Origin of the sequence: Streptomyces sp. NPDC091412 (assembly GCF_044756885.1) — a bacterium.
Taxonomy (GTDB): Bacteria; Actinomycetota; Actinomycetes; order Streptomycetales; family Streptomycetaceae; genus Streptomyces.
The window spans coordinates 114,342-169,568 of sequence record NZ_JBIVTV010000013.1 but is presented as its reverse complement, the minus strand read 5'-3'; the positions used below and the strand labels follow the sequence as shown (position 1 = coordinate 169,568).

Sequence of the window (55,227 nt, the reverse complement as noted above, 5' to 3'; positions counted from 1 at the left end):
CTACAGGCTCACGCCGACCGTCACCGGCTCGTTGACCAGGGTGATGCCGAAGGCCTCGCGAACCCCGGCCACCACCTCGCGGGCCAGCGCGAGCAGGTCCTCCGTGGTCGCGGCGCCGCGGTTGGTGAGGGCGAGGGTGTGCTTGGTGGAGATGCGGGCCGGTCCGGTGCCGTAGCCCTTGGTGAAGCCCGCCTTGTCGATCAGCCAGGCCGCGGAGGTCTTGGTGTGCCCCTGTCCCGCCGGATAGGCGGGGGGCTCGGCGCCGTCGCCGAGCCACTTCCGCGCGCGCGTACGGAACACGGCGAAGTCGGTGTCCGTGAGGATCGGGTTGGTGAAGAAGGAGCCGGCGGACCAGGTGTCGTGGTCCTCGGGGTCCAGCACCATGCCCTTCCCGGCCCGCAGCTTCAGCACGGTCTCGCGGGCGGTGGCGAGCGGTACCCGGTCGCCCGCCTCCACGCCGAGGACGCGGGCGGTCTCGGCGTACTTGACCGGCGCCGACAGCCCGTCCGTGTCCTCCAGCCCGAAGCGGACGCGCAGGACGACGTACCGCTCGGGGTCGGTCTTGAAGCGGCTGTGCCGGTAGGAGAACGCGCACTCCTCGTTGGCCAGGGTCACCGTGCGGCCCGCCCGGCGGTCGTAGGCGACGACCTCGGTGATCGTCGAGGACACCTCCTGGCCGTACGCCCCGACGTTCTGGATCGGGGTGGCGCCCGCGGAGCCGGGGATGCCGGACAGGCACTCGATGCCGGCGAGCCCGGCCTCGACGGTGCGCGCGACCGCGTCCGTCCACACCTCTCCGGCGGCCAGCTCCAGCGTCGTACCGCCGAGTTCGAAGCCGCGGGTGGCGATGCGCAGCGCGGTGCCGTCGAAGCCCTTGTCGCCGATGACCAGGTTGGAGCCGCCGCCGATGACCAGCAGCGGTGTGCCGTGGGCGTCGGCGTCGCGGACGGCGTCGATCACCTCGGCGTCGGTGGTCGCGGTGATCAGCCGGGTCGCGGGGCCGCCCAGCCGGAAGGTGGTCAGCGGGGCGAGGGGCGCGTCGTGGAGTTCCTGCACGCGCCCAAGACTACGAGACCCCGCTGACGGTCCCGCACCTCGGCGAGTGCGGGACCGCGGTGGCCGTCAGGCCAGGCGCACGACGGCCCGGGACATCCCGAGGACCTTCTGCCCGTTGCTCATGGCGGTCAGGTCGACCCGCACGGTGTTGTCGTCGAGCTTGGCCGCGACCTTGCCGGAGACCTCGATCACGGCCCCCTCGTCGTCGTTCGGGACGACGACGGGCTTGGTGAAGCGGACGCCGTACTCGACGACGGCGCCAGGGTCGCCCGTCCAGTCGGTGACCACGCGGATCGCCTCGGCCATGGTGAACATGCCGTGCGCGATCACGTCCGGGAGCCCGACCTCCTTGGCGAACTTCTCGTTCCAGTGGATGGGGTTGAAGTCCCCGGAGGCGCCCGCGTACTGGACGAGGGTGGCCCGGGTCACGGGAAAGGTCTGCGCCGTCAGCTCGGTGCCGACCTCGACGTCGTCGTAGGCGATCTTCGCCGTCATCGGTTTCCTCACGCCTCCTCGGCCGCGCGGGCCACGAGCTTGGTCCAGGCGGTCACGACGTGCTCGCCCGTCTCGTCGTGCACCTCGCCGCGGATGTCCAGGACGTCGTTGCCGGCCAGGGACTTGATCGACTCGATGGTGGAGGTGACGGTGAGCCGGTCGCCGGCGCGCACGGGCCGGGTGTAGGCGAACTTCTGGTCGCCGTGCACCACGCGGCTGTAGTCCAGGCCGAGCTGCGGGTCCTGGACGACCTGTCCTGCGGCCTTGAAGGTGATCGCGAAGACGAAGGTCGGCGGGGCGATCACATCAGGGTGGCCGAGCTCCTTGGCGGCTTCCGGGTCCGTGTACGCCGGGTTGGCGTCGCCCACCGCCTCCGCGAACTCACGGATCTTCTCCCGGCCCACCTCGTAGGGGTCGGTGGGCGGGTAGGACCGCCCCACGAAGGACTGGTCGAGCGCCATGGCTCGGCACCTCCTGGTGTCGCTGGGGTTTACGCGGCCCGGCGGGCGGTCCGGCTTTCACCGGGCTCCCGCTGGACTTTCGCTGGGCTTTCGCACATGAAACAACATGAGGCCGCCCCCGTGGTGCGGGGACGGCCTCATGTCTGAATCTGATCAGCGCGTCTCGCGGTGCGCGGTGTGCGCGTTGCAACGCGGGCAGTGCTTCTTCATCTCGAGCCGGTCGGGGTTGTTCCGCCGGTTCTTCTTGGTGATGTAGTTCCGCTCCTTGCACTCCACGCAGGCCAGCGTGATCTTCGGGCGGACGTCGGTGGCAGCCACGTGAGTGCTCCTTGACGAACGGGTAGGCTAGTTCAACGCAAGAAAGAGTAGCCGATCGAAGGACCGACCCCGCAATCGGCTACTGTGAGTAGCGGTGACCGGACTTGAACCGGTGACACAGCGATTATGAGCCGCTTGCTCTACCGACTGAGCTACACCGCTGTGATGCGATCGGGCCCCGCCTTGCGACGGGAACCTCTCACACCAGAGCCCCAAAACGGAATCGAACCGTTGACCTTCTCCTTACCATGGAGACGCTCTGCCGACTGAGCTATTGGGGCGAGCGAGGAAGACATTACACGCTCTGCGGCCGTTCACCCAAATCCGTTTCCCGGCACCGCCCCAGGTCCCGCGGCCACACCGGTACGACTATTGCGCTCCTCCCTCGCCAGGCCCGGCGGCCGCCCTAGGCTCGACTCACTCTGCGTGATCTTGCGTGGCCCGCGCGGCCTCGCGGTCCGCGCCCCGAACGTGTCCCGAACCCCTGTCGCCCTGCGTACCTGGAGTGCGATGCCCCCCGGACAGCCGCCACCCCCCTCGTCCTCCTCGCCGGGCCCGTCCGGACGGACGGACCCGGACGGGCTGCTGCTGTGCGGAGCCCGGCTGACCGACGGGCGGACCGTGGACGTACGGCTGTCCGGTGAGCGCATCGAGGCGGTCGGCACCGCGGGCAGCCTCGGCGCGGGCGGCCCGCGGGGCGGCGCGCCGCGCGTCGACCTCAGCGGCTACCTGCTCCTGCCGGCCCCGGCCGAGCCCCACGCCCACGCCGACACGGCCCTGACCGCCGACAGCGGCGGACCGGTGTCGTACGAACCGGAGGACGTCCAGCGCCGCACCACCGAGGCCGCGCTGCTGCAACTGGGGCACGGCGCGACGACCGTACGCGCACACGTACGCGTGGGCGACGTCCAGGGGCTCGGCGGCCTGACGGCGGTCCTGCGGGCCCGGCGGTCGCTGCGCGGGCTCACCGAACTGACGACGGTGGCGGTGCCGCGCGTGCTGACCGGGGCGGCCGGCGCGGACGGCCTGGCGATACTGCGGGACTCGCTCAAGATGGGCGCCTGCGTCGTGGGCGGCTGCCCGGACGTGGACCCCGACCCGACGGGCTACGTCGAGACGGTCCTCGAAGTCGCCTCCGAGCACGGCTGCCCCGTCGACCTGCACACCGACGGCGCCGACCCGGCCCGCCTGGCGCGCATCGCGGCGATGGCGGGCGGGCTGCGCCCGGGAGTGACGCTGGGCCCGTGCGGCGGCCTGGCCCGGCTGCCCGCCGGGGCGGCCGAGCGGGCCGCGGACCAGCTGGCCGCGGCCGGGGTGAGGGTGGTGTGCCTGCCGCAGGGCTGCTGCGGCGGCGCCGAGGGACACGGGACGGCGCCGGTGCGGCTGCTGCGGGCGGCCGGGGTCCGGGTGGCCGCGGGCAGCGGCGCCCTGCGGGACGTGTCGAACCCGGTGGGGCGCGGCGACCCGCTGGAGGCCGCCTACCTGCTGGCCTCACGGCACGGACTGCGCCCCGAGGAGGCCTACGACGCGGTGAGCGCGTCCGCCCGCGCGGTGCTCGGTCTGCCCGAGGTGCGGGTGGAGGCGGGTTTCCCCGCCGAGCTGCTCGCGGTGCGCGGCGACCGGCTCGCGGGGGCGCTGTCGCTCGCGTACAGCCGGATCGTGGTGCACCGGGGGCGCGTGGTGGCACGCACCAGCGCGGTACGGGAGTTCTGCGACTCCGCCGCCACGGTGGAGCTGGGGCTGCCGCGGCAGGGGCGGGGGGAGTTGTCCTGACGGTCCGTGCCGCAGGGCTGCGGCAGTGCCGCCAGGGGCGTGCGGGACACGGTGGAGCGCGCCCCGGGGCCTGGCCGAAGTCGTGCGGCGGATACGGCCGTCCGGGCGTACGGTCGGAAGCATGCGCATTGTCATCGCTGGTGGTCATGGTCAGATCGCGCTGCGGCTGGAGCGGTTGCTCGCCGCGCGCGGGGACGCGGTGGCGGGCATCGTCCGCCGTGCCGAGCAGAGCGAGGACCTGCGGGAGGCCGGCGCCGAACCGGTCGTGCTCGACCTGGAGTCGGCGTCGGTCGAGGAGGTCGCGCAGCTGCTGCGGGGCGCCGACGCGGCGGTGTTCGCGGCGGGCGCGGGCCCGGGCAGCGGCGCGGCGCGCAAGGACACGGTGGACAAGGGTGCGGCGGTGCTGTTCGCGGACGCGGCGGTACGCGCGGGCGTGCGCCGCCATCTGGTCGTGTCGTCGATGGGCGCGGACGCGGCGCACAAGGGCGACGAGGTCTTCGACGTCTATCTGCGCGCCAAGGGCGAGGCGGACGACCACGTCCGCCGTCAGGAGGCCCTGGACTGGACGATCCTGCGCCCCGGCTCGCTGACCAACGACGCCGGCACCGGCCAGGTGCGTCTGGAGGCCCACACCGGCCGCGGCATGATCCCGCGCGACGACGTGGCCGCCGTAGTGGCCGAACTGGTGGAGACCCCGGCCACGGCCGGCCTGACCCTGGAACTCGTCAGCGGCTCGGCACCGGTGTCGGTGGCGGTGAAGTCGGTGGCGGGCAACTGAGTACGTCCGGGCGCCTCCGGCACCGACAACCGCTCAGAACAAGGGCATCTGCCCAGGACACTCCGGAACGGCATAGCCGTCCAACGACGGCTGCGCGGCGCCGAGTTGCGCCATCCGGCGCGATCCGGCACAGGAGGTCAGCCCGCCGCTCGCCCGCGTCCCGGGCGGGTCGTGCCGCGCGAACCGCCCGGCGACCACGGCGATCTCCCGACGGCACACGGGGCAGAGTCTGCGACGCGAGGACATGGCCCCAGTGTGCACGGCACCACCGACACCGACCCCGCGCCCACCCACAAAGCCCGCTCCGGCCTGCCGTATAGGCCGATCAGAGGGGGTCTTCCCCCAAGTGGCGGCGCCAGGGTGCGAACCCGGGAAGGCTGAGCCGGCGGATTCACCGGCCGCGCCGCCCGGATTCAAGACGTCGTCATCGCCCTGTGGTGTCACTCCGCGTGTGTGCCCGCGCGCTCGCGTGCCGGCCCCGGCCCCCGTTCGGCGTGTCGAGGCGCCGGGTCGCCACGAGCAGCACTCCGACAAGGACCGGCCACAGGACGATCACTCCGACAGGGCCGGTCCATAGACCGAACAGCCCGGCAGGAACAGCGCAGAACACGGCACCGATTGTCTGCACCCCGTGCTTTCCGAGGCGTGTCGGGAGCCCCGTCGCGGCGTAGTGAGGAGCGCGCGCGACCGCGTGTCCCCCCGCACAGGCGGCGAACAGGCCGGTGGCGAGCAGGGCCAGGGCGATGGCCGTGGACCACAGAGGCAGTCCCTCGGGGTTGTCGTCGGAGTACTGCGTCACGCCGTCCTTGCTCACGGCGGTCGCGTAGTCCCGCCACATGGTGACGGTGACCACGTCTCCGGCACGCAGGTGCCTGAGCAGCGGCTCGGCTCCTCCCATGGCCACTTCCCGGGGCACGGGGCCGGGTCCGGTGAGCCGGAGGTCGTACCGCTGGTTCTTGGACTGTTCCCTGATCTCCGTGCCGCGCACGGTGGCCTGGACGGGGCGCAGGCAGTCCTCGGTGACTGCCGTGTCACAGAGGCGAGCGGCTCGATACGCGCGCTCCTCGGCCATGTCGTCGGGCACGCGGGTCAGTCCGAGGCCGGCGAAGAAGACCAGCGCGGCGCCGAGCAGTAGGGCGACGGCTCCCCAGCAGCGGTGCCAGACGGTACGCAGTCGCGGCATGTCAGGCACTCCGCCGCACGCGGGAGCAGACCGCGAACACGGCCATCGCGACCACCGGCCCCACCGCGGTCGCCACCCTGGCCGCCTCAGCCCACATCACCGGCCGGTCCCCGCCCACCACGTCGCCTTCCGCCTTCCCCGCCCTCCCCGTCCGCGCCGTCGTGCCGACGACCTCACATCGACGGCAATTGAGCCACACCCGTCCCTCCGTCGCCATACCCGCCCCCCTGGGGCCGATCGTGCCTGACGCGAGAGAGGTCGGGATTGGTGTGAAACTGAGCGCGGAAGGTGGTGATCCCCGTGTCGGACCCACCACACGCGTCCGCCGGTCCCGACGCCGCCGTCGACGAGAGCCGGCTGGAAGAGCTGATCATCGAGGCGCAGACGGCCCTGCCGTTCGAGCTGTCCGCCCTGGCGAACCGGTGCGCCTCGGCCCTCGGCCTGGACACCGCGCTGATCTACCTCGTCGACCTGCAGCAACGGCTGCTCATCCCACTCGACGAGACCTTGGAGCCGCTGCCGGTGGCCGACTCGTTGGCCGGCGGGGCGTACCGCACCGTCTCCCCACAGGTGGCCGACGCCGACGACGGCGTGATCATATGGATGCCCCTGGTCGACGGTGCGGAGCGGTTGGGCGTGCTGGCGATGCGGACCGCCGCGCTCGACGGGGTGCGTATGCGCCGCAGCCGGATGCTGGCCCATCTGTTCGCCATGCTGATCACCTCCAAGCGCGCCTACAGCGACTGGCTCGTCGCCCGCACCCGCACCGCGACCATGCGGTTGCCCACCGAGATGCTGCGGGCCTTCCTGCCACCCCGCACCATCGGCAGCAACAGGTGCGTCTCCACCGCGGTCCTGGAACCGGCGTACGACGTCGCCGGCGACGCCTTCGACCACTCGGTGGTCAAGGACGTACTGCACACGCTGATCCTCGACTCCATGGGGCACGATCTGACCTCCGGCCTGACTGCGTCGGTCGCCATGGCCGCGGCGCGGAACGCCCGCCGCGGCGGTGGCGACCTGGCCGACGTCGTCGGCTCCGTCGACCAGGCGCTCGCCCAGTGGCTGCCCGACCAGTTCTGCACCGGCGTGCTGTGCCGGCTCGACGCGCAGACCGGGGTGCTGCGCTGGGTCAACTGCGGTCACCCGCCGCCGCTGCTGATCCGTGCCGAGCGGGTGGTCGACGGGGCGCTGGACAGCCCCCCACAGCCCCCGCTCGGCCTGGTCGGCGAACTCGCCCCGACAGCCCGGCAGGTCCACGAGACGACACTGGAACCGGGCGACCACGTCCTGCTCTACACCGACGGCGTTGTGGAGGCACGCGAAACGGATGGAGTGGAATTCGGCCTCGACCGGTTCACCGACTTCATCATCCGCTCCTCCGCCGCCGGCCAGCGCCCGGCCGAGGTACTACGGCTGCTCATCCACGCCATCCTCGACCACCAGCGCAACCAGCTGCGGGACGACGCGACCATCCTGCTGTTCGAATGGCGCCCGTAGCACCGGTAACGGATCTTCGTCCCGAACTTGGCCGAGCGCTCGACCTTGGCCGACTGTTCCTCCCCCTTGCGACGCCGGTCCACGGAAGGCCGGCCACTCCGACGGTCCACCTCTGAGGCCGCGCCTGCGTGCTCGCTGCTTTCGCCGTCTCCTGCGGTCGCGGGGCGATCCGTAGCGGAGCAGTCTGGAAGGCATGGGCTCCAGGCAGGGACATGTGGGTCTCGGGCAGCCGTGGCAGCCTAGCCACCTGCTGCTGCTGATCCCTGTTGCGCTCATCGTCGTGATCACCGCCGCGGACATCGCGACTGGGCCGAACATCATTCTCAGCCCGCTGCTGGTGGTCGCGCCCACGCTCACCGCGTGGTTCGCGGGCCCCTGGACGACGGCCGGCATCGGGGCCCTGGCCATGGCGGGCGAGGCGGTCAGCAGCTGGCGGACCGGAATGCAGTCCTCACGGAACGCAATAGTGGAGGTGATCGCCATCGCGGTGATCACCTCGTTGATCGTGTTCCTGTGTGCGGTGCGCGACCGGCACGCACGCCAGATGGCCCGGGTCCGGTCGGTCGCCGAGGCCGCCCAGCAGGTGCTGATGTGGCCGCTGCCGAGCCGGCTCGGCCCGCTGCGGCTCGCCTGTGTCTATCTGGCTTCCGAGGAGGAGGCCGAGATCGGCGGCGACCTCTATGCCGCCGCCCGCACCGGCAGCGCGGCCCGCGTGATGATCGGCGACGTGCGGGGCAAGGGCCTGCCCGCCCTGGGCGAGGCCGCCCTCCTGCTCGGCGCCTTCCGCGAGGCCGCCCACCAGCAGGCCTCCCTGCCCGAGCTGGCCGCTTCCCTGGAGCGGAGCATGACCCGCTACCTCGCCGACTTCGAACCGGAGGGCGAGGCGGGAGAACGCTTCGTGACCGCTCTTCTGGTCGAGATCACCGACGCCGAGCCCCTGGTCCGCATGACCAGCTGCGGTCACCCGGCCCCCCTGCTGCTCGGCCCGGACAACACCGTCCACGTGCCCCGCCTCCACCCCGGGCCCCCACTTGGCGTCGGCGTCACGGATCCCGACAACCACGTCGTCGATGTCCTGCCCTTCGGCCCTGAGGACACGCTGGTCCTGTACACCGACGGTGTCATCGAAGCCCGTGACCACAACGGCGTCTTCTACCCGTTCGCGGAACGCGCGGCCCAGTGGACCGACCGTCCTCCCGAGGCGCTGCTCCACCAGATCGAACGCGACCTGCTCGCCCACACCGGCGGACGCCTCGGCGACGACGTCGCCCTCCTCGCCATCCGCCGGGCCCACATCCCGCACCCGGACCACCAACTCCAGCGTGTCCAGCGCTACACCCCGGCGCCGGCGGCCGGCAGCTGCGGGACATAGCCGCCAAGGGCCCGGGCGAGGTCTCCTGGTCCCGGGTGGGAAGGCCGCCGGAGCAGGCTCGCAGGCCTTCGCCGGCGCTGATGACCGCTCAGCGGGCGGGTTCGAGCGGGCAACCACGGGTCTTCGAAGCCGGGCCCGCACCGCGTGGACAGTGCTGCGGTCGCCAAGTGGGCCGCACTGGCCGATGATCAGCTCATGCGGTGCGTGAAAGAAGCCGGAGATGCAATGTGACGTTCACCCACGCGATGCAGCGTGCTGCCCAGGCATTCGAGGCCGTGGGTGCGATCGTGCTGGTCGTGGGCTTCGTCCTGTCCATGGTGGCCGCTGCTCGGGCCTGGCGGAAGTCACGGCGCTCCGCCGACGGGTATCTGGCTCTCCGGCGGTGCTTCGGTGGCGCCTTGCTGCTGGGGCTTGAGGTTCTCGTCGCCGCAGACCTCATCCGTACTGTCGCGGTCGCGCCGACACTGGACAACGTAGGTGTACTGGGCCTGATCGTGTTGATCCGGACCTTCCTCAGCTTCTCCTTGGAGGTCGAGCTCGAGGGGGTCGCGCCGTGGCGTCGGGCGCTGGCCAACAGTGCCGGAAGCGTCCGGCGGACCGCCACACGGGCGGCCGGCAACCAGCCCCCTCCTCCAGCCGGCGACTAGAAGGGCCGGCACGCTCCACACGAGGAAGAACGGCCATGGAGGGGTGGCGTGTGCCGGCGCCCCGCCGAACCGGGACTGTCCTGACGGCCTGATCACCACACCGAGCGTGTCCGTCAAACCGGACCATGCGCAGCCGGACCAGGGCCTGGTCGCCCGCCGGTAACTCAGCGTGGATGCTCGGCCGGACCTCCACGATGGCGTCGGCGTCCTCCTGGTCGCCCTCCTCGTCGCGCCAGAGGTAGACCCGCACGTGCTTCGCCCGGTGAAGGCCGCGCACCTTCCACTCGGTCATCAGGTCGGCGACGACAAGAGAAAGGGCGTACTGGGGACCCTCGCTCGAATCGTCGGCAGTGATCGTGCCCCGCCACCGTTCGGGGTCGCTGCCGTAGGGGCGCCATCCCTCCGAGCCGTGCGGCTCGAACACCCGGTACACCCAGTCCGTCTCGGTGCCCATAGCACCGATCCTGTCACTGCAAGAAGCACCATGCGCCGCAATCGGATCCACCCTCGCCGACCACACGCCGTCCGCATCCGATGCTCATCGCAGCCGCTCACACCGCAATCAGCCGAACGTACATGATCACAGCCAAGCCCGCACTGCATATCAGGGCTCTCTCCCTCGTCCAGCGGAGCCCGAGTCGCATGGCGTCGGCGCCGCCCCCAAGGGCAGAGTCCTCAGCGCCCCCGGTCAGCGCGCGGAACTCAGGCAATCAACCACTCGTTCGATTTATCTTTGGCGCACCACGGCAACGACGGACGCGGAGGCGGCGACAAATTTCCCATTACCTACAGCGGCATGGCACAGGACTGTTTGCGCTCATATTCTGCCGGGCTCCGATTGTGAAAAACCGGTCTACACCCTTCGCGAACAATGGGTTGCCGCCTCCCTCATCCAACTGGCCATCAGCCGTTCCAGGGAGTACGAGGCGGACGCGTCCGGCGCCCGGCTCACCGGCGACCCACTTGCCCTCGCCAGCGCCCTGCGCAAACTGGAGAGGGGGACCCAGCAACTCCCGCTGCCCCCGGAGCCTCGCATCGAGACCGCGAGCCACATGATGATCGCGAACCGTTCCGCCCTGGTCAGGGGGTGTCGAAGAGGTTCTCCACGCACCCGCCGATGGCGGAGCGCATCGCCCGACTCGAGCAGATGGCAGGTCGTCACCGGTGAAGACAATCCTCAACGTCATTTGGCTGGTCCTGAGCGGCTTCTGGCTGTTCCTCGGTTACTTCCTCGCGGGCGTGCTGCTGTGCATCACGATCATCGGCATCCCGTTCGGCATCGCGGCGTTCCGTATCGCTGTCTACGCCCTGTGGCCCTTCGGATACACCACGGTCGAGCGCCGCGGCGCGGGTGCCCCCTCCTTCATCGGCAATGTCCTGTGGCTGGTCCTCGCGGGCTGGTGGCTGGCCCTCGAGCACATCGCCGTCGCCATCGCCCTGGCCGTCACGATCATCGGCATTCCGTTCTCCATCGCCAACCTCAAGATGATTCCGGTCGCGCTGTTCCCGCTGGGCCGGGAAATCGTCCCCACGGACCAGCCGTTCGCGACGCGCTGACGGACAGGGCGCGCCAGGAGACCTGAGGGCCTCGGTGGCCATAGCATCGCAGACCGACAAGGCCATTCAGAACGCCGACATCTGGGCGAAGGCGTACGCGACTGCGGGTACCTCGCACACGTGCAACGCCTACTGAAGCACGTACGACTGATCTCGCTGGTCTCACCACGGCCTGACCAACTGAAGCACCGGCCGCCCTGGACCTGCGGCCGGCGCTTCATTCCCTTGTAATCTCACTTCTTTGAGTGGTCGAGCCACCCACTCATTCCCACCATCTCTCGCGAGGTTGTCCCAGTATGCGCACGCTGCCACTTGTGTCGTTAGCCATCGCCACGGGCGCCGCCGTGGGAATGGGCGGCCCCCTCCTCGACGCATCCGCCAGCCCATGGGCAAGCGCGCTTGGGGCAGTCCTGGTCGCCGGCTGGTGTTACGCAGCCATCCCCTTTTGCCTCGGCATGGCAAGCGCATCCAAGTTGAAGGCCGCCACCGTCGGCACGGCTGCATTGCTCATCACTGTGGTCTCCTACTACTCAATCAAGGCCGCGCAGGGCGATTTCAGGACAGTCGACCTCTCGGAGACCAGCGGCAGAGAGTTCTTCTCATGGGGCGAATTCGCCAGCATGACGTTGTATTGGTGCCTCGCAGCCCTGATCTTGGGACCGCTTCTCAGTGTGGCGGGTTGGCTGGCACGCCAAGGCACGATTCGCCTCCCCTTTCAACTCCTCGTCCCAGTTATCACACTTGCCGAGACAATGATGCGGTTGCAAGTCGAAGCGTCCAGGGCCTCATCTCCAGCGGTATGGGCCTGGGAGTCTGTTCGCGCGACGTCGATAGCGCTGATCGTGCTCCTCATCGGCGTGGCGGCATGGAAAAAGCACAATCGTCGTTCGCCCGCGCAGCTCGATGGCTGAGTGACCCCATGTGTGAAGGTGGCCGAGGCCAAGCGCCTGCACTACTGGTCTCGGAAGGAATGGGAAACGAGGGGCCCCGGACGCCCTCAGGCGCCGAGGGCCCTGTGGCGTTACCGGCCGGCGGCGGCGAGCGCGGCGGCCAGGGCGATGAACCCCTTGTGCCGCGGCGAGCTCCATGACGTCGCCCGCGAAAGCCTCGACCTCGCCGAGCTCGTCGGCGCCTCGTACGGGCCGGCGGCCAGCCGGATCTGGTGGCACGGCGCCTTCAGCGCCAACCGCGTCATCCGGCGGTTGCACGGTCCGCGGTCCGGCCTGTCGTTCGGCGGCAGGCCGTGGGGGAACGTGTGGGTGGGGTGTCGTCCGTAAATCCATGCTTCCAGTGGTCCAGCACGGCTCCCCTTTCGATCGGGCCCGCGGGCGGGTCCTGGTCAAAGCCCACGGTGCTGCCGTCGGGCAGCAGATCGAGCACCCGCGACGTGGTCCACCCGATCTCACCGTTCGCAAGGACGGCGATGTCACGCGCCAGAGCGCCGGGTGTCAGCATGTCGTCCGCGACCGCGTCCCTGCTGGCCCGGCGTCCCTATGATCTTCGTCATGCAGGGGTGTCCTTCTGGCTCAGCTCGGGAGTGGACTCATGGAGTGCGCCGCCGAGCCGGCCACAGCATCGCGGTACTGCACAGGGTCTACGCGAAGGTCTTGGACCAGACCCGCGAGCGGGCCAACAGTCGGATCGAAGCCGCGTTGCCCAAGTGGAACGAGCCCGAGCAGTCACGCCTCCCCCGGGGGACACCTGGGGGACACGCCCTGATCAGAGGTGGGATTCGGGCGGCACGGGGTGAGACACGCCGTCCGCATCCGATGCTGAGTCGAACCGAGGCAGGGAACGAAGAAACCCCCTCCGACCTGCCGTAAGGGCTGGTCGAAGAGGGTTTTCCCAGAGTGGCGGCGCCAGGATTCGAACCTGGGAAGGCTGAGCCGGCAGATTTACAGTCTGCTCCCTTTGGCCGCTCGGGCACACCGCCTTGGGATGCCGCCGGTCCGACCGCTTTTCGGCGGTGCTCTCCGGCAACGACGTAAACAATACCCGATGCTGAGGGGTGCTCCGCCACCCCTTTGATCGGCGGCCGGCACGCCCTGGGATGGCTAGGCTGGTGCGGATGCGACCCGCGACCCGCAGGCCGGGATCGGCGGCCTCCCCCACGCCCGCCGGCACGCATCCGATACGCACCCCGATACAAGGAGCCACAGGACATGGCCGACTCCAGTTTCGACATCGTCTCGAAGGTCGAGCGGCAGGAGGTCGACAACGCCCTCAACCAGACCGCCAAGGAGATCTCGCAGCGCTACGACTTCAAGGGCGTCGGTGCCTCGATCTCGTGGTCCGGTGAAAAGATCCTCCTGGAGGCGAACTCCGAGGACCGGGTGAAGGCAGTCCTCGACGTCTTCCAGTCCAAGCTGATCAAGCGCGGCATCTCGCTGAAGGCCCTGGACGCGGGCGAGCCGCAGCTGTCCGGCAAGGAGTACAAGCTCTTCGCGTCGATCACGGAGGGCATCTCCCAGGAGAACGCGAAGAAGGTCGCGAAGCTCATCCGCGACGAGGGGCCCAAGGGCGTGAAGGCCCAGGTCCAGGGCGAGGAACTGCGCGTCAGCTCCAAGAGCCGCGACGACCTCCAGGCCGTCATCGCGCTGCTGAAGGGCCAGGACTTCGACTTCGCGCTCCAGTTCGTGAACTACCGGTAGGACAGAACAGGGTGGGCACCCGGTCGGCGCCCACCCTTTCCCACCCGCCGGCCGCGGCCCCGCCCGGCCCACGGGCTCAGTCGCGCGAGTTGCCGAAGAAGATGCGGTAGGCGATCAGCAGCACGAGCGAGCCGCCGATCGCGGCGGCCCAGGTGGCGCCGTCGTAGAGTTGCCGGCTGATCGGGTGGTGCAGCCAGCGGGCGGAGATCCAGCCGCCGAGGAACGCTCCGGCGACGCCGATGAGGGTCGTGACGATGAAGCCGCCCGGGTCACGCCCGGGCAGCAGGAGCTTCGCGATGGCGCCGGCCAGGAGCCCCAGGATGATCCAGCTGATGATGCCCATGCTCTGAACCTGCCCTTCCACGCCGTGCCTGCACTGTCCCGGTGCTTCGACTTCGGTTCGGACAGGCTGTGCTGCTGCGCCCGCAGGCTGCGTCGTGCTTGTCGTGCTTGTCGTGCTTGTCACGTGCTGTGATCGTGCTTACCACACGCGTGTTCGTCCCGCGCCGGGAGCACATCGTGGAGAGGGACACCCTGACCGCGTCCCGCGGTTGCACCGGTCAGTAGGGTTCGGACCATGAGTCGGTCCGCTGCCCCGTCCTCGGCGTCCGCGCTGCGGCGCACCCTCGGGGTCACGGACGCCGTGGTCATCGGGCTCGGCTCGATGATCGGAGCCGGGATCTTCGCCGCCCTGGGGCCGGCGGCCCGCGCGGCGGGCTCCGGGCTGCTTCTCGGGCTCGCGGTCGCCGCCGTGGTGGCCTACTGCAACGCCACCTCCTCGGCACGGCTGGCCGCCCGGTATCCCGCCTCCGGCGGCACGTACGTGTACGGGCGTGAACGCCTCGGCATGTTCTGGGGCCATCTGGCGGGCTGGGCGTTCGTCGTCGGCAAGACGGCCTCCTGTGCGGCGATGGCGCTCACCGTGGGCGCGTACGTCTGGCCGGGTCAGGCGCACGCGGTGGCGGTCGCGGCGGTGGTGGCGCTGACCGCGGTGAACTACGGCGGCGTCCAGAAGTCCGCCTGGCTGACGCGGGTGATCGTGGCGGTCGTGCTGGCGGTCCTCGCCGCCGTGGTCGTGGTGTGTCTGGGGTCCGGCGCCTCTGCCGCCGACCGGGCGGCCGTCGGCGGCTCGGTCGGCGCCGGCGGCGTCCTTCAGGCGGCCGGGCTGCTGTTCTTCGCCTTCGCCGGGTACGCGCGGATCGCGACCCTCGGCGAGGAGGTGCGCGATCCCGCGCGCACCATTCCGCGCGCGATCCCGCTCGCCCTGGGCATCACGCTGGCCGTGTACGTGTGCGTGGCGGTGGCCGCGCTCTCCGTGCTGGGGCCGGACGGGCTGGGCCGCGCGGCGGCACCGCTGGCCGACGCGGTGCGGGCGGCCGGTGTGCCCGGGCTGGTCCCGGTGGTGCGCGCCGGGGCCGCCGTGGCCGCGCTGGGGTCGCTGCTCGCCCTGGTCCTGGGCGTCTCGCGGACCACGCTGGCCATGGCCCGGGACCGGCATCTGCCCGCTGTGCTGGCCGCCGTGCACCCCCGTTTCCAGGTGCCGCACCGGGCGGAGCTGGCCGTGGGCGCGGTGGTCGCGGTGCTGGCCGCGACGGTCGACGTCCGGGGCGCGATCGGCTTCTCCTCCTTCGGCGTCCTGGCGTACTACGCGGTCGCCAACGCCTCCGCCTGGACCCTCGATCCCGCCCCGGCCCGGCGCGCGGTCCCGGCGCTGGGCCTCGTCGGATGCGTGACGCTGGCGTTCGCCCTGCCGTGGATCTCGGTGGCCGTGGGCGGCGGCGTGCTGGTGGCGGGCATGGCCTCGTACGGCGTACGACGCTGGTGGGCGGCGCGGTAGGGCCCGGCGTACGGCGGCGGCGCACCGCGGGATCGTCTCCGAACGTTCCCGATCACGCTACAAGGGGGCTGTGGCTCCCTCACATCCCCTGATCGCACCGATACTTGAGTCAGCGGGCAGTGCCGACGGAACGATCTTGGAGGATGCCGATCATGAAGGTGATCAACCTGCTGCTCAACCTCGTGTGGCTGGTCTGCTGCGGCATCTGGATGGCGATCGGTTACCTGATCGCCGCGCTCATCTGCTTCGTCCTGATCATCACCATTCCGTTCGGCATCGCGTCGCTGCGCCTCGCGGGATTCGTCCTGTGGCCGTTCGGCCGCGACGCCGTGGAGCGTCCGGGGGCCGGGGCGGGGTCGTTCATCGGCAACGTGATCTGGCTGGTCTTCGCGGGCTGGTGGCTGGCGCTGGGGCACCTGATCACCAGCATCCCGCTGTTCCTGTCGATCATCGGCATCCCGTTCGGGTGGGCCAACCTGAAGCTCATCCCGGCCTCGCTGATGCCCCTGGGGCGTGAAGTGGTCCGGACGGACGACGGATTCGCCGGGCGCTGAGCGACCCGCCCGGACAGGTAAGGCCGGGCGCCGTCGCCGCCGTCCAGGGCGGCTCTCCCCGGCCGGGCTTCGTCCCCGGCCGTCTCTCAGAGCCGGCGGCCGGCCATCTGCTCGAGCCGGGCGATGCGCTCCGCCATCGGCGGGTGCGTGGAGAACATCTTCGACAGCCCCTGACCGGGGCGGAACGGGTTGGCGATCATCATGTGACTCGCCGTCTCGATACGCGGCTCGGGGGGCAGCGGGAGCTGCTGGGTGCCCATCTCCAGCTTGCGCAGGGCGCTGGCGAGCGCGAGCGGATCGCCGGTGAGCCGGGCGCCGGACGCGTCCGCCTCGTACTCCCTGGAACGGCTGATGGCCAGTTGGATGAGGGAGGCGGCGAGCGGGCCGAGGAGCATGATCAGGAGCATGCCGATCAGGCCGGGGCCCTCGTCGTCGTCGGAGCGTCCGATCGGGATCAGCCAGGCGAAGTTGACCAGGAACATGATCACGGAGGCCAGGGCGCCGGCGACGGAGGAGATGAGGATGTCGCGGTTGTAGACGTGGCTGAGCTCGTGGCCGATGACGCCGCGCAGCTCGCGCTCGTCCAGGATGCGCAGGATGCCCTCCGTGCAGCACACCGCGGCGTTGCGCGGGTTGCGGCCGGTCGCGAAGGCGTTGGGTGCCTCGGTCGGGGAGATGTACAGGCGGGGCATGGGCTGGCGGGCCTGGGTGGAGAGGTCGCGGACCATGCGGTACAGGGCCGGGGCCTCGAACTCGCTGACCGGGCGGGCCCGCATGGCGCGCAGCGCCAGCTTGTCGCTGTTCCAGTACGCGTACGCGTTGGTGCCGAGGGCGACGAGGACCGCGACGATCAGGCCGGTGCGGCCGAACAGACTGCCGATGAGGATGATGAGTGCGGACAGTCCCCCGAGGAGGACTGCGGTCCTGAGCCCGTTGTGCCGGCGGTGCACGGTACGCCCTCCAAGTGGTGCGGCAGGGGAACCCTTCGCTTGCTGCGCTTCGACTCCACCGGTGCCGTGTGGTGTCACGTCCAGTGGACCCTTCCGAACTGGTCAACGCGAGGCGAGGGCCGCGGGTTCCCTGGTGCGCGCGACGGCGCGCGGGCCGTCCGGGTGAGCGGGGCGCCGGGCGGCACGCGCGCGTGAGGGCCGGTGCCCCACGCGCGCGTGGCGGGCCCAGGACTCAGAACAGGCCGGTGCCGGCGAAGCGGAGCACCAGCTGGGGGGCGCCGGAGAGCGCTGCGCCGAGGACGCCCGTCAGGGCGAGGGCGGCGGTGAGGGGGGCCGGGACGCGGTGCCGGACGGGTTCGCCCTCGGGGGCGCGGAACAGCAGGGTCGTCCACTGGAGGTAGTAGAACAACGCGATGACGACGTTGACGGCCATGACGACGGCGAGCCAGCCGAGTCCGGCGTCGACGGCCGCGGAGAACACGGCGACCTTGGCGAACAGCCCGATGACACCCGGGGGAAGGCCGGCCAGGCAGAGCAGGAAGAAGGCCAGCAGCAGCGCGGTCAGCGGGTTCGTGGCGTACAGGCCGCGGTAGTCGCTGACGCGGTTGCGTTCCTTCGTACGGCCCACGAGCGCGGCCACGGCGAAGGCGCCGATGTTCACGGCGGCGTACATCAGGGCGTAGGCGACCGTGGAGCCGATCGACTTCTGCGGGTCCTTGGAGTACCCGGCGGCGGCGATCGGCACCAGGAGGTAGCCGGCCTGGCCGACGGAGGACCAGGCGAGCAGTCGTACCGCGCTGTACGCGCGCGTGGCCTGCTGGCGCAGGGCGCCGACGTTGCCGACGGTCATGGTGAGCGCGGCGAGCACGGCCAGCGCGGGGCCCCAGGCGCCGGAGTACGACGGGAAGGCGACGACGGTGACGAGGATCAGTCCGGTGAAGCCGACGGCCTTGCCGACGACCGACAGATAGGCGGCGACCGGCAGGGGGGCGCCCACGTAGGTGTCGGGCACCCAGAAGTGGAAGGGGACGGCCGCCGTCTTGAAGGCGAAGCCGACCAGGGTGAGGACGACGCCGGTCTGGGCGAGCGTGTGGAGCTGACCGTCGACGTGCTGGATGCGTTCGGCGATCCGGGTGAGGTACAGGGTGCCGGTGGTGGCGTAGACGAAGCTGACGCCGAGCAGGCTGACGGCGGTGGCGGTGACCGACGACAGGAAGAACTTCAGGGCCGCGTCGGAGGACCTGCGGTCGCCGTGCCGGAGGCCGACGAGGGCGAAGGCGGGCAGGGAGGCGACCTCCAGGGCGACGACGAGGGTCGCCAGGTCGCGTGCGGCGGGCAGGAGCGCGGCGCCGGCGGCGGAGGCCAGCAGCAGGAACCAGAACTCCCCTTCGGGCAGTGCCCTGCGCGCGTCCTTCAGCGCGGTGACCGACAGCAGGGCGGTCAGGAGGGCGCCGCCGAGGACGAGGAACTGGATGACGAGGGTGAAGCGGTCGGCGGTGTAGCTGCAGACGTCGGGGTGGCCGGTCTGGCAGAACGTGGCGCGGTCGCCGTCGAGGAGGGGCAGGAGCAGCAGTGCGGCGGCGGCGAGTCCGGCGACGGAGAACCAGCCGAGGAGGGGCTTGCGCGCGTCCGGCACGAAGAGGTCGGCGACGAGGACCACGAGGGCGATCAACGCGGTGAGGGTGGGCGGCGCGACGGCGAGCCAGTCGACGGACTGGACCACCGACGGGGCCGCCGTCTGGGCCAGGGCGCTCATCGGGTGCCTCCTGCGAGGAGCTGCTGCACGGCCGGGTCGGTGAGCCCGAGCAGGGCCTTCGGCCAGAGTCCGGCGAGGACGGTGAGGACGACGAGCGGGGTCCAGGCCGCGAACTCGTAGCCCCGGACGTCGGCGAGCTGTGGCGCCTGCCGCGGTACGGCGCCCATGCAGACGCGGCGGACCACGACGAGCATGTACGCGGCGGTCAGCAGGGTGCCGAAGGCGCCGATCGCCATGAAGGTGAGGAAGGCGGGCCGGCTGAGGTCGGCGGCGGGCCGGAACGAGCCGAACAGGGCGAGCATCTCGCCCCAGAACCCGGCCAGGCCCGGCAGGCCGAGCGAGGCGACGGCGGCGAAGGCGAGCAGTGCGCCGAGGCGCGGGGCCTTTCCGTACAGCGCGGCACCGGACTTCTCGGCGAGGGCGTCGAGGTCGGTGGTGCCGGTGCGGTCCTTGACCGCGCCGACGAGGAAGAACAGCAGTCCGGTGATGAGGCCGTGGGCGATGTTGGCGAACAGGGCGCCGTTCACGCCGGTGGGGGTCATGGTGGCGATGCCGAGCAGGACGAAGCCCATGTGGCCGACCGAGGAGTAGGCGATGAGCCGCTTGAGGTCGCCCTTCGCGCCCTGCCTGGCGAGGGCGAGGCAGGCCAGGGACCCGTAGATGATCCCGACCACGGCGAGGGCGGCGAGGTAGGGCGCGAAGGTGCGGAAGCCGTCGGGTGCGATCGGCAGCAGGATGCGGACGAACCCGTACGTTCCCATCTTCAGCAGGACACCGGCCAGCAGCACCGAGCCGACGGTCGGGGCGGCGGTGTGCGCGTCCGGCAGCCAGCTGTGCAGCGGCCACATCGGCGTTTTGACGGCGAGCCCGAGACCGATCGCCAGAACGGCGATGACCTGCACGGACGCGGTCAGTGGCCGGCCGTTGTCAGTGGCGAGTGCCACCATGTCGAAGGTGCCGGCCTTGAGCCCGATGAGGAGCAGGCCGAGCAGCATGACGACCGAGCCGAGCAGGGTGTAGAGGATGAACCGCCAGGCGGCGGCCTGACGGCCCTCGCCGCCCCAGCGGGCGATGAGGAAGTACATCGGGATGAGGACCATCTCGAAAGCGAGGAAGAACAGCAGCAGATCGAGGACGGCGAAGGTGGCGAGGGTGCCGGACTCGAGGAGGAGCAGCAGCGCGACGAAGGCCTTCGGGGTGGGACCCGTGGGCGGCTTGAAGTAGGAGTACAGCGCGCAGAGGAAGGTCAGCAGCGCGGTCAGTACGACGAGGGGGAGGGAAATGCCGTCGACGCCGAGGTGGATGCGCACGTGGAGTGCGGGGATCCAGCTGATGTCGGTCGTGGCCTGCATCTTCGACGGGTGGGCGTGGTCGAAGCCGAGCGCGAGGACGATCGCGGCGGCGAGGATCGCGCCGGTGACGGTCACGCCGTGCCGGAGCACGGCCTGCTCGGGTGACTTCCCCTTCAGTCCGGGCGGTGCGGGCAGGAGGGCGGCGAGCGCGCCGAGGAGCGGGCCGGCGACGAGGAACGCCAGAAGGAACTGCATCACGGACTCGTTGATATCGATCACGCCTGCTCACGCTCCCGTGGCCAGAAGGACGGCGGTGACCGCCAGGACGACGGTGCCGGCGAGCAGCGCGCTCACATAGGTCTGCACATTGCCGGTCTGGGCCCGCCGCACGGCGGCCCCGAGCAGTCGGGGTACGGCTCCGGCGCCGCGTACGTAGGTCTCGACGACCTCCCGGTCGAGGAACCGGACGAGGCTCGCTCCGGCCAGCACCGGGCGGACGAGGAGGGCTGCGTAGACGGCGTCGAGGTGGAAGCCGACGGCCGCGTGCCGGTGCAGCGGTCCGAGCAGCAGTCGTCCGGGGTCGGCGAGGTCGGGCGCGTGGGCGATGTCTCCGTACGCGGGCCGGTGGGTGGCGATGGCCTCGGCCTCGACGAGTCCGGCGTCGCCCTCGGGGTGGGCGGCGACGGCACCGAGGGGGGCCCGGGCGGCGAGCGCGGTGGTGTGCTGCCAGGCGCCGTAGATGACGATGCCGCCGACCAGGGCCATGCCGGTGCCGAGGACGGAGGTGATGAGCGTGGGGGTCAGGTCCCGGCCGTCGAACCATCCGGGCAGGACGCGGAAGGCGAGGCCGCCGAAGGCGAGGGACGGGAGGGCGAGCACCCAGAGCACGGCGTTCATGACGAGGGGCTGCCTGCCGTGGTCGGGGGCCTCGGCGCCCCGGCCGCGGAAGGCCAGGAGCCACAGGCGCATGGCGTAGGCGCCGGTGAGCAGGGCCGTGAGGAGGCCGGCCACGAGGACGGTCCAGCCCGCCGCCGCGGGGGCGTGGCCGGTGTGGCCGGTGGCCGCGTGCTCGGCGGCGCCGAGGACGGACTCCTTGGAGAAGAAGCCGCTGAAGGGAGGGATCGCGGCGAGCGCGAGGAGCGCCACGGTCATCGTCCAGTAGGCGTCCGGGACGCGGTCCCGCAGGTTGCTCATGCGGGACATGGCGGCCAGCGAGTTGGTGCCGGCGGCGTGGATGATCACGCCGGCCGCGAGGAACAGCAGCGCCTTGAAGGCGCCGTGCGACAGGAGGTGGAAGACGGCCGCGCCTCGGTCGCCGACGGCGAGCGCGCCGGTCATGTAGCCGAGCTGGCCGATCGTCGAGTAGGCGAGGACGCGTTTGATGTCGTCCTGGGCGAGCGCGGCGAGCGCCGAGCCGGCCATCGTCACGGCGGCCATGACGGCGAGGACGACCATCGCGGCCGAGGAGGCCTGGAAGACGGGGAGGAGCCGGGCGACGAAGTAGACGCCGGCGGCGACCATCGTCGCGGCGTGGATCAGCGCGGAGACGGGCGTCGGGCCCGCCATGGCGTCCGGGAGCCAGGTGTGCAGCGGGAACTGCGCCGACTTGCCCGCCACGCCGGCGAGGAGCAGCAGGGCGATCAGGGTCGGGTGGTGCAGTCCGCCGCTCGCGACGGTGCCGAGGACCTGGGTGATCCGGAAGGACCCCGCGTCGGTGCCGAGCGCGAACAGGCCGATCAGGAAGGGCACGTCGCCGAGTTTGGTGACCAGGAAGGCCTTGATGGAGGCGGCGCGGGCCTCGGGGGTCTCCCAGTAGTGGCCGACCAGGAAGTAGGAGCAGATGCCCATGACTTCCCAGCCGACCAGCAGCACAATCAGGTCGCCGGAGTAGACGACGAGCAGCATCGCGGAGGTGAACAGGGAGACGAGGGCGGCGTACGAGGGGTAGCGGGGGTCGTCGCGCAGGTAGCCCGTGGAGTAGATCTGCACGCAGGTGGCGACGACGCCGACCAGGACGGCGACGAGCGCGGCGAAGCCGTCGATGTGCAGGGCGAGTTCGATGGGCACCGAGCCGGTGGGGGTGAGCTCGGTGGCGGCGTCGACGGCCCGTCCGCCGCCCTGGTCCGCGGCGACCAGCACGGCCAGGACCAGGGAGGCGAGGGTCGGCAGGACGGCGAGCGGGCGGACGAAGCCGGGCGCGGTGCGGCCGAGCAGCAGGCCGGCCACGGCGCCGAGGAACGGAAGGAGCGGAACGAGGACGGCGAGGGTGGTCGTGGTCACGCGGTGGCCTCAGCCTTCTCGGCGGCCTGCGCGGTCGCGGCGGCGCCGTGGGGGCCGTCGTCGGAGTCGTCGGGGCCCTCGGCGGAGTCGCGGAGCCGGTCGATGTCCGAGGTGCCGCGGTTGCGGTGGACGGCGAGGACGATCGCCAGGCCGATGCCGATCTCGGCGGCGGCGATGGCGATGGTGAACAGGGTCAGGGCCTGCCCGGAGTGCAGGGTCTCGATCGCGGCCCTGCTGAGCCAGACGTCGAAGGCGACCAGGTTGAGGTTGACGGCGTTGAGCATGAGCTCGACGGACATCAGGACCAGGATCGCGTTGCGGCGGGCGAGGACGCCGTACAGGCCGGTGCAGAACAGGAGGGCGGAGAGCACGGCGGGATAGGCGAGGTGCATCAGCGGACACCTTCCTTCGCGCCCGGGTCGCCGTGGGTCCCCGGGGCCCGGGTGGCGGCAGGGGCCTGGGGGGCGGCCGCGGTCGCCTTCGCCTTGCGGGACAGGACGATCGCGCCGACCAGCGCGGCCAGGAGCAGGACGGAGAGGGCCTCGAAGGGCAGGACCCAGTTCTGGAACAGGCTCTCGCCGGTGACCTTCGTCGATCCGGCGGCGGCGCCGTCCAGGTCGATCCAGGTGGTGCGGAAGGCGTCGACGACCACCCAGACCAGGGCGGCCGCGGCGGCGACGGCGACGGTCAGGGCGGCCCAGCGGTTGCCGGAGTCGGCGTCCGGGGAGCGGCCGATGGGCGCCCTGGTGAGCATCAGGCCGAACAGGAGGAGGACGACGACGGAACCCACGTAGATGAGGACCTGCACCCAGGCGATGAACTCGGCGGTGAGCAGCAGGTACTCCACGGCGAGGCCGCCGAGGGTCACCACCAGCCACAGTGCGGCGTGCACGAGCTGCCGGGTGGTGACGGTGACGAGGGCGGCGCCGAAGGTGACCAGGCCGACGAGGAGGAAGGCGATCTCGACGCCGGTCGGGGAGAGGAAGCCGTGGCTTGCGGCGGCGATGCTCACGTGTCCCCCTCCCCCGGTTCGGCCTGCGCGGCCGCCAGCTTCTCGGCGGTCTTGCGGGCGGCTGCGATCTCCTTGGGTTCCTCCGCGCCGGGGTCGAGGGCGGGCGGCGCGGGCACGGTCCACATCCACTCGCGCAGCTTGTCGCGCTCGTGGGTGAGGTCGCGGATGTCGGTCTCGGCGTACTCGAACTCCGGGGACCAGAACAGGGCGTCGAAAGGACAGACCTCGATGCAGATACCGCAGTACATGCACAGGGAGAAGTCGATGGCGAAGCGGTCGAGGACGTTACGGCTGCGTTCGCGGCCGCTGGGGGTCGCCGCGGGGACCGTCTCCTTGTGGGAGTCGATGTAGATGCACCAGTCCGGGCACTCCCGGGCGCACAGCATGCAGACGGTGCAGTTCTCCTCGAACAGGCCGATCACGCCGCGGGTGCGCGGCGGGAGGTCGGGCTGGACGTCGGGGTACTGCGCGGTGACGGTCTTCCTCGTCATCGTGCGGAGGGTGACGGCCAGGCCCTTGGCCAGGCCGCTGCCGGGGATGGGGGCCATGGCTACTGGATCACCACCTTGACGATGCCGGTGAGGGCGATCTGGGCGAGGGAAAGGGGAACGAGGAGGGTCCAGGAGAACTTCTGGAGCTGGTCCTCGCGCAGCCGCGGGTAGGTGACGCGGAGCCAGATGACCACGAAGGCGAGGACCGCCGTCTTCAGCAGGGTCCAGACCCAGCCGAGGCCGTCGGCGCCCCACGGGCCGTGCCAGCCGCCCAGGAAGAGGACGGTGGTCAGGCCGCACAGGACGACGATCCCGGCGTACTCGGCGAGGAGGAACAGGGCGAAGCGCAGACCGGTGTACTCGGTGTACGCGCCGAAGATGATCTCCGAGTCGGCGACGGGCATGTCGAACGGCGGGCGTTGCAGTTCGGCGAGGCCGGCGACGAAGAAGACGATCGCGCCGACGATCTGCCAGGGCAGCCACCACCAGTGGAAGGCGTGGACGATGCCGGGCAGGGAGACCGTGCCGGCCGCCATCGCCACGGAGGCGGCGGCGAGCAGCATCGGCAGTTCGTAGGCGAGGAGCTGGGCGGCGGTGCGCAGGCCGCCGAGGAGGGAGTACTTGTTGGCGGAGGCCCAGCCGGCCATGAGCGAGCCGAGGACGCCGATGGCCATGATCGCGAGCACGAAGAAGATGCCCGCGTCGAGGACCTGGCCGACGGCACCCTCACCGGGGCCGATCGGGATGGCGAGCAGCACGAGGAGGTAGGGCAGCAGGGCCACGGCCGGGGCGAGCTGGAAGACACGGCGGTCGGCGCCGGCCGGGACCACGTCCTCCTTCTGCGCGAACTTCACGCCGTCCGCGACGAGTTGGGCCCAGCCGTGGAAGCCGCCGGCGTACATGGGGCCGAGGCGGCCCTGCATGTGCGCCATCACCTTGTGCTCGGTCTGACCGACGATCAGGGGGAAGGTCAGGAACACCGCGAAGACGATCACGAGTCGCAGGGCGACGTCGACGGTGCCGTTCACCGCGTGCCTCCTTCCGGGTCGTCGGGGGTGGTGGGGGGTTTCGTGGCGTCGGGGTCGTCGTCCTCGGGGGACGGCCCCGGTTTCGGTTCGGGTTCGTCGAACGCGGGGCGGGCGTGGTGCCAGGGGGCGTCCGAGCTGCGCGGTGCCGTGGGCGGCTTCGGGGCCGCCGCCTGCCCGCGCTGGGACGCCGAGCCCTCGCTCGCACTCCGCGCACGGCGAGGCCCCGCGGCCCCCGCCCGCTGCGACGCCGACCCCTCGGCCGCACTCCGCGCCCTTTCGGCCCCCGGGGCCTGCGCGGCCGTGCTTTCGGCCCCGGCCCCGGCGGCCTCCGCGGCACGCTCGCCGACTACGACACCGTCCCGCCCAGGCACGCCCTCGGCGCCGCCCGAAACCTCCGCCTCGGCACCCCCGTCGCCGCATGCCACCCGGCTCGCGCCCCGAGTCCGCCCAGCCTGCTCCCGCGCCACCGCGCCCTCGGCGCCGGCGTCTTCAGGCGCACCCTCAGCCCCGGCCCCGGAGTCCTCGGCGGCACGCTCGCCGACTACGGCACCGTCCCGCCCAGGCACGCCCTCGGCGCTGGCCGAGACGTCGGCCGCCGCACCCTCGGGCGCGGCCCCGGACTCGGCCGCCGTACCTTCCGTGCGCTCTGCCGTCTCACTTCCGCGCCGCCTCGCCGTGCCTTCGGCCACCGACCCCGGCCCGCCGACTCCAGGCGTGCCCTCGGCGGTCGTCGCAGCCTTCGGCTCCGCAGCCTGCGGCGCGGTCGCGGCGCTCTCGGCCGTCACCCCGGGCTTCGCGGCCGCGCCCTCAGCCGCAGCCCCCGACGCCACACCCTCGGTCCGTCCCGCCGCTCGGCTCTCACGCCGCGGCACCGGGCCTTCGGCCCCCGCACGCCGCCCGCCGGCGTTTCCAGCCGCGGCCTCGGCGCCAACCCCGGACCCCGCAGCCGCACCCTCAGGCTCAGCCGCAGACCCCGACGCCGCACCCTCAGACGCAGACGCAGCCGCAGCCGCGGGTCCTGCCGTCGTGCCCTCGTCGTGGTGAGCCGTCTGGCTTGCCGAGCCCTCGCTTGCGCTGCGCATCCGGCGGGGCCGGGCGGCGGGGGCCGCGGGCTGCTCGGTTCCGGGAGCGGTCGTCTCCGTCCGGCCGGACGAGTCCTCCGCCGCCGTGCGCGTGCGGCGTGCCGGGCGGTCGCCCGCCGCCCGGGCCGCGCCGCGCGCCGGGCGCGACGGGGCGGGCGGGAGCTGGCCCTTCTGGGGGCCCCACTCGTTGGGGTCGGGCACGCCCGGCGGCAGCATCTGGCGGCGCTTGGGCCCGCCGTGGTCCGAGTCGCCCGGCTCCTTGGCCCCCGGCCAGGCCTTGGCGACGCGGGCCGCGAGGACGAAGTCCTTGCGGAGGGGGTGGCCCTCGAAGGTCTCCGGCAGAAGGAGGTGGTCCAGGCCCGGGTGGTCCTGGAAGGAGACGCCGAACATCTCGTGCGTCTCCCGTTCGTGCCAGGCCGCGCCCGCGTAGACGTCCACCGCGGTGGGCAGGACGGGCGCCTCGTGCGGAACCGTCGTACGCACCAGCAGGCGCCGTACCGGGGCGAGGGCGACGACGTGGGCCGAGACGCAAAAGCCCGTGCCCGGCTCGTCGACGGCGCTCAGCCAGTCGAAATACGTGCAGCCCAGCTCGTCGCGGGCGGTCAGCAGCGCGGAGATCCACGTGTCCGGCGGCACGTCCACCGTCAGAACCTCGTAGGACTCCTGCGCCGTGGCCCCGGTCCCGAAGAGTTCGTCGACGGGCGCGGGCAGCCAGCCGGCCCCACTCATCGCGGGTCCCCCTCGCCGGTGGTCGCGGCGGCCGGCGGCCGTACGAGCCCGCTCTGCAGCGCCGCCGTCGAAGGACGGGCCGGCCCGGTCGCGTACCGCTCCGCCAGCGACTCGCGCGCGATCTTCTCCTGGAGTTTCAGGATCCCCTGGAGCAGCGCCTCGGGACGCGGCGGGCAGCCGGGAACGTAGACGTCCACCGGGATGATCTGGTCGACGCCCTTGGTGACGGAGTACGAGTCCCAGTACGGGCCGCCGCAGTTGGAGCAGGCGCCGAAGGAGATGACGTACTTGGGCTCGGGCATCTGCTCGTACAGCCGCTTGACCGCCGGGGCCATCTTGTCCGTGACCGTGCCGGACACCACCATCAGGTCGGCCTGGCGGGGCCCGGGCGCGAACGGGATCACGCCGAGGCGGATGAAGTCGTGCCGGGCCATCGACGCGGCGATGAACTCGATCGCGCAGCAGGCGAGGCCGAAGTTGAAGACCCAGAGCGAGTAGCGCCGGCCCCAGTTCAGGACGACCTTCATCGGCTCCGGGGCGAGCCGGGCGAGCGCGCCCAGCCTCTTCGGCTCCGGCAGCGGCACCGGTTCGGGGGTGATGGGGGTCACGTCCATGCCAGGACGCCCTTCTTGTATGCGTACAGCAGGCCCACGGCCAGGAAGCCGAGGAAGATGAACATCTCCACGAGCGTCGTCGCGCCGTAGCCGGGGGCGGCGAAGACCGTCGCCCAGGGGAACAGGAAGATCGAGTCGACGGCGAAGATCACGTACAGGAACGCGTAGACGTAGTAGCGGACCTGGGTGTGCGCCCAGCCCTCGCCGACGGGGTCGACGCCGCACTCGTACGTCAGCAGTTTCTCCGGAGTGGGGACCACCGGGCGCAGCAGGCGTCCCGCACCGAAGGCGACGGCGACGAACAGCACGCCGACGAGGGCGAGCAGTCCGACGACCGAATAGGACTGGAAGTAGTCCGCCGCGACGACGGCGGTCGACCCCCGCAACGTCTCCCGCACCGTCCGTTCCTCACTCCCTGGCCCTGTCGGACCTGTTGTCCCCGGCCCCGTGCTGTTCGGCTGTTCGACGATCTGTACGCACGGGAGTCTAGGCCCTGATAAAGGGCGGGTAAGCAGCCCGTCACACTCTGGGGCGCGAAGGTGGGGTTTTCCCCAGTGGGTGAGGGCGGCCCACCTCATGGCGCCGTCGGCCGCCGCACGGCACGCTGACCCCTATGACCGCTCGCATCTCCGCCGCCGATCCCGCGGCGGCAGGCACCGAGGACCGGCTGCCCCCGGCCCGTTTCGCCTACGATCTGCCCACCTGGAAGGAGATCACGCATCTCCTGGTGAACCTCCCAGTATCGCTGCTCGGCTTCGTCTACGTGGTGACGGTGCTGCTGACCGGCAGCGCGCTGACGCTCAACGTGATCGGCTTCCCGCTGCTGGCGCTCGGGCTGATGGGCTCGCGGCTGCTGGGACGGCTGGAGCGGGCGCGGGCACGGGCGCTGCTCGGGGTGCGGATCGACGAGCCGAGCCCGCTGTCGCTGCACGGCTCGAAGGGACTGCCCGGCCGGCTCTGGACGGCGCTGAAGGACCCGGTGGGCTGGCGTTCGGCGCTGTACCACTTCATACGGCTGCCGTGGGGCGTGCTCACCTTCACGGTGACGCTGACCTCGCTGTTCGTGCTCTGGCCGGTGCTGCCTTTCCTCGCCCGGGGCCTGGCGAACGTGGACCGGGCGATGGTGCGCGGTCTGCTGTCGCCGTCCGACGAGCTGGAGCGGCGGATCGCCGAGCTGGAGTCGGACCGGGGGGTCGTGGTCGACACGGCGGCCGCGGATCTGCGGCGCATCGAGCGGGACCTGCACGACGGGGCACAGGCCCGGCTGGTGAATCTGGCCATGGGGCTGGGCCTGGCCAAGGAGAAGCTGCTGGAGGGCCGGTCCGACGAGCATGTCGCCGCGATGGTCGAGGAGGCGCACGGCGAGGTGAAGCTCGCGCTCCAGGAGCTGCGCGACCTGGCCCGCGGCATCCATCCCGCCGTGCTGACCGACCGCGGTCTGGACGCGGCCCTGTCGGCGGTGGCCTCGCGCTGCACGGTGCCGGTGCGGGTGACGGTCGACCTGGAGTCGCGTCCGGCCGCGGCCATCGAGGGCATCGCCTATTTCACGGTCTCCGAGCTGCTCCAGAACGTCAGCAAGCACAGCGGGGCGCGGTCCGCCTCCGTCGAGGTCTGGCGGACCGACGGCCGGCTGCTGATCCAGGTGGGGGACGACGGCCACGGCGGCGCCCGGCTGGACGGCGGAACGGGCATGCGCGGTCTGGCCGAGCGGCTGGACGCGGTCGACGGCCTGTTCGTCGTCGAGTCGCCGCCGGGCGGCCCGACGACCATCACGGCGGAGCTGCCGTGGCGGGACCGTACGGACGGCGCCGGCCCGGCCGGGTCCGGCGTGGCCGCCTCCGGCCGGGGCACCCCCGGCGCGAGGTAGGGAAAACCCCCCGCCCAAGAGGCCGACGTGCTCCATGGTCCCGCCATCCGCGGCCGAGCACGCTGGGAGTACGGCGGGACAGCCGTAGGAGACACGAACACGGAACGAGGGGACGGGACGACGCCGATGGCCACCCAGTACCGATCGCAGGACGCACCGGGGTACGGGCCCTACAGCGCGGGCGGGTTCCACGACGGTGGCACCGGCCGGGAACGGCACCTGCTGCCGACCGGGCTGCGGGCGCCGTTCGAGACCCGCAGCTGGCGCGAGTTCGGGTACGTGCTGCTGAACCTGCCGATCGGCATCATGCTCTTCACGTACGCGGTGACGATGGTGTCGCTGGGCGCGGGCCTGCTGGTGACGTTCCTGGGCGTCCCGGTGCTGGCGGCGGCGCTGGCCGGCTGCCGCCTGTTCGGCGTGCTGGAGCGGGCGCGGGCGCGTCGGCTGCTCGGCCTGGAGGTCGCCGAGCCGCAGCCGCTGCGGACGACGAAGCCGGGCGTCCTCGCCTGGACGGGAGCCCTGCTGAAGAGCGGCGCCTCCTGGCGGGCCCTGCTCTACGCGATCCTGCACTTTCCGTGGGCGGTGTTCTCCTTCTCGGTCTCGCTGGTCTTCTGGACGCTGGGCTGGAGCCTGCTGACGTATCCGCTGTGGTTCTGGGTGTTCCCGATGTGGGCCGGCCAGGGCGGACTCCAGCTCTACGGCGACGGCCAGCACGGCATCTATCTGGACAATCCGTTCGAGATCACGGTGACCGCGCTGGTGGGGCTGCTGTTCACGCTGGCCACGCCGTGGATCGTGCGGGCGCTGACGATGGTGGACCGGGTGCTGGTGCACGGGCTGCTGGGGCCGTCGCGGCTGTCGGCGCGGGTGGTGGAACTGGAGTCGGACCGGGGGGTCGTGGTCGACACGGCCGCCGCGGATCTGCGGCGCATCGAGCGGGACCTGCACGACGGGGCACAGGCACGGCTGGTGGCGCTGGCGATGGATCTGGGGCTGGCGAAGGAGAAGCTGACGGAGGATCCGCAGGCGGCGGCGCGGATGGTGGACGAGGCGCACGGCGAGGTGAAGACCGCGTTGCAGGAGCTGCGGGACCTGGCGCGGGGGATCCACCCGGCGGTGCTGACGGACCGCGGCCTGGACGCGGCCCTGTCGGCGGTGGCCTCGCGCTGCACGGTGCCGGTGCGGGTGGAGGTCGATCTGGCCGAGCGGCCGGCGGCGGCCATCGAGGGCATCGCTTACTTCACGGTCTCCGAGCTGCTCCAGAACGTCAGCAAGCACAGCGGGGCGCGGTCCGCCTCGGTGGACGTCTGGCGGGTGGAGGACCGGCTGATGCTCCAGGTCGAGGACGACGGGGTCGGCGACGCGGACGTGTCCAAGGGGTCGGGCCTCGCCGGGCTGGCCGAGCGGCTGGACGCGGTGGACGGGATCCTGATCGTGGACTCGCCGTCCGGGGGACCCACCCGGGTGACGGCGGAGCTGCCCTGGCGGCGCTGAGCGCGCCCAAAATCCACTGATGACGGCCTGCCGGCCGCGGCCACACGGGTCGCGGCGGCAGGCCGAAACATGTGGTCGCCTCCCTACACTTCCCCTGGCCCGGGCGCGGCGCGGTCCGAATACTGGAATGCTGGACCATGTCGTGCGGAAGGCCGTGGGGCGAGGCTGTGGGGGGCCGAGAATCGTGGAGGACAGGGTGCGGGTGGTCATCGCCGAGGATTCAGTGCTGCTCAGGGAGGGCCTGACCCGGCTGCTGACCGACCGCGGACACGAGGTCGTGGCGGGTGTCGGGGACGCCCAGGCGCTGATCAAGACCATCACGGAGCTGCACGACCAGCAGGCGCTGCCGGACGTCGTCGTGGCGGACGTGCGGATGCCGCCGACGCACACCGACGAGGGGGTCCGGGCCGCGGTGCAGCTGCGCAAGGCGCACCCGGCGCTGGGCGTGCTCGTGCTCTCGCAGTACGTGGAGGAGCGGTACGCCACCGAGCTGCTGGCCGGTTCCAGCCGCGGGGTCGGCTATCTGCTCAAGGACCGCGTGGCCGAGGTGCGCGAGTTCGTGGACGCGGTGGTGCGGGTGGCCGAGGGCGGTACGGCCCTGGACCCGGAGGTCGTCGCGCAGCTGCTCGGCCGCAGCCGCAAGCAGGACGTGCTGGCCGGGCTCACCCCGCGGGAGCGGGAGGTGCTGGGGCTGATGGCCGAGGGGCGGACGAACTCGGCGATCGCCCGGCAGCTGGTGGTGAGCGACGGCGCGGTCGAGAAGCACGTCAGCAACATCTTCCTCAAGCTCGGACTGTCCCAAAGTGATGGGGATCACCGGCGTGTTCTGGCCGTGCTCACCTATCTGAACTCGTGATCGTCCGACACTGAGTCGGACCGTGCGAACCGTCTCATCGGTGCGTCCAGCATGCGAACGATGCAGGGAAGGCGACCCTCACGGTCGTAGGGTTGAAGCCGGGAAGGTCTTCGGGAAGGCCGCTCCCACACAGCAGCCTCGAAGGAGGTCCAGTTCAGTGACCAGCCAGGTCAGCAGTCCAGCGGAGCAGGCCGACGGAGCCGTCGTAGGAGAGCAGCGCAGGGCGGCCGGGACGAAGGACGTCCGCCGCTTGGACCGGGTGATCATCCGGTTCGCGGGTGACTCGGGTGACGGTATGCAACTCACCGGTGACCGCTTCACCTCGGAGACGGCGTCTTTCGGAAACGATCTGTCGACGCTGCCGAACTTCCCGGCCGAGATCCGGGCCCCCGCGGGAACCCTGCCGGGTGTGTCCTCCTTCCAGCTGCACTTCGCCGACCACGACATCCTCACCCCCGGGGACGCGCCGAACGTGCTGGTCGCGATGAACCCGGCCGCGCTGAAGGCGAACGTCGGCGACCTGCCGCGCGGCGCGGAGATCATCGTCAACACCGACGAGTTCACCAAGCGCGCGATGCAGAAGGTCGGCTACGACGCCTCCCCGCTGGAGGACGGCTCGCTGGACGGCTACCACCTGCACCCGGTGCCGCTGACCACTCTGACGGTCGAGGCCCTCAAAGAGTTCGACCTGTCCCGCAAGGAGGCCGAGCGCAGCAAGAACATGTTCGCGCTGGGCCTGCTGAGCTGGATGTACCACCGGCCCACGGAGGGCACGGAGAAGTTCCTGCGGACGAAGTTCGCCCGGAAGCCGGACATCGCGGCGGCGAACATCGCCGCGTTCCGGGCGGGCTGGAACTTCGGCGAGACGACGGAGGACTTCGCGGTCTCCTACGAGGTCGCCCCCGCCTCCAAGGCCTTCCCCGTCGGCACGTACCGCAACATCTCCGGGAACCTGGCCCTGGCCTACGGCCTGGTGGCGGCGTCCCGCCAGGCGGACCTGCCGCTGTTCCTGGGCTCGTACCCGATCACCCCGGCCTCGGACATCCTGCACGAGCTGTCCAAGCACAAGAACTTCGGTGTGCGGACCTTCCAGGCCGAGGACGAGATCGCCGGCATCGGCGCCGCTCTCGGGGCCGCCTTCGGCGGGTCGCTCGCGGTGACGACGACGTCCGGACCGGGTGTGGCTCTGAAGTCGGAGACGATCGGTCTGGCGGTGTCGCTGGAGCTGCCGCTGGTGGTGGTGGACATCCAGCGCGGTGGGCCGTCCACCGGCCTGCCGACCAAGACCGAGCAGGCGGACCTGCTGCAGGCGATGTACGGCCGCAACGGCGAGGCGCCGGTCCCGGTCGTCGCCCCGTGCACCCCGGCGGACTGCTTCGACGCCGCCCTGGAGGCGACGCGGATCGCGCTGACCTACCGCACCCCGGTGTTCCTGCTCTCCGACGGCTACCTCGCCAACGGCTCCGAGCCCTGGCGCATCCCCGATCTGGACGAACTGCCCGACCTGAGCGTGCAGTTCGCGCAGGGGCCCAACCACACGACGGCCGACGGCACCGAGGTGTTCTGGCCCTACAAGCGCGACCCCAGGACCCTGGCCCGCCCATGGGCGATCCCGGGCACGCCCGGCCTGGAGCACCGCGTCGGCGGCATCGAGAAGCAGGACGGCACCGGCAACATCTCCTACGACCCGGCCAACCACGACTTCATGGTCCGCACCCGGCAGGCCAAGGTCGACGGCATCGAGGTCCCCGACGTCGAGGTCGACGACCCGAGCGGGGCACGCACCCTCGTCCTGGGCTGGGGCTCCACCTACGGACCCATCACGGCGGCCGTGCGCCGGCTGCGCGCGGCCGGGGAGTCCATCGCGCAGGCCCACCTGCACCACCTCAACCCCTTCCCGAAGAACCTCGGGGCCGTCCTGAAGCGTTACGACAAGGTGGTGATCCCCGAGATGAACCTCGGCCAGCTCGCCACCCTGGTCCGGGCGAAGTACCTGGTGGACGCGCACTCGTACAACCAGGTCAACGGCATGCCGTTCAAGGCGGAACAGCTCGCCGCGGCTCTCAAGGAGGCCATCGATGGCTGAGACGTCCACGGAAGGCACGGGCACGGCCGAGGCGCTCTCCCTGGTGCCGAAGGCCCAGGCCCGGCAGTCCATGAAGGACTTCAAGTCCGACCAGGAAGTGCGCTGGTGCCCCGGCTGCGGCGACTACGCGATCCTCGCGGCCGTCCAGGGCTTCATGCCGGAGCTGGGGCTGGCCAGGGAGAACATCGTCTTCGTCTCCGGCATCGGCTGCTCCTCCCGCTTCCCGTACTACATGAACACCTACGGGATGCACTCCATCCACGGCCGCGCCCCCGCCATCGCCACCGGCCTGGCCACCTCCCGGCGCGATCTGAGCGTGTGGGTGGTCACCGGTGACGGCGACGCGCTGTCCATCGGCGGCAACCACCTCATCCACGCCCTGCGCCGCAACGTCAACCTCAAGATCCTGCTGTTCAACAACCGGATCTACGGCCTGACCAAGGGTCAGTACAGCCCGACCTCCGAGATCGGCAAGATCACCAAGTCGACGCCGATGGGCTCCCTCGACGCCCCCTTCAACCCGGTCTCCCTCGCCATCGGAGCCGAGGCGTCCTTCGTGGCCCGCACCATCGACTCCGACCGCAAGCACCTCACCGAGGTGCTGCGCCAGGCCGCCGCCCACCCCGGCACGGCGCTGATCGAGATCTACCAGAACTGCAACATCTTCAACGACGGCGCCTTCGACGCCCTGAAGGACCGCACCCAGGCCCAGGAGGCGCTGATCCGCCTGGAGCACGGGCAGCCGATCCGCTTCGGCGCCGAGGGCGAGCGCGGTGTCGTCCGGGACGTGCGCACCGGCGACCTGTCCGTCGTGGACGTCACCCCGGACAACGAGTCCGAGATCCTCGTCCACGACGCCCACGCGGCCTCCCCGACCACGGCGTTCGCGCTGTCCCGGCTGGCCGACCCCGACACCCTCCATCACACCCCGATCGGCGTCTTCCGGTCCGTCGACCGCCCGGTCTACGACACCGCGATGGCCGACCAGCTCGAAGCGGCGATCGAGCAGCGGGGCAAGGGCGACCTGGCCGCGCTGCTGGCCGGCGGGGACACCTGGACGGTCGTCGGCTGAGCGTCCTGCTCCGTCTCACGAGGCCCGGGTCCGTGCGGCCCGGGCCTCGTCCTGTGCCCGCCCGGCCTCGTCCTGTGTCCGCCCGGCCTCGTCCTGTGTCCGCCGGGCCTCGTCGTACGTCCGCCGGGCCTGCTCCACGTCCGCCATGCGCTCCTGGGTCCACAGAGCGAGCGCCCGTACCTGTTCGGCGGCCTCCCGGCCGAGGCCGGTGAGGGAGTAGTCGACCCGGGGCGGGATCACGGGCTTCGCGTCGCGGTGGACCAGCCCGTCGCGCTCCAGGGTCTGCAGCGTCTGGGCGAGCATCTTCTCGCTGACGCCTCGCTCGCTGACCCGGCCGACGGCGCGACGCAGTTCGCTGAAGCGGTAGGGCCGCTCCAGCAGCTCGATCAGGACGAGGACGCCCCAGCGGCTGGTGACGTGCTCCAGGACCAGGCGGTACGGACACATCGCCGCGTCGGCGACGACGTCCCTTGCCGCCCTTCCAGCGCTTACTGCCATGCCAGTACCTTACTTCAAAGTGGGTACTTTCGAAGAGTTAGCGCATCTCCTAGCGTTAGCGCACAGGCACCCCACAAGGAGACTTCCGTCATGAGCATCGTCGTCACCGGAGCCACCGGACACCTCGGCCGCCACGTCGTGGAACAGCTGCTGGAGAAGGTCCCGGCCGACCAGGTCACCGCCGTCGTACGCACCCCGGAGAAGGCCGCCGGCCTCGCCGAGCGCGGGGTGCGGATCGCGGTCGCCGACTACAACGCGCCCGAGACCTTCGACGGCCTGTTCTCGGCCGGCGACAAGGTCCTGCTGATCTCCGGCAACGAGTTCGACAAGGGCCGGGTCCAGCAGCACCGGGTCGTCATCGACGCGGCCCGTGCCGCCGGTGTCGCGCTGCTCGCCTACACCAGCGCCCCCGGCACCCTGAAGGCCGCCCTCGCCGACGACCACCACGGCACCGAGGAGGCCGTGCTGGCCTCCGGGGTGCCCTACGTGCTGCTGCGCAACGGCTGGTACCACGAGAACTACACCGAGCAGCTCGCCCCCGTCCTGGAGCACGGCGCCGTCGTCCACGCCGCCGGCGAGGGCCGCATCTCTTCCGCCCCGCGCGCCGAGTACGCGGCCGCCGCCGTCGCCGTCCTGACCGGCGAGGGCCACGAGAACAAGACGTACGAGCTGGGCGGGGACGAGGCGTGGAGCCTCGCCGAGTACGCCGCCGAGCTGAGCAGGCAGACCGGCAGGCGGATCACGTCCAACCCGGTCACCGTCGAGGAGTACGCGGGCATCCTGACCGGCGCGGGGCTTCCCGGGCCGCTCGCCGCGATCCTGGCGGGCGTGGACGCCTCCATCGAGAAGGGCGAGCTGGTCATCAGCTCCGGCGATCTGTCCCGCCTGATCGGGCGCCCCACCAGCCCGGTCTCGGAGGCGATCGCCGCCGCGCTCGGGGCCTGAGCGACACCGGGGAAACCGTCACCCGCCCGTCATGACCGTTTGACCATACGGACATGACAGGCGGGGGCGCGTGGCGCTACCTTCTTTGATGCCCGCCGCACGTCACGCGGCCGGCACGAAGGAGGAACCAGTGAGCGAGCAGCCGAGGGGTGAGCGGCGCACAGGACTGCTGAACGGTGTCGCCGCCTATGGAATGTGGGGCCTCGTCCCCATCTTCTGGCCGCTGCTCAAACCCGCCGGGGCGGTCGAGATCCTCGCCCACCGCATGGTGTGGTCCCTCGCCTTCGTCGCCGTCGCCCTGCTTGTCGTACGCCGCTGGGCCTGGGTCGGCGAACTGCTGCGCCAGCCGCGCAGGCTGGCCCTCGTCGTGATCGCCGCCGCGGTGATCACCGTCAACTGGGGCGTCTACATCTGGTCCGTCAACAGCGGGCACGTGGTGGAGGCCTCCCTCGGCTACTTCATCAACCCGCTGGTCACCATCGCGATGGGCGTGCTGCTCCTCAAGGAGCGGCTGCGGCCCGTGCAGTGGGCGGCGGTCGGCACGGGCGCGGCCGCCGTCGTCGTGCTCACCATCGGCTACGGCCGCCCGCCGTGGATCTCCCTCTGCCTCGCCTTCTCCTTCGCCACCTACGGCCTGGTGAAGAAGAAGGTCAACCTGGGCGGCATCGAGTCGCTGGCCGCCGAGACCGCGGTCCAGTTCCTGCCCGCTCTGGGCTATCTGGTGTGGCTGGGCGCCCACGGCACCTCGACGTTCGCCGCCGAGGGCGCCGGGCACGCCGCCCTGCTCGCCTCCACCGGCATCGTCACCGCGCTGCCGATGGTCTGCTTCGGGGCGGCCGCGATACGCGTGCCGCTGTCCACCCTGGGCCTGCTCCAGTACATGGCCCCGGTCTTCCAGTTCCTGATCGGCGTCGCCTACTTCCACGAGTCCATGCCGGCCGAGCGCTGGGCCGGCTTCGCCCTGGTCTGGCTGGCCCTGACCCTGCTGACCTGGGACGGGCTGCGCACGGCCCGGCGGGCGGCACGGCTCAGGGCCCGGCTCGCCGCCCCCAGGACCGCGACGGCGGCGAAGACCGACCCGGTGGAGGCGTAGCCGCTGCCGCGGGTGGTGCGGGCGCGGTGTGCTCGTGCCTTCTCCTTGGTGAAGTTCCAGCCCCGGGGCGAGCCCGCGCATATAACTGGGTGCATGACTCCGACACCCACGGGCGCCGCGCCCGCCCCGCTGCACTGGAAGCTCGTCATCGACGCCGCCGACCCGCACGCGCAGGCCGACTTCTGGGCCGCCGCGCTGCACTACGAGGTGGAGGACAACAGCGCGTTGGTCGAACGGCTGCTGGAGCTCGGGGCGCTGCCGGGCGAGGCCACCGTCGAGTTCCACGGCCGCCCGGCCTTCCGGGATCTGATCGGCGTACGGCACCCCGACGACCCGTACGACGAGGAACGCGGGACCGGTCTGGGGCGGCGGCTGCTGTTCCAGCGGGTGCCGGAGGCCAAGTCCGGCAAGAACCGGCTCCACCTCGACCTGCACCCCGGCGAGGGCCGGCGCGCGGACGAGGTGGAGCGGCTGAAGGCGCTCGGGGCGCGCGTGCTGCGGCATGTGCGGGAGCACGGCGGGGAGTGGATGGTGATGGAGGACCCGGAGGGCAACGTGTTCTGCGTGGCGTAGGACGCCGGGTCAGCTCGGGGGTGGCGGGGTCGCGTCGCGGGCCCGTTCGGCCAGGCGGCCCATGCGGGCGCGGGCGGACTCCAGTTGCTCGATGTCGTCGGCGGCGGGGCCGTCCTCGGCAGTGAGTTCGGCCCACAGGTCGATCAGGTCACGGCCGAGCCGCAGGCCCTGCTCGGGGTCGCGGACCGCTCGCCAGGCGGTGGCCGCGCTCTGCACGTCGCCGTAGGCCGCCGCCGCGTCGCCGGCGCGGCGGCGGATGCGGGCGAGGCCGAGGGAGACACCGAAGGAACGGAGCGGATCGCCCGCCAAGTAGGCGATGTACGCGGTGAGTTCGCGCGCCCGCAGCACCTCGGGGTGCTCCGGGCCGAGCACGCCGGACGCGTCCGCGACGGTGCGTTCGGCCAGGGCCGCCGCCTCCTCGATCCGGCCCTCCTTCACGGCGTCGTTGACCCGCGCCAGGGGTTCGGCGAGCAGGACGGCGCCCGCTTCACCGGCCGCGGTCCTGGGATCCTCCCCGAGCACCGCCTCGGCCACGGCGTCGAAGCCGCGGGCGGGGGTGGGGGTGGGCTTGGGCCCGGATTCGTCCAGACCGGGGTCGGCCGGGTCGGGGTCCGGGTGCTGGTACTGGTGCTGGTGCGGAGTCGTTGCGGACGTGGGGGCACCGGGCGCGGGGGCGTGGGCGCCAGGCGCCGGGGCACGCTCGGCGGGCCCGGCCGGTTCCGGCCACGCGTTCACGTCGGCCGGGCCCGCGTCCATCACCGGTGGCGGGCCGAACACCCCCGTGGGGGCGACCGCCGTACCGAGGGGCGTGTCACCCGCCGGTTCCGGCAGCGGCCGCAGCGCGAACGCCGGCGCCACCTCGCTGGACGGCGCCGGCGACTCGGAAACCGCCCGCAGCGGGAAAGTGGGCGCACTCTCGCTGTGCGGTGTACTGCCACCGGCCAGGAGCTCGCTGTCCGGTCCGGACCCCGGCAACTCCCGCACAGGAAACACAGGAACCCCGTCAGCGGACGGCGCCAACGACTCGGAAACCGCACGCAACGGGAAAGCGGACGCACTCTCGCCATACGGCATACCGCCACCGACCCGGGGCTCGCCCTCCGGCCCGGACCCCGGCAACTCCCGCACAGGAAACACAGGAACCCCGTCAGCGGACGGCGCCAACGACTCGGAAACCGCACGCAACGGGAAAGCGGACGCACTCTCGCCATACGGCATACCGCCACCGACCCGGGGCTCGCCCTCCGGCCCGGACCCCGGCAACTCCCGCACAGGAAACACAGGAACCCCGTCAGCGGACGGCGCCAACGACTCGGAAACCGCACGCAACGGGAAAGTCGGCGCGCTCTCGCTGTGCGGTGTACTGCCAGCGGCCAGGGGCTCGTTGTGCGGCTCGGGTGGCGGGAACGCGGGCGCGGGCGGCGGGGAGGGCGGTTCCGTGTCGGGCTCGCGGGCCGGGTCCGGGGCCTGCCTCAGTACGTGTGTCACCCCGTCGTCCTCCGGTCGCGGGGCCGGGCCCGGCCGGGGTGCGTCGGCGGGTGGGTCCGGCGGTGCCGTGCGCAGGGGCTCCGCGGCGAACGCGCTGGAGCCGTCGGTGTGGACCTGGAGGGGGACGACGTAGCCGATGCGCTCGTCGGTGACCGTGGCGAGGACGGGGTGGCCGGAGGCGAGGGCGATGCGGTGGAGGTGGCCCAGGACGGCCTGCTGGATCTCCTCGCCGGGAACCGGGTGGACCGGCTCGCCGCCGACCAAGGCCCCGGAGCCGTCCGCCGGCACATGGACGGCGACCGGCGTCGCCACGGGTGCCGCCGGCCGCGCGGCGCGCTCGTGTTCCCGCTTCTTCCCGCGGCTCAGTCGAGACATCGGCTCCCTCACTCGGATGAGTGCCATCCGGTCGTTCGCGTACGTTCGAGTCTCTCCGCCCGCCTGCCCTCCCCGCGTCACCACGACGTCACAGACTCGCACCAGGAACCGCACTCCTGTGACGCGGGTAACGTTTCGCGGGCAAGGATCGTCGGGATGACGCGGGAGGGGGCAGCCATGCGGACAGACGTACGACCGGGACCGGAGATCTGGGTCCGCGGGCCGGTGACCGACGCCCGCGTCGAGGCCGACGGGTGGGAGGGCAGGCCGGAACGGCCCGCCGGCCGGCCCGTCACGCCCCGCCGGTTCTCCTGGCTGGCCACCCACGGCGGCGCGGGCACCACGACGCTCGCGGCCGTCTACGGCGGTCACGACTGCGGACGCGCCTGGCCGGGGCCCGGCGCCCCGGAGTCGGTGCTGCTGGTCGCCAGGACCCACGCGGCCGGTCTTGACGCCGTCACCCGCGCCCTCGAGGTGTTCCGCGGGGGCGAGGCGCCCGCCGGGCTCGACCTGGACGCCGTGGTGCTCGTCGCGGACGCGCCGGGCCGGCTGCCGCGGCGGCTCGCCCAGCGGGTGAAGCCGATCGAGTCCGTGATCGACGTCTACCGCGTCCCGTGGGTGGAGGCCTGGCGGCTGGGCGACCTGAGCGGAGCGCCGCCGCGGGAGAGCGAACCGCTGGCCCGTCTCACCGGGGCGGGGGACGCGCGGGCGGTCCCTACGCCGTGATGTCCTTCGCCGTGAACCGTGCCCAGGCCGCCGAGCCGAACACCGCCGCGTACAGGGCCTGCAACTCCAGGTTCTTCACCAGGCCGTCCCAGTAGACCGGCTCGCGCATGAGGTCGGCGAAGGACAGCCAGTAGTGGGGGAAGAGGTACGGCTGGATCGCGTGCAGCTGGGGTATCTGGTCGACGATCTGAACGGTGATCAGCAGGCCCACGGTCGTGGCCATCGCGGCGATCCCGCTGTTGGTCAGCGTCGAGACGAACAGACCGAGGGCGGCGAGCCCGATCAGCGACGCGGCGACGACGAAGGCGATCAGCAGCGCCCGGCCCAGTCCGTCGGCGAAGCTGATCCGCGTGCCCGAGATGGTCGTCAGATCACCGAGCGGGAACAGCAGGGCGCCCACGATGAGCGCCGAGACGGCGACCACGAGGGTGGCGACCAGGCAGAAGGCCATCGTCGTGGCGTACTTGGCGAGCAGCAGGCGAGCGCGGCCGGCGGGGGCGACCAGCAGATAGCGCAGGGTGCCCGCGTTCGCCTCCCCGGCGACGGCGTCGCCCGCGATCACACCCACGGCCATCGGCAGGAAGAACGGCAGGGTGGCGGCCAGCGCGGTGAAGACCAGGAACAGCCCGTTGTTGGTGACCTGCGCGATGAACGCCGGACCCTCGCCGCCCCCGCCGCCGACCGACGAGCCGTCCCTCGTCTCGATCCTGACGGCCACCCCGACCAGGACCGGCACACCGGCCAGCACGCCCAGCAGCGCGAGGGTGCGCCAGCGCCGGAAGGTGGTCACCAGCTCGCTGCGCAGCAGCCCCAAGGTCCACAGCCGGCGCGGGGCGCGCACGGCCACGTCCGCGCCCTGACCCGGCGACAGCTCAGCCCGCGACATCGAAGCCCTCCCCCGTGAGTGCCACGAACGCGTCCTCCAGCGAGGCCCGTTCGACCCCGAAGCCGCGTACGCGGACGCCCGCCGTCACCAGCGCGGCGTTCACGTCGGCGAGGTCGCGCTCAGGTGGGTCGCCGGACACCCGGTCCTCGCCCGCGACGACGTCGCCGACGCCCTGTTCCTTCAGCACCCGGGCCGCCTCCCCCGTGTCGGGCGTGATCACCACCAGCCGGCCGCGCGCTCCGGCGGCCAGCTCCGCCACGGCTCCCTGGGTGATCAGCCGCCCCTGCGCCATGACCGCCGCGTGGCTGCACACCTGCTCGATCTCGTCCAGCAGATGGGAGGAGAGGAAGACGGTCGTGCCGTCGGAGGCCAACTCCCGGACCAGGGAGCGGATCTCGCGCATGCCCTGCGGGTCGAGACCGTTGGTCGGCTCGTCCAGGACGAGCAGTCTGCGCGGCTGGAGCAGCGCGGCGGCCAGACCCAGGCGCTGTTTCATGCCCAGGGAGTAGGCCTTGGCCTTCTTGCCCGCCGCGGCCGTCAGGCCCACCCGGTCCAGGGCGGCGGCGACCCGGGCGCGCCGGGTGCGGGGGTCGGCGGCCGGGTCGGCGGCGTCGTAGCGCAGCAGGTTGTCCCGGCCGGACAGGAAGCCGTACAGGGCGGGGCCCTCGATGAGCGCGCCGACCTGCGGGAGCACGGTGCGCGAGGACCGGGGCATGGGGCGCCCCAGCACTCGCGCCGTGCCGGAGGTGGGCTCGATGAGCCCCATCAGCATGCGGATGGTGGTGGTCTTGCCCGAGCCGTTCGGGCCGAGGAAGCCGAAGACGCTGCCCGCCGGGACGGTCAGGTCGAGACCGTCGACGGCGAGCTGTCCGCCGCGGTAGCGCTTGGTGAGCCCGCGCGTGTGGATGACGCTGTCATCCCGCTCGTCCATCGGCCCCCTCGATTCCTCGTGCCCGTCGCGTCCCTACTGCCCGGTGTTCGCCGCCTTCACCAGCGTGTCCTTGGTGACGGCGCCGACGTACACCTTGCCGTTGTCCGTGATCAGCGCGTTGACCAGGCGGGTGGAGAAGACCGTGCCCTTGCCGAACTTGCCGCTGACCTGGTCGCCGAGCGAGCCGAGGAACCCGCTCAGGTCGCCCTTGCCGGAGGACGACGGGATGCCGCCCTTGTTACCGGTGTCGATCACGGCGATGGAGTTCCAGCCCTTGCCGAGGACCTTCGGGCCGCTCTCGGCCGGGTCCTTGTGCGACGTGCCGGGCTCGTGGAACTGCCGGTCCGGGCCGGCCTTCCGCTCGGCGTCCTTCGCGGCGTCCTTCTCCTCGGTGACCTTCGCGCCCTTGGGCGGGGTGAAGTCGAAGGTCGAGGCGGCCGGCTTGGCGAAGCTGACCTGGGTGAAGCCCGCGTCCACCACGGCGGCGCCGCCGCTCGCCGGGGTGAGCGTGAACTTCAGCGGCAGCCCGGTCTTGGCGTCCACCGCGATGCTGATCGCACCGACCGTGGTGCCGGAGGCGTGCTTCGGCTCGATGACCAGCTTGTAGGCGTCGCGGCCGGCGACCTGCGCGGTGCCGTCGACCTTCACCGAGGTGGTGTCGTCGACCGCCTTCAGGGCCTCGTCGGCGAAGTCCTTGGGCGTGGCGGGGACCTCGTCCCGGTGCTTCTCGCCGCCGTCGGCCGCGGTGCCGTGGAAGACCTCGTTCGACTTGCTGTCGTAGCCCCAGACGTCCTTGCCGTTGTGGATGAGGCTGTACTCGGCGGCGCTCTCGATCAGCGAGACCTTCTGCCGGTCCTCGCCGTCGGCGGCGACGCGCAGGGTGTGCGTTCCGGAGGCCAGTTCGGGCAGCTTTGACATCGGGTCGGCCGACGAACCGTCACCACCCCCGGCCACGCCGGAGGCCAGGCCGCTCTCCAGGCCGCCGAGGTTCGGCAGACCCAGGTCGGTGCTGACCTTGACCGTGCCGGACAGCTGCTGGACGTCCGACTTGGCGATCTTCTCGATGAGTTGCTGTGCGGTGATCTTCGGCAGGTCGGGGTCGCCGGACGCGGCGAGTGCGGGGACGAGCCCGATGGTCGCCGCGGCCACCCCCACCACCGTGACCGGGACGACGTAGCGCGCGGCCTTGCGGCGCCCCGTGCGCAGGTCGTCGGCTTCGGAATCGTTCGGTGCCATGTGTGCCCTACCTCCGTCATCGGCGGCGGCTGTCCTTCTGCACTGGGGTGTCACCCTCAGCCGCCATTCTCACCCAGATCGGTGAGGAGTGGTGTGGTCCGTGGTTTCCATCTGACCAAATCGGCGGGGAGGAAGCGTCAGACCCCGGAGCCAACTCCGTGTACGCCTGCGGTATGACACACCAAGGGCGACGCCTCCCCCACCCCGTAGGGGTAGAGGTGGAGAGCGCCGCTCGAAGGGGCCGCCCGGCGAGGGCGGCCGGTGAGATCGCGGAACCGGACGGGCGTCAGCCGGCCCGGTGCACCACCGCGTCGCACAGCTGAAGCAGTGCGGCCTTCGCCTCGCACTCCCGCAGCGGCGCCAGCGCGGCCCGCGCCTCCTCGGCGTAGCGCACGGTGTCCCGGCGGGCCTGCTCCAGCGCCGGGTGCGCCCGCAGCGCCGCCAGCGCCTCCGCGTGCCGCGCGTCGTCGCTCAGGTCGGAGTCCAGCAGCTCGCACAGGGCGATGTCCTCGGCCAGCCCCAGCCGGGCCGCGCGCTCGCGCAGCCGCAGCACCGGCAGGGTGGCGATGCCCTCGCGCAGATCGGTGCCGGGGGTCTTGCCCGACTCGTGCGAGTCGGAGGCGATGTCCAGGACGTCGTCCGCCAGCTGGAAGGCGACGCCCAGCCGCTCGCCGTACTGCGTCAGCACGTCCACGACCGTCTCGTCGGCGCCGGACATCATCGCGCCGAACCGGCACGACACCGCCACCAGCGATCCGGTCTTGCCGCCCAGCACGTCCAGGTAGTGGTCGACCGGGTCCCGGCCGTCCTGCGGACCCGCCGTCTCCAGGATCTGCCCGGTGACCAGCCGCTCGAACGCCACGGCCTGCACCCGCACGGCCTCCGGGCCGAGGTCGGCGAGGATCTGCGAGGCCCGGGCGAAGAGGAAGTCGCCGGTCAGGACCGCGACCGAGTTGCCCCAGCGGGTGTTGGCGCTGGCCACCCCGCGGCGCACGGCGGCCTCGTCCATCACGTCGTCGTGGTACAGCGTCGCCAGGTGGGTCAGCTCCACCACCACGGCCGAGGGCACGATCCCCGGCGCGTACGGATCCCCGAACTGGGACGCGAGCATCACGAGCAGTGGCCGGAACCGCTTCCCGCCCGCCCTGACGAGATGCTGCGCGGCGCCCGTGATGAACGGGACCTCGCTCTTGGTGGCTTCGAGCAGCCCTTCCTCGACAGCCGCCAATCCGGCCTGGACATCGGCTTCGAGAGCCTGGTCCCGCACGCTCAGCCCGAATGGCCCGACGACGGTCACGAGGGGTCTCCTGTCTGCTGGTGTCTGCTGGGGATTACACGGTTTGTCGATAGGTCGCTGCCCTCACTCAAGTCAGCGTATCCGGTCACGTTTCGATCACCGATATCGCCCACCTATACGGGCCAGGCCACTTCACCCGACGTGACCACCATCACGTGTCAGCCACACGGCCCATCCACACTCACACATGAAGTCCGATTCACCCCTATTGGGGTTTCAATTCTCTTTAGTGGTATTTGCTCTTCGGCCACTCGAGCCGTGACTTGGGACACACCCCCTCCCCTCCGCGCCACCTCTCGCATTCCTTCACATTCCCTTTACACCCAGTCGAGTTGAGTCTTGGCAGATGCAAAGGATCAAGCACCACATACCCCCCGGACCAAGGTCAAACTGGACGATGTGTGATTCCAGCACTTGTTCGGGACATGTGCTCTCGCATACGTTCCCGGCACCGACGGGCGGACGCCGAATCCTGCCGCCGCCCGTAATCCCAACGACCGAATGAACCACGGCAGGAGCGGGGGACCCAGGTAAGTCGCCGGGCCGGGCGTCGTACGTACCGCGTACACCGCACCGGATCGGCTTGGGGTGAAGCCGCGCCCTTCAAGGCGCGGCCGGGCACCTCCCAGCCCGAACCCGACAGCTCACCTCGCAGGCGACGGAGAGGAATTCCCCCATGCCTGCAAACGGTCAGCGCCGCTCTTCCCGCACCGCCCGCCTCGTCCGTGCCCTCGCCGTCACCGGCACGGGCGCAGCCGTCCTCGCCGTACCGCTGCTCGGCGCCACGACCGCGTCCGCTGCGACCCCGGCCACCGTCCGGACGGCCGCGGGCTTCGGCTACTCGAACAACCTCGACGGCTGGATCCGGGCCTCCCTGGCGGTCATGGCGCAGAAGGGCATCCCGGGCTCCTACAACGGGATCCACCGCAACATCATCCGCGAGTCCTCCGGCAACCCGCGCGCCATCAACCTCTGGGACTCCAACGCCAAGAAGGGCATCCCGTCCAAGGGTCTGCTCCAGGTCATCGACCCGACCTTCCGGGCCTACCACGTGAACGGCACGTCCTGGGACATCTACGACCCGGTCGCCAACATCACCGCCGCCTGCAACTACGCGGCCAAGCGGTACGGCTCCATCGACAACGTCTTCGGCGCGTACTGACCGGACCGCGGCCGGCGCACGCACCGGCTAGAGCCGGTGAACCTTTCCGGTCACAGCGCTAGACAAACAGTCGTTCGAGGACGACGGCGATGCCGTCGTCCTCGTTCGACGTCGTGACCTCGTCGGCCACCGCCTTGAGCTCGGGGTGGGCGTTGGCCATGGCGACCCCCCGGGCGGCCCACTGGAACATCGGGATGTCGTTCGGCATGTCGCCGAAGGCGAGGGCGCTCTCGCGGCCCAGTCCCAGGTGTTCGGCGGCCAGCGCCAGTCCGGTCGCCTTGGTGACGCCGCACGGCTGGAGTTCGACGGTCCCGGGGCCCGACATGGTGACCGTGGCGAGGGAACCCACCGCGCCGCGGGCCGCCTGCGCCAGCTCGTCGTCGGACAGCACCGGGTGACGCAGCAGCACCTTGCTGATGGGCGCGCGCCACAGGTCGTCGCGCCGTTCGACCCGTACGGCGGGCAGCGCCGGGTGCGGCATGAGATACCCCGGCTCGATGAGCGTGAGCCCCTCGACCCCGTCCTGGTCGACCGCGGCGTACACCTCCCCCACCTCGGCCTCGATCTTGCCGAGCGCGGTCTCGGCCTGCTCCCGGTCCAGGGTGACCGACCACAGCAGGCGGTCACTGCCGGCGTCGTAGAGCTGTGCGCCCTGACCGCACACCGCGAGCCCCGTGGTGCCGAGGACGTCGAGCAGTTCCCGCACTCTCGGTGCCGGCCGTCCGGTCACCACGAGGTGCCGGGCACCTGCGGCCGCCGCCCCCGCGAGCGCGGCGAGGGACCGTTCGGACACGGTGTGGTCGCCGCGCAGCAGCGTTCCGTCCAGGTCGGTGGCGATGAGGGCATATGCGAGGGCGGCCATGATCAGAGAATACGGATGCCCCGGCCCGCCGACTCGACCGGAACCGGACGACCGCGACGGCCACCGTGCTCCCGGCTCCCTCTCCTCAACTCCCTTACCTGTGAGAGCGCTTCGGCGCCGCGGACGAGGTTGCCCTCAACCGTGCGCCGCCGCGAGGTGTGCGGCCAGCCGCGGCGAGGCGAACTCCGTGCCGCACACGAACCGCATCACCGGCCCGTACGAGGCCGCCGCCGGCAACCCCGTGAAGTAGAGGCCGGGTACCGAGGAGACGTAGCCCGCGCCGAGCCTCGGGGCGCCGCGGCTGACCGCGAGTCCGGTGCGCAGCTCGTGGCCGAGGAAGCCCATCGCGGCGATGTCGACGCGGTAGCCGGTGGCCGCCATGACGTGGTCCGCCTCCAGTTGCCGGCTCTCGCCCGCGGGGGTGCGCACCGTCAGTACCGGACGCCCGCCCGTGACCTCGGCACGCACGATGCCGCTCACCTCGTGGACCGGCACCGCCGACTCGAAGCGCTCGCGCAGCCACCAGGCGCCGAGCGGGCCGAGGACCCGGCGGACCAGATGGTGGCGGACCCCGGCCGGGAGGTACCGGAAGGGCTGCGGGTGGTAGCTCAGCGCCCACAGCGACCAGGCGCGGCCGAAGGGCGACTCGGGCCGGAACCTCGGCTGCTCCCAGGGCGGGGCGCCGAAGGCGACCGCGCCTCGGCCCCGCGCCACCACCCGCACCCGCGCGCCGGCCTCCGCCGCGAGCACCGCCGTCTCCAGCGCGGACTGGCCGGCGCCGACGACGATCAGCTCCTTCCCGGCGAACCGGCCGAGGTCGTGGTGCTGGGAGCTGTACGAGAGCGGCCCGGTGGGCGTGGGGCCGTCCGGCACCGCCGTGGCCAGTTCCGGCGGCAGATGGGACAGGCCCGACAAGCCCGTCGCCACCACGACCGCGCGGGCGGTGAACTGCTCCCCGGAGTCCGGCTTCACCTCGAAGCCGCCGCCCGGCCGCCGGTCGACCGACACCACCCGCACCCGCTCCAGCTCGGGCACCAGCCTGCGCTGGAACCACTCGCCGTAGGCGATGAAGGTCTCCACCGGGATGATGTCCTCGTCGGTCACCAGCGGTCCAATGTCGGCCGCGGCGCAGTAGTCGGCGAGGGTGTGGCCGCGCTGCGGGCAGTCGATGCCGGAGGCGGCCGGGGTCGACTTCAGCAGCATTCCGGCGGGCATGTGGTCGCGCCAGGCGACCATGGGCTCGCCGAAGACGCGGACCGGGATGCCCCGGGCGCGCAGATGCGCGGCGGTGGACAGGCCGAACGGCCCGGCACCGATGACTGCCACCGGTTGGTTCACGAAGTCCCTCCCCAGGACGTGCTCACGTCACTTCGTGGGCCGGCTCGGGCGGCGGGACGCGCCGCCCGCACACGGTCGTGCTGCGCCCTAACCGGACGTGCCACCCCGGCGGTTGGTCCGCCACAGCTGATAGAGGTGCCGGGCGCCCGGCCGCACGAAGCGGGCGAGCATCGTGAGGAACGGCAGCGGGTCGTCGCCCGCGAGCCAGGCCAGCTCCGTGCCGCTCGGCCTCGCCGGCGCGTGCGGCGTGGTGTAGCCGCTGCGGCGGTAGGCGAGCAGGGCGGGCAGGTCGATGTTCTCCACGACGTACCGGTGACCTGCGCGCTGCTCGCCCTCCGGGACGGGCCGCCCGGTCAGGTCGAGGTGCATGGCCCGCACGACGTCCACGCCCGACTCGCTCTCGAAGAGCCGGAACTGCGCGCCCATACGCGGATTGAAGTCGAGGAGCTTGTACTGCCCGTCGCGCCGGTCGAAACGCAGGTCGAGGTCGACGATGCCGGTGAAGCCGATCTGCTTGATGAACCGCGCGGCGAGGTCGGCGAGTTCCGGGTTGTCGACGACGTACGCGTTCGCCGTCATGCCCGCGTGCGGCGGCCAGGAGCGGACCTTGACGCCGGTGAACATCGCGAGCGGGACCGAGTCCTGGTCGAAGTAGGCGTGCACGATCCAGTCCTCGGCCTCCTCCCGCGGCAGATACTCCTGGAGGATCACGCCCGGCCGCTCGCCCCAGTCCCGGGCCAGGGCCAGCAGGCCCTCGCGGCTGTTGATCCTCGTGGTGCCGTTCACCGCGGGGCTGCTGCGCCGGACGAACGCCTCGCGGTTCTTGGCCACCACCGGGAAGCAGGCCTTCTCGGCGAACGCCACGATGTCGTCGTACGACTGCGGGAAGGCGGCCGTGGGGCTCGGGATGCCGTGCTCCACGCACAGTTCGTGCAGGCCCTGCTTGCTGGCCAGACGGCGCGGCAGGCCGGGGGCGACGGGCGGGAAGAGGAAGTGGCCTTCGAGTTCGTCCTGGTGCTCGGCGATCAGGACGGCGGCCTCCTCGTCGGTGGGCACCAGGACGGTGGGCCGGCCGATGCGGCGGCCGATCCGCAGCAGGCCCTCCACCAGACGGTCCGTGCCCTCCGTGCCCCTGGTCGGCCAGACGAACGCGCGTTTGAGATACCGGGATGAGGCCGCCGGTGTGTAGGCGTCCTCGGTGATCGCGTACATCGGCACGCCCAGCCGGCCGAGGCTGCGGATCGCGCCCACCCCGCCGTGGTGCAGCGGGTAGTCGCCGAACTTCACGATCAAGCCCGGGACCTCACGGTCGGCCCGGAAAGGCACACTGACGGCATTCCTGGCCACGGGTCCCCCCACGTGTCCCCCCTATGGAGCGGACCCACCCCGTCCGCGCCCCCAGAGGACGCTAAGCCGGAATTGCCCCCTCCCACAAGACCAATTCGGACATTGCAAACTCTTTAGACACTGCCCAAGACATGCGAAGCCCCCGTAACGTGTGGCCCGATCACATGGAATTCCGGAAAGGAAGGCAGTACCCATGCCCCCCTTCGAGGTCCCCGAGGGCGACCCCTTCGGTCCGCACAACCTTCCCTACGGCGTCTTCTCCCACGCCGGGTCATCGGAGAGGACCGTGGGCGTCCGGCTCGGCGACCACGTGCTCGACGCGGGGGCGGCGGCGCGGGCACTCGGTTCGCCGTACGCCGAACTGCTCGCGCGGCCGACCCTGAACCCACTGCTGGCCGCGGGCCGCACCGCGTGGTCCGACGTGCGGCGCGCGCTGACGTCGTGGGTGACGGTGCCGGCCCACCGGGAGACCGTCGCGCCCTTCCTGCACCCGCTGTCCTCGGTGACCCTGCACCTCCCCTTCGAGGTCGCGGACTACGTCGACTTCTACGCCTCGGAGAACCACGCCCGGAACGTGGGGCAGATCTTCCGCCCGGACGCCGAGGACTCTCTGACGCCCAACTGGAAGCACCTGCCGATCGGTTACCACGGCCGCTCCGGCACGGTGGTGGTCTCCGGCACGGACGTGATGCGCCCGTCGGGCCAGCGGAAGGCTCCCACGGACCCCGCGCCGGTGTTCGGCCCCTCGGTCCGGCTGGACATCGAGGCCGAGGTCGGCTTCGTGGTGGGCGTGCCCTCGCGGATGGGGCAGCCGGTCGCGCTCGGCGACTTCCGCGAGCACGTCTTCGGGCTGTGCCTGCTGAACGACTGGTCGGCGCGCGACATCCAGGCCTGGGAGTACGTCCCGCTCGGGCCCTTCCTCGGCAAGTCCTTCGCCACGTCGGTGTCGGCGTGGATCACTCCGCTGGACGCGCTGGAGGAGGCGCGGGTGGCCCCGCCGCGGCGGACGCACCCGCTGCTGCCCTACCTCGACGACTCCGCGGACGAGCCCGGCGGTTACGACCTGCGGATCTCCGTCGCGATCAACGGTCACGTGGTGTCCGAGCCGCCCTTCTCCACCATGTACTGGACGGCCGCGCAGCAGCTCGCCCACATGACGGTCAACGGCGCGTCCCTGCGCACGGGCGATCTGTACGGCTCGGGCACGGTGAGCGGACCCGCCGAGCACGAGCGCGGCTCGCTGCTGGAGCTGACCTGGAACGGCCGGGAGCCGCTGGAACTCCCCGACGGCAAGCGGGCCTTCCTGGAGGACGGCGACGTGGTGACGCTCGCGGCCTGGGCACCGGGCGCGGACGGAACGCGGCTGGGGCTCGGGGAGGTGACGGGGCGGATCGTCTCGGGCTGAGTGGAGCCCTGCGGCCCTTCCCACGCCGGGGATTTGGTGGTGGCGGACCCCTGACTCCCGGTGCCCGTGGCCGTCATACTGGCGGCAGGCCGTGCGCGTCCGGCGCGCCGGCCGGCCGCACAGCACCGCTCCACCGCACGACCCCGACACCCGCCCACCTCCGACGAGGATCCGGAGTCCGAGGCATGACCGCCTGCCTGCTCCTGCTGAGCGCCGTCGCGCTGACGCTCGCCGTGCCGGTCCCCCGCACACTGGCCCGGGCGGGGTGGCCCGAACGGGAGCCCGTCGTCGCGCTGTGGGTGTGGCAGTGCCTGGTCGCCACCGTCCTGCTGAGCTGCCTCGCGGGGCTCGTGCTGGGCACCGCGGCCGTCTTCAGCACCGTTCACGACCGGGTCTTCGCCCCCGCGCCGCCGGCCGTGACGGCCGCCTACGACCTTTCGGTGGCGCCGGTCTGGGCCGCCGGCCTCACCCTGCTGCTGGCCGGCGGCGCCGCCTGGACCACCGCGATGCTCGCCCGCGAGCTCGTCGAGGCCCGCCGCCGGCGCGGCCTGGCCCTCGCGCATCTGCGCGAACGTGCCCCCGACCTGCCCGCGGGCCTTCCGTCGGCCCGCGGACCGCTGCTGGTGCTGGAGGACGAGTACCCCGACGCCTGGTGGATGCCCGGTCACCCGCCCCAGCTCGTCGTCACCACCGGCGCCCTGCACCGGCTCACCGGCCACCAGCTCGACGCCGTCCTCGCGCACGAGCGCGGCCACGCCCGCGCCCACCACGACTGGCTGCTGCACCTGTCGACCGCGCTGGCCACCGGCTTCCCGCGCATCCCGCTGTTCACCCAGTTCTGCGAGCAGACCCACCGCCTGGTGGAACTGGCAGCCGACGACACGGCCTCCCGCCGCCACGGCCACCTGACCACGGCCCTCGCCCTGATCGAGCTGAACCAGCACCGCGGGGTACTGTCCTGCGCCTCCAGCAACCGCCTCCTGAGCGAGCGGGTGGACCGCCTGCTGGAGCCCCCGCCGCGGCTGGACCGCAGGCGCCGGGCGCTGACCACGGCGGTCGCCGCCCTGGTGCCGCTGCTCCCGCTCCTGATCACGTTCGCCCCCGGCCTGACGGCACTGGGCTGAGCAGCGGCCCCGTCGCCTCGACCGGCGCGGCGCGGCTATATCCAGTCGTCCGGTTCGGGCTCGGGCAGGTCCTCCATGGGTTCCGGCTCGCTCACGCCCGCCGTACCTGTCCCGGCTGTTCCTGATGCGGCCGTTCCCGTGCCGACCGCGGCGGAGTCGCCGGGCGGACCGGCCAGCGACTCCAGCACCGCGAGCACGCCCTCCCCGTACGTCGCCAGCTTCTTCTCGCCGACGCCGCCGATCGTGCCGAGCTGTGCCACGGACGTCGGCCAGATCGTGACGATCTCCCGGAGCGTGGCGTCGTGGAAGATGACGTACGCCGGGACGCCCTGCTCGCGGGCCTGTTCGGCGCGCCAGGCGCGCAGGGCCTCGAAGGCGGGAAGCAGTTCCTCGGGCAGTTCGGCCGCAGCCGCCCTGGGCTTGCGGTCGTCCCGGGCGGCCGAAGCCCGCGACGCGGCCGGCTTCTTCGGCTCCTTGCGCAGCGGCACCTCCCGCTCCCTCCGCAGCACCGACCCGCTGCTGTCGGTCAGCACCAGCGTGCCGTACTCGCCCTCGACGGCGAGCAGCCCCTGCGCCAGCAACTGCCGTACGACACCCCGCCATTCGCCCTCGGTCAGCTCGTCGCCGATGCCGAACACGGACAGCTGGTCGTGGTCGAACTGGATCACCTTGCCGGTGCGCTTGCCGAGCAGGATGTCGATGATCTGGCCCGCGCCGAACTTCTGCCCCCGCTCCCGCTTCAGCCGCACCACCGTCGACAGCACCTTCTGGGCCGCGATCGTGCCGTCCCAGGTCTCGGGCGGGGTCAGGCAGGTGTCGCAGTTGCCGCAGCCGGCCGCGCCCGGTTCCTGGCCGAAGTAGGCGAGGAGCTGGCCGCGGCGGCACCGGGCCGTCTCGCACAGGGCGAGCATCGCGTCCAGGTGGGCCTGGGCCCGGCGGCGGAACGCCTCGTCGCCCTCACCGGACTGGATGAGCTTGCGCTGCTGCACGACGTCGTTCAGGCCGTAGGCCATCCAGGCCGTCGACGGCAGGCCGTCGCGGCCCGCGCGGCCCGTCTCCTGGTAGTAGCCCTCCACGGACTTGGGCAGGTCCAGGTGGGCGACGAACCGGACGTCGGGCTTGTCGATGCCCATGCCGAAGGCGATGGTGGCGACCACGACCAGGCCGTCCTCGCGCAGGAAGCGGGACTGGTGCGCCGCGCGGGTGCCCGCGTCCAGGCCCGCGTGGTACGGCACCGCCTCGACGCCGTTGCGGGTGAGGAACTCGGCCGTCTTCTCCACCGAGTTGCGCGACAGGCAGTACACGATGCCCGCGTCGCCCGGGTACTCCTGGCGCAGGAAGGTCAGCAGCTGCTTCTTGGCGTCGGCCTTGGGCACGATCCGGTACTGGATGTTGGGCCGGTCGAAGCTGGCCACGAAGTGCCGGGCCCGCGGCATGTTCAGCCGCTGGGTGATCTCCTGGTGCGTGGCGTGGGTGGCCGTCGCGGTGAGCGCGATCCGCGGCACGTCCGGCCAGCGCTCGCCCAGCAGTGACAGCGCCAGGTAGTCGGGGCGGAAGTCGTGGCCCCACTGCGACACGCAGTGCGCCTCGTCGATGGCGAAGACGGAGATCTTGCCGCGGGAGAGCAGGTCGAGCGTGGCGTCCAGGCGCAGCCGCTCCGGTGCCAGGTAGAGCAGGTCGAGCTCGCCGGCCAGGAACTCCGCCTCGACCACCCGGCGCTCGTCGAAGTCCAGCGTGGAGTTCATGAACCCGGCGCGCACGCCCAGCGCCCGCAGCGCGTCCACCTGGTCCTGCATCAGCGCGATGAGCGGCGACACCACGACGCCCGTACCGGGCCTGACCAGGGACGGAAGCTGGTAGCAGAGCGACTTGCCGCCACCGGTGGGCATGAGCACGACGGCGTCGCCGCCCGCCACCACGTGCTCGACGACCTCTTCCTGCTCGCCCCGGAAGTCCTCGTACCCGAAGACCCGGCGCAGCGTCGCCAGCGCCTCGCTCTCCGTCACTGACATGTTGGTGACACCATCCGTCCCGCCCATCGCCTCGTCCCCCACACCTCGCTCCTCGACCACTGCCTCCACGATAGGGGCCCGCACGGACACCCCCGGACTTGTCCACAGGCCGGCCCGGTGACCCACGGTCAACGACACGACAGTCGTTCACACGTACGCGGGAGACTCGTCCGCATCCGGCCGGTGGTGTGAATGAACCGGCGAGACTGCCTCCTGTGGGAGCGATGAACGCCACACCGAATGCCGCCAAGCCCGCCTGGCCGGTCCCTCCTGAGGGTGGATGGACCGCTGATGACCTGGACCGCCTCCCGAACCTGCCGGCACACACCCAGCTGATCGACGCGAGTCTGGTTTTCCCGTGCCCGCACTCGGTCTTTCACGAGCGCGCGATGAGCTTCTTCGCCCGGCACCTCGACAGCGCCGCGCCGCCCGAGCTCGACGCGCTCTGCAGGTTCACCGTCGGCATCGACCGGCAGAACAGACCCGAACCGGATGTGGCCGTTTTACGAAGCGACGCCCTGGGCAGCCACGAGCAGACCCGAGTCCCCGCGACAGCTGTCGTACTGGTCGTCGAGGTCGTCGGACCGGACTCCGTCTCCCGGGACCGCGAGACCAAGCCGCTGAAGTACGCGCGGGCCGAGATCCCCCACTACTGGCGGGTCGAGAACGAGGACCGCCGCGCCGCGGTGCACTCGTTCGAACTGGAGCCCACCACCGGCGCCTACACCAGCACCCGCATCCACCGGGAGCGGATGAAGACGGTCGTCCCGTTCCCGGTGGATCTGGACCTGACGCGGATCAAGCCCCACCTGGACAAGGAGCAGTAACCCACACACCGCTGCCCGGCGCCTCTCGTCGAGGTGCCGGGCAGCCGGGTGTGGTGCGGAGCGCCTCAGCGCACGAACACGCCCGCCTGGTTGGCCAGGTCCAGGAAGTACTGCGGGGCCACGCCGAGTACCACCGTGACCGCCACGCCCACGCCGATCGCGGTCATCGTCAGCGGGGAGGGCACCGCCACCGTCGGGCCCTCCGGGTGGGGATCGCTGAAGAACATGAGCACGATGACGCGGATGTAGAAGAAGGCCGCGATCGCCGACGAGATCACACCGATCACGACCAGCGGCACCGCGCCGCCCTC

52 protein-coding genes, 3 tRNA genes, 3 pseudogenes and 1 riboswitch (1 of these 59 cut by a window edge) are annotated in these 55,227 nt (G+C 71.7%); of the genes and pseudogenes, 25 read left to right on the top strand and 33 right to left on the bottom strand.

Annotation, left to right across the window (positions count from 1 at the left end; genetic code table 11):
- From ACIQMV_RS27445 to ACIQMV_RS27420, 6 genes are all read right to left on the bottom strand, one after another.
- Complete coding sequence (locus ACIQMV_RS27445) at positions 1–1,056, bottom strand: UDP-N-acetylmuramate dehydrogenase (RefSeq protein ID WP_402596096.1); 1,056 nt, start codon at positions 1,054–1,056, stop codon at positions 1–3.
- A gap of 66 nt (positions 1,057–1,122) precedes the next feature.
- A complete protein-coding gene (locus ACIQMV_RS27440; RefSeq protein ID WP_225078012.1) occupies positions 1,123–1,551 on the bottom strand; it encodes a MaoC family dehydratase in 429 nt (142 codons plus the stop codon).
- An 8-nt stretch (positions 1,552–1,559) separates the two neighbouring features.
- Complete coding sequence (locus ACIQMV_RS27435) at positions 1,560–2,012, bottom strand: MaoC family dehydratase N-terminal domain-containing protein (RefSeq protein WP_141359401.1); 453 nt, start codon at positions 2,010–2,012, stop codon at positions 1,560–1,562.
- Positions 2,013–2,165: 153 nt separating this feature from the next.
- Complete coding sequence (gene rpmG, locus ACIQMV_RS27430) at positions 2,166–2,330, bottom strand: 50S ribosomal protein L33 (protein ID WP_003948671.1); 165 nt, start codon at positions 2,328–2,330, stop codon at positions 2,166–2,168.
- A gap of 89 nt (positions 2,331–2,419) precedes the next feature.
- Positions 2,420–2,492 (bottom strand) — tRNA-Met (locus ACIQMV_RS27425).
- 46 nt (positions 2,493–2,538) lie between these two features.
- A tRNA-Thr gene (locus ACIQMV_RS27420) sits at positions 2,539–2,611 on the bottom strand.
- Between the two features lie 229 nt (positions 2,612–2,840).
- On the opposite strand from ACIQMV_RS27420, the gene ACIQMV_RS27415 reads away from it, so the two are divergent.
- On the top strand, positions 2,841–4,103 hold the full coding sequence (locus tag ACIQMV_RS27415; protein WP_402596095.1) for an amidohydrolase family protein: 1,263 nt from the start codon (positions 2,841–2,843) through the stop codon (positions 4,101–4,103).
- 121 nt (positions 4,104–4,224) lie between these two features.
- Positions 4,225–4,881: an SDR family oxidoreductase gene (locus tag ACIQMV_RS27410; protein ID WP_402596094.1), complete on the top strand. Its 657-nt coding sequence runs from the start codon at positions 4,225–4,227 to the stop codon at positions 4,879–4,881.
- Positions 4,882–4,914: 33 nt separating this feature from the next.
- On the opposite strand, the gene ACIQMV_RS27405 is transcribed toward ACIQMV_RS27410, so the two are convergent.
- Together ACIQMV_RS27405 and ACIQMV_RS27400 are read right to left on the bottom strand one after the other, a co-directional pair.
- Positions 4,915–5,127 (bottom strand): hypothetical protein, encoded by a 213-nt coding sequence (locus ACIQMV_RS27405; protein WP_141359404.1) that lies wholly within the window; start codon positions 5,125–5,127, stop codon positions 4,915–4,917.
- 178 nt (positions 5,128–5,305) lie between these two features.
- Positions 5,306–6,064, bottom strand: coding sequence for a hypothetical protein (locus ACIQMV_RS27400; RefSeq protein WP_402596093.1), 759 nt, complete (start codon positions 6,062–6,064; stop codon positions 5,306–5,308).
- Positions 6,065–6,355: 291 nt separating this feature from the next.
- Here ACIQMV_RS27400 and ACIQMV_RS27395 point away from each other — a divergent pair, with 291 nt between their 5' ends.
- The 6 genes and pseudogenes from ACIQMV_RS27395 to ACIQMV_RS27370 all read left to right on the top strand — a co-directional run bounded on the left by ACIQMV_RS27395 (position 6,356) and on the right by ACIQMV_RS27370 (position 12,051).
- Positions 6,356–7,564, top strand: coding sequence for a PP2C family protein-serine/threonine phosphatase (locus ACIQMV_RS27395; RefSeq protein ID WP_402596092.1), 1,209 nt, complete (start codon positions 6,356–6,358; stop codon positions 7,562–7,564).
- 193 nt (positions 7,565–7,757) lie between these two features.
- The gene (locus ACIQMV_RS27390) at positions 7,758–8,936 is read left to right on the top strand and encodes a PP2C family protein-serine/threonine phosphatase (RefSeq protein WP_402596091.1); all 1,179 of its coding nucleotides are present in this window, start codon (positions 7,758–7,760) and stop codon (positions 8,934–8,936) included.
- Positions 8,937–9,163: 227 nt separating this feature from the next.
- Complete coding sequence (locus ACIQMV_RS27385; protein ID WP_402596090.1) at positions 9,164–9,583, top strand: DUF1622 domain-containing protein; 420 nt, start codon at positions 9,164–9,166, stop codon at positions 9,581–9,583.
- Positions 9,584–10,458: 875 nt separating this feature from the next.
- Positions 10,459–10,751 (top strand): annotated as a pseudogene (locus tag ACIQMV_RS27380) (M48 family metalloprotease); the annotation flags it as partial.
- Positions 10,748–11,140 (top strand): YccF domain-containing protein, encoded by a 393-nt coding sequence (locus ACIQMV_RS27375; RefSeq protein WP_402596089.1) that lies wholly within the window; start codon positions 10,748–10,750, stop codon positions 11,138–11,140. The pseudogene ACIQMV_RS27380 and the gene ACIQMV_RS27375, both read left to right, overlap by 4 nt.
- A gap of 296 nt (positions 11,141–11,436) precedes the next feature.
- Positions 11,437–12,051, top strand: a complete 615-nt coding sequence (locus ACIQMV_RS27370) for a hypothetical protein (protein WP_402596088.1) — start codon at positions 11,437–11,439, stop codon at positions 12,049–12,051.
- A gap of 370 nt (positions 12,052–12,421) precedes the next feature.
- Here the strand turns inward: ACIQMV_RS27370 and ACIQMV_RS27365 are convergent.
- A pseudogene (locus ACIQMV_RS27365) lies at positions 12,422–12,604 on the bottom strand (glycosyltransferase family 2 protein); the annotation flags it as partial.
- Between the two features lies 1 nt (position 12,605).
- On the opposite strand from ACIQMV_RS27365, the pseudogene ACIQMV_RS27360 reads away from it, so the two are divergent.
- A pseudogene (locus ACIQMV_RS27360) lies at positions 12,606–12,816 on the top strand (site-specific integrase); the annotation flags it as partial.
- Between the two features lie 175 nt (positions 12,817–12,991).
- Here ACIQMV_RS27360 and ACIQMV_RS27355 read toward each other — a convergent pair.
- Positions 12,992–13,073, bottom strand: a tRNA-Tyr gene (locus tag ACIQMV_RS27355).
- A 229-nt stretch (positions 13,074–13,302) separates the two neighbouring features.
- Here ACIQMV_RS27355 and ACIQMV_RS27350 point away from each other — a divergent pair.
- A complete protein-coding gene (locus tag ACIQMV_RS27350) occupies positions 13,303–13,791 on the top strand; it encodes a YajQ family cyclic di-GMP-binding protein (RefSeq protein WP_402596087.1) in 489 nt (162 codons plus the stop codon).
- Positions 13,792–13,867: 76 nt separating this feature from the next.
- Here the strand turns inward: ACIQMV_RS27350 and ACIQMV_RS27345 are convergent, their stop codons facing one another.
- The gene (locus tag ACIQMV_RS27345) at positions 13,868–14,134 is read right to left on the bottom strand and encodes a GlsB/YeaQ/YmgE family stress response membrane protein (protein WP_141359418.1); all 267 of its coding nucleotides are present in this window, start codon (positions 14,132–14,134) and stop codon (positions 13,868–13,870) included.
- Positions 14,135–14,368: 234 nt separating this feature from the next.
- On the opposite strand from ACIQMV_RS27345, the gene ACIQMV_RS27340 reads away from it, so the two are divergent.
- Positions 14,369–15,628 (top strand): APC family permease, encoded by a 1,260-nt coding sequence (locus ACIQMV_RS27340; protein WP_402596086.1) that lies wholly within the window; start codon positions 14,369–14,371, stop codon positions 15,626–15,628.
- Between the two features lie 152 nt (positions 15,629–15,780).
- Positions 15,781–16,182 (top strand): YccF domain-containing protein, encoded by a 402-nt coding sequence (locus ACIQMV_RS27335; RefSeq protein WP_141359420.1) that lies wholly within the window; start codon positions 15,781–15,783, stop codon positions 16,180–16,182.
- Between the two features lie 86 nt (positions 16,183–16,268).
- Here the strand turns inward: ACIQMV_RS27335 and htpX are convergent, their stop codons facing one another.
- The 11 genes from htpX to ACIQMV_RS27280 all read right to left on the bottom strand — a co-directional run bounded on the left by htpX (position 16,269) and on the right by ACIQMV_RS27280 (position 27,814).
- Positions 16,269–17,132, bottom strand: coding sequence for a zinc metalloprotease HtpX (gene htpX / locus ACIQMV_RS27330; protein ID WP_141359421.1), 864 nt, complete (start codon positions 17,130–17,132; stop codon positions 16,269–16,271).
- Positions 17,133–17,364: 232 nt separating this feature from the next.
- The gene (locus ACIQMV_RS27325) at positions 17,365–18,888 is read right to left on the bottom strand and encodes an NADH-quinone oxidoreductase subunit N (protein WP_402596085.1); all 1,524 of its coding nucleotides are present in this window, start codon (positions 18,886–18,888) and stop codon (positions 17,365–17,367) included.
- Positions 18,885–20,459 carry a NuoM family protein gene (locus tag ACIQMV_RS27320; protein WP_402596084.1) on the bottom strand — a complete coding sequence of 525 codons (1,575 nt, stop codon included), beginning with the start codon at positions 20,457–20,459 and terminating at the stop codon, positions 18,885–18,887. Before ACIQMV_RS27320 ends, ACIQMV_RS27325 begins: the two co-directional genes overlap by 4 nt.
- A gap of 6 nt (positions 20,460–20,465) precedes the next feature.
- Entirely contained in the window at positions 20,466–22,460 is a 1,995-nt protein-coding gene (locus ACIQMV_RS27315; protein ID WP_402596083.1) for an NADH-quinone oxidoreductase subunit L, read from the bottom strand.
- Positions 22,457–22,852 carry an NADH-quinone oxidoreductase subunit NuoK gene (gene nuoK / locus ACIQMV_RS27310; protein WP_141359425.1) on the bottom strand — a complete coding sequence of 132 codons (396 nt, stop codon included), beginning with the start codon at positions 22,850–22,852 and terminating at the stop codon, positions 22,457–22,459. The genes ACIQMV_RS27315 and nuoK overlap by 4 nt, the downstream gene beginning before the upstream one ends.
- The gene (locus tag ACIQMV_RS27305; RefSeq protein ID WP_402596082.1) at positions 22,852–23,472 is read right to left on the bottom strand and encodes an NADH-quinone oxidoreductase subunit J; all 621 of its coding nucleotides are present in this window, start codon (positions 23,470–23,472) and stop codon (positions 22,852–22,854) included. The genes nuoK and ACIQMV_RS27305 overlap by 1 nt, the downstream gene beginning before the upstream one ends.
- Positions 23,469–24,020, bottom strand: coding sequence for a NuoI/complex I 23 kDa subunit family protein (locus ACIQMV_RS27300; RefSeq protein WP_402596081.1), 552 nt, complete (start codon positions 24,018–24,020; stop codon positions 23,469–23,471). Before ACIQMV_RS27300 ends, ACIQMV_RS27305 begins: the two co-directional genes overlap by 4 nt.
- 2 nt (positions 24,021–24,022) lie before the next feature.
- A complete protein-coding gene (locus ACIQMV_RS27295) occupies positions 24,023–24,991 on the bottom strand; it encodes a complex I subunit 1 family protein (protein WP_141359428.1) in 969 nt (322 codons plus the stop codon).
- Entirely contained in the window at positions 24,988–26,802 is a 1,815-nt protein-coding gene (locus ACIQMV_RS27290) for an NADH-quinone oxidoreductase subunit C (protein WP_402596080.1), read from the bottom strand. Before ACIQMV_RS27290 ends, ACIQMV_RS27295 begins: the two co-directional genes overlap by 4 nt.
- Positions 26,799–27,416, bottom strand: a complete 618-nt coding sequence (locus ACIQMV_RS27285) for an NADH-quinone oxidoreductase subunit B (RefSeq protein ID WP_401775695.1) — start codon at positions 27,414–27,416, stop codon at positions 26,799–26,801. The genes ACIQMV_RS27290 and ACIQMV_RS27285 overlap by 4 nt, the downstream gene beginning before the upstream one ends.
- The gene (locus ACIQMV_RS27280) at positions 27,407–27,814 is read right to left on the bottom strand and encodes an NADH-quinone oxidoreductase subunit A (RefSeq protein ID WP_141359431.1); all 408 of its coding nucleotides are present in this window, start codon (positions 27,812–27,814) and stop codon (positions 27,407–27,409) included. The genes ACIQMV_RS27285 and ACIQMV_RS27280 overlap by 10 nt, the downstream gene beginning before the upstream one ends.
- A 215-nt stretch (positions 27,815–28,029) precedes the next feature.
- Between ACIQMV_RS27280 and ACIQMV_RS27275 the strand changes: the two genes are divergently transcribed.
- From ACIQMV_RS27275 to ACIQMV_RS27255, 5 genes are all read left to right on the top strand, one after another.
- Positions 28,030–29,283 (top strand): sensor histidine kinase, encoded by a 1,254-nt coding sequence (locus ACIQMV_RS27275; RefSeq protein ID WP_402596079.1) that lies wholly within the window; start codon positions 28,030–28,032, stop codon positions 29,281–29,283.
- 126 nt (positions 29,284–29,409) lie between these two features.
- Entirely contained in the window at positions 29,410–30,777 is a 1,368-nt protein-coding gene (locus ACIQMV_RS27270) for a sensor histidine kinase (protein WP_402596078.1), read from the top strand.
- 196 nt (positions 30,778–30,973) lie between these two features.
- Positions 30,974–31,633: a response regulator transcription factor gene (locus ACIQMV_RS27265; RefSeq protein ID WP_301184424.1), complete on the top strand. Its 660-nt coding sequence runs from the start codon at positions 30,974–30,976 to the stop codon at positions 31,631–31,633.
- A gap of 157 nt (positions 31,634–31,790) precedes the next feature.
- Complete coding sequence (locus tag ACIQMV_RS27260; RefSeq protein ID WP_402596077.1) at positions 31,791–33,719, top strand: 2-oxoacid:acceptor oxidoreductase subunit alpha; 1,929 nt, start codon at positions 31,791–31,793, stop codon at positions 33,717–33,719.
- Positions 33,712–34,791: a 2-oxoacid:ferredoxin oxidoreductase subunit beta gene (locus tag ACIQMV_RS27255; RefSeq protein WP_402596076.1), complete on the top strand. Its 1,080-nt coding sequence runs from the start codon at positions 33,712–33,714 to the stop codon at positions 34,789–34,791. The genes ACIQMV_RS27260 and ACIQMV_RS27255 overlap by 8 nt, the downstream gene beginning before the upstream one ends.
- A 15-nt stretch (positions 34,792–34,806) precedes the next feature.
- On the opposite strand, the gene ACIQMV_RS27250 is transcribed toward ACIQMV_RS27255, so the two are convergent.
- Entirely contained in the window at positions 34,807–35,289 is a 483-nt protein-coding gene (locus ACIQMV_RS27250) for a winged helix-turn-helix transcriptional regulator (protein ID WP_402596075.1), read from the bottom strand.
- A gap of 90 nt (positions 35,290–35,379) precedes the next feature.
- On the opposite strand from ACIQMV_RS27250, the gene ACIQMV_RS27245 reads away from it, so the two are divergent.
- From ACIQMV_RS27245 to ACIQMV_RS27235, 3 genes are all read left to right on the top strand, one after another.
- A complete protein-coding gene (locus ACIQMV_RS27245) occupies positions 35,380–36,234 on the top strand; it encodes an SDR family oxidoreductase (protein WP_402596074.1) in 855 nt (284 codons plus the stop codon).
- Between the two features lie 88 nt (positions 36,235–36,322).
- Positions 36,323–37,327 carry an EamA family transporter RarD gene (gene rarD / locus ACIQMV_RS27240; RefSeq protein WP_402596073.1) on the top strand — a complete coding sequence of 335 codons (1,005 nt, stop codon included), beginning with the start codon at positions 36,323–36,325 and terminating at the stop codon, positions 37,325–37,327.
- 93 nt (positions 37,328–37,420) lie between these two features.
- A complete protein-coding gene (locus ACIQMV_RS27235) occupies positions 37,421–37,900 on the top strand; it encodes a VOC family protein (protein ID WP_402596072.1) in 480 nt (159 codons plus the stop codon).
- 9 nt (positions 37,901–37,909) lie between these two features.
- On the opposite strand, the gene ACIQMV_RS27230 is transcribed toward ACIQMV_RS27235, so the two are convergent.
- A complete protein-coding gene (locus ACIQMV_RS27230) occupies positions 37,910–38,884 on the bottom strand; it encodes a tetratricopeptide repeat protein (protein WP_402596071.1) in 975 nt (324 codons plus the stop codon).
- Positions 38,885–39,940: 1,056 nt separating this feature from the next.
- Here ACIQMV_RS27230 and ACIQMV_RS27225 point away from each other — a divergent pair.
- Entirely contained in the window at positions 39,941–40,489 is a 549-nt protein-coding gene (locus ACIQMV_RS27225) for a hypothetical protein (protein ID WP_402596070.1), read from the top strand.
- On the opposite strand, the gene ACIQMV_RS27220 is transcribed toward ACIQMV_RS27225, so the two are convergent.
- From ACIQMV_RS27220 to ACIQMV_RS27205, 4 genes are all read right to left on the bottom strand, one after another.
- Positions 40,479–41,375, bottom strand: a complete 897-nt coding sequence (locus ACIQMV_RS27220) for an ABC transporter permease (RefSeq protein ID WP_402596069.1) — start codon at positions 41,373–41,375, stop codon at positions 40,479–40,481. The genes ACIQMV_RS27225 and ACIQMV_RS27220 overlap by 11 nt on opposite strands.
- Positions 41,362–42,306 (bottom strand): ABC transporter ATP-binding protein, encoded by a 945-nt coding sequence (locus tag ACIQMV_RS27215; RefSeq protein ID WP_141359444.1) that lies wholly within the window; start codon positions 42,304–42,306, stop codon positions 41,362–41,364. Before ACIQMV_RS27215 ends, ACIQMV_RS27220 begins: the two co-directional genes overlap by 14 nt.
- 33 nt (positions 42,307–42,339) lie before the next feature.
- Positions 42,340–43,542: an outer membrane lipoprotein carrier protein LolA gene (locus ACIQMV_RS27210; protein WP_402596068.1), complete on the bottom strand. Its 1,203-nt coding sequence runs from the start codon at positions 43,540–43,542 to the stop codon at positions 42,340–42,342.
- A gap of 286 nt (positions 43,543–43,828) precedes the next feature.
- The gene (locus tag ACIQMV_RS27205; RefSeq protein ID WP_388481687.1) at positions 43,829–44,839 is read right to left on the bottom strand and encodes a polyprenyl synthetase family protein; all 1,011 of its coding nucleotides are present in this window, start codon (positions 44,837–44,839) and stop codon (positions 43,829–43,831) included.
- Between the two features lie 485 nt (positions 44,840–45,324).
- Positions 45,325–45,510, top strand: a riboswitch (cyclic di-AMP (ydaO/yuaA leader).
- A gap of 5 nt (positions 45,511–45,515) precedes the next feature.
- Here ACIQMV_RS27205 and ACIQMV_RS27200 point away from each other — a divergent pair.
- Positions 45,516–46,001, top strand: a complete 486-nt coding sequence (locus ACIQMV_RS27200; RefSeq protein WP_141359447.1) for a transglycosylase SLT domain-containing protein — start codon at positions 45,516–45,518, stop codon at positions 45,999–46,001.
- 58 nt (positions 46,002–46,059) lie between these two features.
- Here ACIQMV_RS27200 and ACIQMV_RS27195 read toward each other — a convergent pair whose 3' ends face one another.
- The 3 genes from ACIQMV_RS27195 to ACIQMV_RS27185 form a co-directional block, all read right to left on the bottom strand.
- Entirely contained in the window at positions 46,060–46,866 is an 807-nt protein-coding gene (locus ACIQMV_RS27195) for an HAD family hydrolase (RefSeq protein ID WP_402596115.1), read from the bottom strand.
- Positions 46,867–46,998: 132 nt separating this feature from the next.
- The gene (locus ACIQMV_RS27190) at positions 46,999–48,201 is read right to left on the bottom strand and encodes an FAD-dependent oxidoreductase (RefSeq protein WP_402596067.1); all 1,203 of its coding nucleotides are present in this window, start codon (positions 48,199–48,201) and stop codon (positions 46,999–47,001) included.
- Positions 48,202–48,288: 87 nt separating this feature from the next.
- Positions 48,289–49,527: an ATP-grasp domain-containing protein gene (locus ACIQMV_RS27185; protein WP_402596066.1), complete on the bottom strand. Its 1,239-nt coding sequence runs from the start codon at positions 49,525–49,527 to the stop codon at positions 48,289–48,291.
- A 214-nt stretch (positions 49,528–49,741) separates the two neighbouring features.
- Between ACIQMV_RS27185 and fahA the strand changes: the two genes are divergently transcribed.
- Both fahA and ACIQMV_RS27175 read left to right on the top strand, forming a co-directional pair.
- Positions 49,742–50,953 carry a fumarylacetoacetase gene (gene fahA / locus ACIQMV_RS27180; RefSeq protein WP_402596065.1) on the top strand — a complete coding sequence of 404 codons (1,212 nt, stop codon included), beginning with the start codon at positions 49,742–49,744 and terminating at the stop codon, positions 50,951–50,953.
- 185 nt (positions 50,954–51,138) lie between these two features.
- On the top strand, positions 51,139–52,077 hold the full coding sequence (locus tag ACIQMV_RS27175) for a M56 family metallopeptidase (RefSeq protein WP_141359452.1): 939 nt from the start codon (positions 51,139–51,141) through the stop codon (positions 52,075–52,077).
- A gap of 35 nt (positions 52,078–52,112) precedes the next feature.
- Here the strand turns inward: ACIQMV_RS27175 and recQ are convergent, their stop codons facing one another.
- Entirely contained in the window at positions 52,113–54,116 is a 2,004-nt protein-coding gene (gene recQ / locus ACIQMV_RS27170; protein WP_402596114.1) for a DNA helicase RecQ, read from the bottom strand.
- A gap of 197 nt (positions 54,117–54,313) precedes the next feature.
- Between recQ and ACIQMV_RS27165 the strand changes: the two genes are divergently transcribed.
- Positions 54,314–54,916, top strand: a complete 603-nt coding sequence (locus tag ACIQMV_RS27165; protein ID WP_402596064.1) for a Uma2 family endonuclease — start codon at positions 54,314–54,316, stop codon at positions 54,914–54,916.
- Positions 54,917–54,981: 65 nt separating this feature from the next.
- Here ACIQMV_RS27165 and nuoN read toward each other — a convergent pair whose 3' ends face one another.
- Positions 54,982–55,227 carry the 3' end of an NADH-quinone oxidoreductase subunit NuoN gene (nuoN, locus tag ACIQMV_RS27160; RefSeq protein WP_141359453.1) on the bottom strand. Its footprint extends 1,404 nt past the window's final position, so the window shows 246 of its 1,650 coding nt (coding positions 1,405–1,650); its start codon lies off the right edge, out of view — the gene reads right to left on this strand; it ends in the stop codon at positions 54,982–54,984.

Coding starts and splice junctions, on each gene's coding strand:
- recQ (WP_402596114.1), bottom strand. CDS start 54,116: ATGGGCGGGACGGATGGTGTCACCAACATGTCAGTGACGGAGAGCGAG.
- ACIQMV_RS27340 (WP_402596086.1), top strand. CDS start 14,369: ATGAGTCGGTCCGCTGCCCCGTCCTCGGCGTCCGCGCTGCGGCGCACC.
- ACIQMV_RS27390 (WP_402596091.1), top strand. CDS start 7,758: ATGGGCTCCAGGCAGGGACATGTGGGTCTCGGGCAGCCGTGGCAGCCT.
- ACIQMV_RS27410 (WP_402596094.1), top strand. CDS start 4,225: ATGCGCATTGTCATCGCTGGTGGTCATGGTCAGATCGCGCTGCGGCTG.
- ACIQMV_RS27225 (WP_402596070.1), top strand. CDS start 39,941: ATGCGGACAGACGTACGACCGGGACCGGAGATCTGGGTCCGCGGGCCG.
- ACIQMV_RS27200 (WP_141359447.1), top strand. CDS start 45,516: ATGCCTGCAAACGGTCAGCGCCGCTCTTCCCGCACCGCCCGCCTCGTC.
- ACIQMV_RS27270 (WP_402596078.1), top strand. CDS start 29,410: ATGGCCACCCAGTACCGATCGCAGGACGCACCGGGGTACGGGCCCTAC.
- ACIQMV_RS27335 (WP_141359420.1), top strand. CDS start 15,781: ATGAAGGTGATCAACCTGCTGCTCAACCTCGTGTGGCTGGTCTGCTGC.
- ACIQMV_RS27300 (WP_402596081.1), bottom strand. CDS start 24,020: ATGGCCCCCATCCCCGGCAGCGGCCTGGCCAAGGGCCTGGCCGTCACC.
- ACIQMV_RS27275 (WP_402596079.1), top strand. CDS start 28,030: ATGACCGCTCGCATCTCCGCCGCCGATCCCGCGGCGGCAGGCACCGAG.
- ACIQMV_RS27345 (WP_141359418.1), bottom strand. CDS start 14,134: ATGGGCATCATCAGCTGGATCATCCTGGGGCTCCTGGCCGGCGCCATC.
- fahA (WP_402596065.1), top strand. CDS start 49,742: ATGCCCCCCTTCGAGGTCCCCGAGGGCGACCCCTTCGGTCCGCACAAC.
- ACIQMV_RS27245 (WP_402596074.1), top strand. CDS start 35,380: ATGAGCATCGTCGTCACCGGAGCCACCGGACACCTCGGCCGCCACGTC.
- ACIQMV_RS27235 (WP_402596072.1), top strand. CDS start 37,421: ATGACTCCGACACCCACGGGCGCCGCGCCCGCCCCGCTGCACTGGAAG.
- ACIQMV_RS27405 (WP_141359404.1), bottom strand. CDS start 5,127: ATGTCCTCGCGTCGCAGACTCTGCCCCGTGTGCCGTCGGGAGATCGCC.
- ACIQMV_RS27165 (WP_402596064.1), top strand. CDS start 54,314: ATGAACGCCACACCGAATGCCGCCAAGCCCGCCTGGCCGGTCCCTCCT.
- ACIQMV_RS27220 (WP_402596069.1), bottom strand. CDS start 41,375: ATGTCGCGGGCTGAGCTGTCGCCGGGTCAGGGCGCGGACGTGGCCGTG.
- ACIQMV_RS27435 (WP_141359401.1), bottom strand. CDS start 2,012: ATGGCGCTCGACCAGTCCTTCGTGGGGCGGTCCTACCCGCCCACCGAC.
- ACIQMV_RS27210 (WP_402596068.1), bottom strand. CDS start 43,542: ATGGCACCGAACGATTCCGAAGCCGACGACCTGCGCACGGGGCGCCGC.
- nuoK (WP_141359425.1), bottom strand. CDS start 22,852: ATGCACCTCGCCTATCCCGCCGTGCTCTCCGCCCTCCTGTTCTGCACC.
- ACIQMV_RS27350 (WP_402596087.1), top strand. CDS start 13,303: ATGGCCGACTCCAGTTTCGACATCGTCTCGAAGGTCGAGCGGCAGGAG.
- ACIQMV_RS27400 (WP_402596093.1), bottom strand. CDS start 6,064: ATGCCGCGACTGCGTACCGTCTGGCACCGCTGCTGGGGAGCCGTCGCC.
- ACIQMV_RS27250 (WP_402596075.1), bottom strand. CDS start 35,289: ATGGCAGTAAGCGCTGGAAGGGCGGCAAGGGACGTCGTCGCCGACGCG.
- ACIQMV_RS27285 (WP_401775695.1), bottom strand. CDS start 27,416: ATGGACGTGACCCCCATCACCCCCGAACCGGTGCCGCTGCCGGAGCCG.
- ACIQMV_RS27215 (WP_141359444.1), bottom strand. CDS start 42,306: ATGGACGAGCGGGATGACAGCGTCATCCACACGCGCGGGCTCACCAAG.
- rarD (WP_402596073.1), top strand. CDS start 36,323: ATGCCCGCCGCACGTCACGCGGCCGGCACGAAGGAGGAACCAGTGAGC.
- ACIQMV_RS27175 (WP_141359452.1), top strand. CDS start 51,139: ATGACCGCCTGCCTGCTCCTGCTGAGCGCCGTCGCGCTGACGCTCGCC.
- ACIQMV_RS27255 (WP_402596076.1), top strand. CDS start 33,712: ATGGCTGAGACGTCCACGGAAGGCACGGGCACGGCCGAGGCGCTCTCC.
- ACIQMV_RS27415 (WP_402596095.1), top strand. CDS start 2,841: ATGCCCCCCGGACAGCCGCCACCCCCCTCGTCCTCCTCGCCGGGCCCG.
- ACIQMV_RS27290 (WP_402596080.1), bottom strand. CDS start 26,802: ATGAGTGGGGCCGGCTGGCTGCCCGCGCCCGTCGACGAACTCTTCGGG.
- ACIQMV_RS27370 (WP_402596088.1), top strand. CDS start 11,437: ATGCGCACGCTGCCACTTGTGTCGTTAGCCATCGCCACGGGCGCCGCC.
- ACIQMV_RS27440 (WP_225078012.1), bottom strand. CDS start 1,551: ATGACGGCGAAGATCGCCTACGACGACGTCGAGGTCGGCACCGAGCTG.
- ACIQMV_RS27325 (WP_402596085.1), bottom strand. CDS start 18,888: ATGAGCGCCCTGGCCCAGACGGCGGCCCCGTCGGTGGTCCAGTCCGTC.